General features: G+C 45.4%; 54 protein-coding genes (1 of these 54 running past the window's edge). 28 read left to right on the forward strand and 26 right to left on the reverse strand.

What is annotated here, in order from left to right; genetic code table 11:
* On the reverse strand, nt 1-189 hold a 189-nt coding region (locus L5M38_RS12035; RefSeq protein ID WP_263177467.1), incomplete at its 3' end, for a helix-turn-helix domain-containing protein.
* 182 nt (nt 190-371) lie between these two features.
* On the opposite strand from L5M38_RS12035, the gene L5M38_RS12040 reads away from it, so the two are divergent.
* Nucleotides 372-2,822, forward strand: a complete 2,451-nt coding sequence (locus L5M38_RS12040; RefSeq protein WP_263179235.1) for a GGDEF domain-containing phosphodiesterase — start codon at nt 372-374, stop codon at nt 2,820-2,822.
* On the opposite strand, the gene L5M38_RS12045 is transcribed toward L5M38_RS12040, so the two are convergent.
* The gene (locus L5M38_RS12045) at nt 2,779-3,762 is read right to left on the reverse strand and encodes an alpha/beta fold hydrolase (RefSeq protein WP_263179236.1); all 984 of its coding nucleotides are present in this window, start codon (nt 3,760-3,762) and stop codon (nt 2,779-2,781) included. The genes L5M38_RS12040 and L5M38_RS12045 overlap by 44 nt on opposite strands.
* A 95-nt stretch (nt 3,763-3,857) precedes the next feature.
* Nucleotides 3,858-5,669, reverse strand: a complete 1,812-nt coding sequence (locus L5M38_RS12050; protein ID WP_263179237.1) for a DUF885 domain-containing protein — start codon at nt 5,667-5,669, stop codon at nt 3,858-3,860.
* Nucleotides 5,670-5,879: 210 nt separating this feature from the next.
* Here L5M38_RS12050 and add point away from each other — a divergent pair, with 210 nt between their 5' ends.
* Together add and L5M38_RS12060 are read left to right on the forward strand one after the other, a co-directional pair.
* The gene (gene add, locus L5M38_RS12055) at nt 5,880-6,875 is read left to right on the forward strand and encodes an adenosine deaminase (protein ID WP_212599426.1); all 996 of its coding nucleotides are present in this window, start codon (nt 5,880-5,882) and stop codon (nt 6,873-6,875) included.
* 126 nt (nt 6,876-7,001) lie between these two features.
* Nucleotides 7,002-7,211 carry a hypothetical protein gene (locus L5M38_RS12060; protein ID WP_263179238.1) on the forward strand — a complete coding sequence of 70 codons (210 nt, stop codon included), beginning with the start codon at nt 7,002-7,004 and terminating at the stop codon, nt 7,209-7,211.
* 27 nt (nt 7,212-7,238) lie between these two features.
* Here L5M38_RS12060 and hemN read toward each other — a convergent pair whose 3' ends face one another.
* The 5 genes from hemN to L5M38_RS12085 form a co-directional block, all read right to left on the reverse strand.
* On the reverse strand, nt 7,239-8,615 hold the full coding sequence (gene hemN, locus L5M38_RS12065; protein ID WP_006084752.1) for an oxygen-independent coproporphyrinogen III oxidase: 1,377 nt from the start codon (nt 8,613-8,615) through the stop codon (nt 7,239-7,241).
* 261 nt (nt 8,616-8,876) lie between these two features.
* Nucleotides 8,877-9,344 carry a DUF2489 domain-containing protein gene (locus tag L5M38_RS12070; protein WP_113940148.1) on the reverse strand — a complete coding sequence of 156 codons (468 nt, stop codon included), beginning with the start codon at nt 9,342-9,344 and terminating at the stop codon, nt 8,877-8,879.
* 73 nt (nt 9,345-9,417) lie between these two features.
* A complete protein-coding gene (yihI, locus tag L5M38_RS12075; protein ID WP_263179239.1) occupies nt 9,418-9,978 on the reverse strand; it encodes a Der GTPase-activating protein YihI in 561 nt (186 codons plus the stop codon).
* Nucleotides 9,979-10,068: 90 nt separating this feature from the next.
* Complete coding sequence (locus L5M38_RS12080; RefSeq protein WP_263179240.1) at nt 10,069-10,707, reverse strand: class I SAM-dependent methyltransferase; 639 nt, start codon at nt 10,705-10,707, stop codon at nt 10,069-10,071.
* Nucleotides 10,708-11,523: 816 nt separating this feature from the next.
* On the reverse strand, nt 11,524-12,147 hold the full coding sequence (locus L5M38_RS12085) for a c-type cytochrome (RefSeq protein ID WP_105250761.1): 624 nt from the start codon (nt 12,145-12,147) through the stop codon (nt 11,524-11,526).
* Between the two features lie 167 nt (nt 12,148-12,314).
* Here L5M38_RS12085 and yihA point away from each other — a divergent pair, with 167 nt between their 5' ends.
* Complete coding sequence (yihA, locus tag L5M38_RS12090; protein ID WP_006079362.1) at nt 12,315-12,974, forward strand: ribosome biogenesis GTP-binding protein YihA/YsxC; 660 nt, start codon at nt 12,315-12,317, stop codon at nt 12,972-12,974.
* 1,021 nt (nt 12,975-13,995) lie between these two features.
* On the opposite strand, the gene polA is transcribed toward yihA, so the two are convergent.
* The gene (polA, locus tag L5M38_RS12095) at nt 13,996-16,764 is read right to left on the reverse strand and encodes a DNA polymerase I (protein WP_173497795.1); all 2,769 of its coding nucleotides are present in this window, start codon (nt 16,762-16,764) and stop codon (nt 13,996-13,998) included.
* 387 nt (nt 16,765-17,151) lie between these two features.
* Between polA and elbB the strand changes: the two genes are divergently transcribed.
* A complete protein-coding gene (gene elbB, locus L5M38_RS12100; protein ID WP_263179242.1) occupies nt 17,152-17,814 on the forward strand; it encodes an isoprenoid biosynthesis glyoxalase ElbB in 663 nt (220 codons plus the stop codon).
* An 88-nt stretch (nt 17,815-17,902) separates the two neighbouring features.
* On the opposite strand, the gene glpG is transcribed toward elbB, so the two are convergent.
* From glpG to L5M38_RS12125, 5 genes are all read right to left on the reverse strand, one after another.
* Nucleotides 17,903-18,748 (reverse strand): rhomboid family intramembrane serine protease GlpG, encoded by an 846-nt coding sequence (gene glpG / locus L5M38_RS12105; protein ID WP_263179243.1) that lies wholly within the window; start codon nt 18,746-18,748, stop codon nt 17,903-17,905.
* On the reverse strand, nt 18,745-19,050 hold the full coding sequence (gene glpE, locus L5M38_RS12110) for a thiosulfate sulfurtransferase GlpE (protein ID WP_006084745.1): 306 nt from the start codon (nt 19,048-19,050) through the stop codon (nt 18,745-18,747). The genes glpG and glpE overlap by 4 nt, the downstream gene beginning before the upstream one ends.
* Before the next feature lie 101 nt (nt 19,051-19,151).
* Nucleotides 19,152-20,177, reverse strand: a complete 1,026-nt coding sequence (tdh, locus tag L5M38_RS12115; RefSeq protein WP_012090660.1) for an L-threonine 3-dehydrogenase — start codon at nt 20,175-20,177, stop codon at nt 19,152-19,154.
* Nucleotides 20,178-20,188: 11 nt separating this feature from the next.
* On the reverse strand, nt 20,189-21,382 hold the full coding sequence (locus tag L5M38_RS12120) for a glycine C-acetyltransferase (protein ID WP_263179244.1): 1,194 nt from the start codon (nt 21,380-21,382) through the stop codon (nt 20,189-20,191).
* A 286-nt stretch (nt 21,383-21,668) separates the two neighbouring features.
* Entirely contained in the window at nt 21,669-22,316 is a 648-nt protein-coding gene (locus L5M38_RS12125) for a TetR/AcrR family transcriptional regulator (protein ID WP_113940155.1), read from the reverse strand.
* Nucleotides 22,317-22,458: 142 nt separating this feature from the next.
* On the opposite strand from L5M38_RS12125, the gene waaA reads away from it, so the two are divergent.
* On the forward strand, nt 22,459-23,724 hold the full coding sequence (waaA, locus tag L5M38_RS12130) for a lipid IV(A) 3-deoxy-D-manno-octulosonic acid transferase (protein ID WP_263179245.1): 1,266 nt from the start codon (nt 22,459-22,461) through the stop codon (nt 23,722-23,724).
* A gap of 26 nt (nt 23,725-23,750) precedes the next feature.
* On the opposite strand, the gene L5M38_RS12135 is transcribed toward waaA, so the two are convergent.
* Complete coding sequence (locus L5M38_RS12135) at nt 23,751-24,506, reverse strand: 3-deoxy-D-manno-octulosonic acid kinase (protein ID WP_263179246.1); 756 nt, start codon at nt 24,504-24,506, stop codon at nt 23,751-23,753.
* Between the two features lie 98 nt (nt 24,507-24,604).
* Between L5M38_RS12135 and L5M38_RS12140 the strand changes: the two genes are divergently transcribed.
* From L5M38_RS12140 to L5M38_RS12190, 11 genes are all read left to right on the forward strand, one after another.
* Nucleotides 24,605-25,654: a glycosyltransferase family 9 protein gene (locus L5M38_RS12140; protein ID WP_263179249.1), complete on the forward strand. Its 1,050-nt coding sequence runs from the start codon at nt 24,605-24,607 to the stop codon at nt 25,652-25,654.
* Nucleotides 25,655-25,678: 24 nt separating this feature from the next.
* Entirely contained in the window at nt 25,679-26,746 is a 1,068-nt protein-coding gene (locus tag L5M38_RS12145) for a hypothetical protein (protein WP_263179250.1), read from the forward strand.
* Between the two features lie 58 nt (nt 26,747-26,804).
* Nucleotides 26,805-27,797 (forward strand): hypothetical protein, encoded by a 993-nt coding sequence (locus tag L5M38_RS12150; RefSeq protein ID WP_263167906.1) that lies wholly within the window; start codon nt 26,805-26,807, stop codon nt 27,795-27,797.
* An 18-nt stretch (nt 27,798-27,815) separates the two neighbouring features.
* A complete protein-coding gene (locus L5M38_RS12155) occupies nt 27,816-28,565 on the forward strand; it encodes a glycosyltransferase (protein ID WP_263167907.1) in 750 nt (249 codons plus the stop codon).
* Nucleotides 28,566-28,679: 114 nt separating this feature from the next.
* Nucleotides 28,680-29,738 carry a dTDP-glucose 4,6-dehydratase gene (rfbB, locus tag L5M38_RS12160; protein WP_263179251.1) on the forward strand — a complete coding sequence of 353 codons (1,059 nt, stop codon included), beginning with the start codon at nt 28,680-28,682 and terminating at the stop codon, nt 29,736-29,738.
* Between the two features lie 91 nt (nt 29,739-29,829).
* A complete protein-coding gene (rfbA, locus tag L5M38_RS12165; RefSeq protein WP_263179252.1) occupies nt 29,830-30,699 on the forward strand; it encodes a glucose-1-phosphate thymidylyltransferase RfbA in 870 nt (289 codons plus the stop codon).
* Nucleotides 30,700-30,746: 47 nt separating this feature from the next.
* Nucleotides 30,747-31,628: a dTDP-4-dehydrorhamnose reductase gene (rfbD, locus tag L5M38_RS12170; protein WP_263141296.1), complete on the forward strand. Its 882-nt coding sequence runs from the start codon at nt 30,747-30,749 to the stop codon at nt 31,626-31,628.
* A 10-nt stretch (nt 31,629-31,638) separates the two neighbouring features.
* On the forward strand, nt 31,639-32,178 hold the full coding sequence (rfbC, locus tag L5M38_RS12175) for a dTDP-4-dehydrorhamnose 3,5-epimerase (protein WP_263141299.1): 540 nt from the start codon (nt 31,639-31,641) through the stop codon (nt 32,176-32,178).
* Between the two features lie 20 nt (nt 32,179-32,198).
* Nucleotides 32,199-33,029: a hypothetical protein gene (locus L5M38_RS12180; RefSeq protein WP_263179253.1), complete on the forward strand. Its 831-nt coding sequence runs from the start codon at nt 32,199-32,201 to the stop codon at nt 33,027-33,029.
* Between the two features lie 70 nt (nt 33,030-33,099).
* Nucleotides 33,100-33,591 (forward strand): pantetheine-phosphate adenylyltransferase, encoded by a 492-nt coding sequence (gene coaD, locus L5M38_RS12185; protein ID WP_105250747.1) that lies wholly within the window; start codon nt 33,100-33,102, stop codon nt 33,589-33,591.
* A 90-nt stretch (nt 33,592-33,681) separates the two neighbouring features.
* Nucleotides 33,682-35,157: a capsule assembly Wzi family protein gene (locus tag L5M38_RS12190; protein WP_263179255.1), complete on the forward strand. Its 1,476-nt coding sequence runs from the start codon at nt 33,682-33,684 to the stop codon at nt 35,155-35,157.
* A 72-nt stretch (nt 35,158-35,229) separates the two neighbouring features.
* Here L5M38_RS12190 and mutM read toward each other — a convergent pair whose 3' ends face one another.
* The 8 genes from mutM to L5M38_RS12230 form a co-directional block, all read right to left on the reverse strand.
* On the reverse strand, nt 35,230-36,045 hold the full coding sequence (gene mutM / locus L5M38_RS12195; RefSeq protein WP_263141309.1) for a bifunctional DNA-formamidopyrimidine glycosylase/DNA-(apurinic or apyrimidinic site) lyase: 816 nt from the start codon (nt 36,043-36,045) through the stop codon (nt 35,230-35,232).
* 35 nt (nt 36,046-36,080) lie between these two features.
* A complete protein-coding gene (locus L5M38_RS12200; protein WP_263141311.1) occupies nt 36,081-36,536 on the reverse strand; it encodes a hypothetical protein in 456 nt (151 codons plus the stop codon).
* 90 nt (nt 36,537-36,626) lie between these two features.
* Nucleotides 36,627-37,610, reverse strand: coding sequence for a GTP 3',8-cyclase MoaA (gene moaA / locus L5M38_RS12205; RefSeq protein ID WP_263141314.1), 984 nt, complete (start codon nt 37,608-37,610; stop codon nt 36,627-36,629).
* 16 nt (nt 37,611-37,626) lie between these two features.
* On the reverse strand, nt 37,627-39,438 hold the full coding sequence (locus tag L5M38_RS12210) for a bifunctional molybdopterin-guanine dinucleotide biosynthesis adaptor protein MobB/molybdopterin molybdotransferase MoeA (protein ID WP_263179256.1): 1,812 nt from the start codon (nt 39,436-39,438) through the stop codon (nt 37,627-37,629).
* Nucleotides 39,439-39,474: 36 nt separating this feature from the next.
* Nucleotides 39,475-40,065, reverse strand: coding sequence for a molybdenum cofactor guanylyltransferase MobA (mobA, locus tag L5M38_RS12215; RefSeq protein WP_113940167.1), 591 nt, complete (start codon nt 40,063-40,065; stop codon nt 39,475-39,477).
* Complete coding sequence (locus L5M38_RS12220; protein WP_113940168.1) at nt 40,049-40,759, reverse strand: ATP-binding cassette domain-containing protein; 711 nt, start codon at nt 40,757-40,759, stop codon at nt 40,049-40,051. The genes mobA and L5M38_RS12220 overlap by 17 nt, the downstream gene beginning before the upstream one ends.
* A 3-nt stretch (nt 40,760-40,762) precedes the next feature.
* Nucleotides 40,763-41,470 (reverse strand): ABC transporter permease, encoded by a 708-nt coding sequence (locus tag L5M38_RS12225; RefSeq protein ID WP_168826136.1) that lies wholly within the window; start codon nt 41,468-41,470, stop codon nt 40,763-40,765.
* Nucleotides 41,467-42,291, reverse strand: coding sequence for a substrate-binding domain-containing protein (locus tag L5M38_RS12230; protein ID WP_212599451.1), 825 nt, complete (start codon nt 42,289-42,291; stop codon nt 41,467-41,469). The genes L5M38_RS12225 and L5M38_RS12230 overlap by 4 nt, the downstream gene beginning before the upstream one ends.
* A gap of 284 nt (nt 42,292-42,575) precedes the next feature.
* Here L5M38_RS12230 and L5M38_RS12235 point away from each other — a divergent pair, with 284 nt between their 5' ends.
* Both L5M38_RS12235 and L5M38_RS12240 read left to right on the forward strand, forming a co-directional pair.
* Complete coding sequence (locus L5M38_RS12235) at nt 42,576-43,958, forward strand: sigma-54-dependent transcriptional regulator (RefSeq protein ID WP_105250738.1); 1,383 nt, start codon at nt 42,576-42,578, stop codon at nt 43,956-43,958.
* A 1-nt stretch (nt 43,959) separates the two neighbouring features.
* On the forward strand, nt 43,960-46,113 hold the full coding sequence (locus L5M38_RS12240; RefSeq protein WP_105250737.1) for a cache domain-containing protein: 2,154 nt from the start codon (nt 43,960-43,962) through the stop codon (nt 46,111-46,113).
* 338 nt (nt 46,114-46,451) lie between these two features.
* On the opposite strand, the gene L5M38_RS12245 is transcribed toward L5M38_RS12240, so the two are convergent.
* Complete coding sequence (locus tag L5M38_RS12245) at nt 46,452-46,910, reverse strand: GNAT family N-acetyltransferase (RefSeq protein WP_263179257.1); 459 nt, start codon at nt 46,908-46,910, stop codon at nt 46,452-46,454.
* 100 nt (nt 46,911-47,010) lie between these two features.
* A complete protein-coding gene (locus L5M38_RS12250) occupies nt 47,011-47,670 on the reverse strand; it encodes a 7-cyano-7-deazaguanine/7-aminomethyl-7-deazaguanine transporter (protein ID WP_105250735.1) in 660 nt (219 codons plus the stop codon).
* Between the two features lie 205 nt (nt 47,671-47,875).
* On the opposite strand from L5M38_RS12250, the gene L5M38_RS12255 reads away from it, so the two are divergent.
* A complete protein-coding gene (locus L5M38_RS12255) occupies nt 47,876-48,616 on the forward strand; it encodes a transporter substrate-binding domain-containing protein (RefSeq protein ID WP_263179258.1) in 741 nt (246 codons plus the stop codon).
* A gap of 21 nt (nt 48,617-48,637) precedes the next feature.
* Here the strand turns inward: L5M38_RS12255 and L5M38_RS12260 are convergent, their stop codons facing one another.
* Nucleotides 48,638-49,996, reverse strand: coding sequence for an isochorismate synthase MenF (locus tag L5M38_RS12260; protein WP_131524435.1), 1,359 nt, complete (start codon nt 49,994-49,996; stop codon nt 48,638-48,640).
* 420 nt (nt 49,997-50,416) lie between these two features.
* On the opposite strand from L5M38_RS12260, the gene L5M38_RS12265 reads away from it, so the two are divergent.
* From L5M38_RS12265 to L5M38_RS12300, 8 genes are all read left to right on the forward strand, one after another.
* The gene (locus tag L5M38_RS12265) at nt 50,417-52,504 is read left to right on the forward strand and encodes a TonB-dependent receptor plug domain-containing protein (protein WP_263173919.1); all 2,088 of its coding nucleotides are present in this window, start codon (nt 50,417-50,419) and stop codon (nt 52,502-52,504) included.
* A 1-nt stretch (nt 52,505) separates the two neighbouring features.
* Nucleotides 52,506-53,876, forward strand: a complete 1,371-nt coding sequence (locus L5M38_RS12270) for an ATP-binding cassette domain-containing protein (protein WP_113940175.1) — start codon at nt 52,506-52,508, stop codon at nt 53,874-53,876.
* Nucleotides 53,866-54,546, forward strand: a complete 681-nt coding sequence (locus L5M38_RS12275; protein WP_263179260.1) for an energy-coupling factor transporter transmembrane component T family protein — start codon at nt 53,866-53,868, stop codon at nt 54,544-54,546. The genes L5M38_RS12270 and L5M38_RS12275 overlap by 11 nt, the downstream gene beginning before the upstream one ends.
* A complete protein-coding gene (locus tag L5M38_RS12280; RefSeq protein WP_263179262.1) occupies nt 54,539-55,081 on the forward strand; it encodes a core component of ECF transporter in 543 nt (180 codons plus the stop codon). Before L5M38_RS12275 ends, L5M38_RS12280 begins: the two co-directional genes overlap by 8 nt.
* Nucleotides 55,082-55,109: 28 nt before the next feature.
* Nucleotides 55,110-55,847: a DNA-binding protein gene (locus L5M38_RS12285; protein WP_263179264.1), complete on the forward strand. Its 738-nt coding sequence runs from the start codon at nt 55,110-55,112 to the stop codon at nt 55,845-55,847.
* Between the two features lie 38 nt (nt 55,848-55,885).
* Nucleotides 55,886-56,125: a hypothetical protein gene (locus L5M38_RS12290; protein WP_107402982.1), complete on the forward strand. Its 240-nt coding sequence runs from the start codon at nt 55,886-55,888 to the stop codon at nt 56,123-56,125.
* Nucleotides 56,126-56,360: 235 nt separating this feature from the next.
* Entirely contained in the window at nt 56,361-57,551 is a 1,191-nt protein-coding gene (locus L5M38_RS12295) for an HD-GYP domain-containing protein (protein ID WP_263179268.1), read from the forward strand.
* A gap of 113 nt (nt 57,552-57,664) precedes the next feature.
* Nucleotides 57,665-57,671, forward strand: partial view of a paraquat-inducible protein A gene (locus L5M38_RS12300; RefSeq protein WP_263179269.1) — the beginning only. Its footprint extends 617 nt past the window's final position; only the first 7 of its 624 coding nucleotides appear in the window; its start codon is at nt 57,665-57,667; the stop codon falls past the right edge of the window.

Raw genomic sequence — 57,671 nt, forward strand, 5'->3', positions numbered from 1 at the left:
AAGGCCAGTCAGCCCATGGGTTAAATAGGCGGTGACCCAGCGATTGACACTGGTTCTACTGACCTTAAGCATGCTTGCGATGGCGGTACGAGAATGACCTTCAGTGAAATGGAGTAAGGCAAGATAGCGCATACGTTTGCGTGCACTTTTCTCCGATTTTACTAAGGCTGCGATGTGGGGATGATTCATATTTTGTATGATTAAAAACTGATGACCAATTAGATCACATAATTAATATAATTGGTATTATACTCTAAGTTGATTATTTACATGAAGATCTCGCTTAGTTTGATAAGTCCTTTTGCTTAGTGGTTAGTTTCCCGTTAGCATACAAAAATATTAATTTTTTTGTTAACGGCCATCTGTTGCCTATGCTTCGTAAGCTTTCGCTCGCGGTACTGCTTCCTCTTTGTATGCTGACCCTATATTTAGTGTTGGTCATAGGCGAGTACCTGTTCGAAAGTGACCAAGTTAGGGCTGAACTTGCGCAGCGACAGTCGGCTTTGATAAAGCAACAGTTGTTCCGCATGCAGAATGTGGTTCAATCGGCGCAAGCTTTACAGGATGTGGAGCGGATTGAGCAGGAAGTTTCCTTAGCTGCGCTGGATATGGGCACTATGGTGTATATCTTGGTTGATGCTGAAAGCCGTATTCGTTTTGCTAATCATACTGTGTGGCGTGATAGTAATGCGACTCAAGTCATCGATGGTTATGATGTAGACCTTCACCGATCTGTGGTTCAAGCTTTTCTTCCGCAGATACTCGTTAATCTCGAGCGTTTAACTATTCAAGCATATTATCCCGTTCTTCCCCAGTATGGTGGGGCTGTTGATTTGATTTATCTTGAAGCCGATTTAGCCCCTTTAGTTGCCGAAGCTTCTGCTAAGTTGCAGCAACGTTTTATGCGGGTTTGGGGCCTTGGCGGATTATTGCTGATTGGCTTTACCTTTATTTTATATTTCCTGTTGATCCGCCCATTCCAAATGTTGAGCGAGGCAGCTAAGCAGGTTGGTACTTCTTCCTTTTCGACATCGATACCTTGGAGTTCATCTGAAGTTTTATCTTTGCAAGCTAGTTTGCAGCAGGCACATGAGCGTTTAAGTCGGGCAGTTAAACAGCTGAATGACAGTGAATTGCGTTGGTTATTTGCTGTGGAAGGTTCGCGTAACGGTATTTGGGATTGGGGTATTAGTACTGGGGAGGTTTTTCTTTCTGATCGCTGGAAAGAGATGATTGGTTATGAGCCTGATGAATTGGCTGGAGTATTCCAGACATGGGAGACGCGGCTACATCCCGATGATAAGCAGATTGTGTTAGATGCTTTGCAGGAATACGTTAGCGGAAAGAGTAAAGAATTTGAAAGTGTTCACCGCTTACGGCATAGAGATGGCCATTATGTGTGGGTGTTAGACCGCGGTATGTTAGTTGATTGGGATCCCCAAGGGCGCCCGACTCGCATGATAGGCATTCATATGGATGTGTCAGAAAGCGCGAAGAACCATGCTGCAATTACTGAGCTTGTAGATCAATCGGTTGTCGGTCGCAAGATGTTGCCCGATGTCTTTATGGGGCATTTATCGCAATTTTTAACCCATGGTAATAGTTCGGGGCAATGGGGAGCATTGCTGCTCGTTGAGGTGGATCGCTTAGGATTGGTTGCCACTTTACATTCCCATGAATTAGAGCGCTTGTTAACACAAATCGCGGCCCGTTTATCGAGTTATTTCACTGAAAATATAACGGTCGGTCGATTAGAGTCTGGTAATTTCGTTTTGCTTGCTAAAGATTTAGCGGCAGATGCGTCAGCCGCTGCTCGTCGTGCTTTAGCCCTTGCGAGTGAGTTAAGGCAAGTGATTGCTCGACCATTCCATTACGGTCATCATCACTTTGAGCTGAGCGCGTGTGTGGGGATCTGTTTACTCGATAGTATAGAAACCTTAGATCCTGCTTTAGTGATGCGTCGTGCCGAGTTGGCAACGTTAAGCGCTAAGCAAGCAGGTCAAGCTGGGTGCGCTTTTTACCATGCTGAAATGGACTTTCGCCAGAGCCGTGATGAGCTGTTGCAACAGGAATTACAAACCGCATTACAACAAGATAGCTTAACGTTAATGTTCCAGCCTGTGATCAATGCGACCAGTGAACTTGTCTCGGCTGAAGTGCTCACGCGTTGGTATCGTGCTGATGGAGAGTTTATTCCGCCAGCTGAATTTGTGGCGTTAGCAGAACAAGGGGGAATTATTGCTGAGCTTGATCTTTGGGTGGCTAAGCGGGTGTGTCTGTTTATTCAGAAATCGCGGGCTCAAGGAAGGAGTTTGCCTCCTTTGACTCTCAATATCAGTGCATTCTCATTTGGTCAGGCAGATTTTGTTGATACATTCGTTGGGTTGGTTAAGGAGCATGGTATTGGTGCTAATCAACTGGGTATTGAGCTCAATGAGGCCGCATTTTTAATGCAACCACAGTTTGTGGATGAGCGTGTCTCTAAGTTAGTTGAAGCTGGTGTAGGCATCATCCTCGATCATTTCGGTTCGGGCTTGAGTGCCTTGAGCTGCTTAGCGAATCAGCCATTAGTTGCGGTTAAATTGGATATGAGTTGTATTGATTCATTAACCACAATGCCAACAAAAGTGAATGTACTTATTACCTCTGCGCGGCAATTCAATTTGAGCGTTGTCGCCAAAGGTGTCGAATCATCCCAACAATATCAAGCTTTTGTTGAACTTGGCTGTGATGGCTATCAGGGCTATTTATTCAGCCGAGCCTTAAACCAAGCGGACTTTATCCAGCTTGTTTGTCCTCGTCCTTTGCTGCGTAGCGTTTAAAGAAGTCGAGAGCATAGTTTAAGGCTTGGTTTCGGCAGGCGTCTTTTTCCATAAAAATCTCATGGGCAGCCCCAGCGATTACTTTCAATTGGCAATGGGTACTCACGGCGAGATTCTGGGCCGCATTATCAACAATCTTATCTTCACTCGCTTGCAGTATCAGTATCGGAGTGCGAATTTGTGCCGTTGCCAGTACGCAAGTATCTGCCGCATCTAAAGATTCAGTCAACCAACGGTTAGTGGGTGAACCGAGTTGTAACTTAGGGGCAGCATCATACAATTCTCGGTAGGCTTGGTATCGGGTCTGGCTGTGAGTTAGCTCATTCCCTTTGAATGGAACAGGTTTATAGTTTTGTCCTGCAAGTACATAATTAGGCTCGCCGCCATTGAGTGTGGTATCGAGTTTACTGGCTAACCAGCGTACGAACGCTTTTGGCATAGGTAATTTAATGCCATACATGGGTGCGGAAAATGCCGCGGCGGTAAAAATATCGGGATGCTGTTTGAGATACAAAGTGCCAATCGCGCCCCCCATTGAATGGCCAAGTAGCATGAGTTGTTTGTCGTTTTGTGGTAACACTATCTTCTGCATAAATAGTGCAAAATCATCAATATAATCATTGAATCTTCGCACATGGCCCATGTGTGGATTGATTGTCATACGATCCGACAGCCCTTGGCCACGGTGATCTATGGCATAAACAGAGTAACCTTGTTGGTATAAGTCGAAGACCAATTCTTGATACTTTAAATAGGACTCGACTCGGCCACTGCTGAGAACGATTGCGGTATGCGCTTGGGGATGTTTGACCATCATATAGGCCAGCGTGACGCCGTCGGCAGAGGCTAGCGTGTCTTGAACAACGCTTTGCCAGAAGGCTTGCTGCTCTGAGGTATTTAAATCGTGTTCAGTCGAAAATGTCGCTTTGGCTTGGCTCATACTCAGTCGCAAATCATTTGGCTTGAATGGTTTGTTAGAGTGTAACAGACAACCATGGGAGTCTGAAAATACCGACTCCCATGAATTTCATTAACTTAGCGTGCCACCTTTTTCGCTTCAATAAAATCATTGATTTGCTGTTCGAGGATCGACATAGGTACAGAGCCATTTTCGAGCACAGCATCGTGGAAGGCACGAATATCAAATTTGTCGCCGAGTTCCTGTTCTGCCTTGGTACGTAATCGTTTGATTGTTAACTCACCAATCTTGTAGGACAAGGCTTGTCCTGGCCAGGAAATATAGCGGTCAATTTCGGTAGTGACATTGTGCAGTGATAGTGCGGTATTGCTGGCCATAAAGTCGATGGCTTGTTGACGACTCCATCCTTGGGCGTGCATGCCAGTATCTACGACTAAACGCGCCGCGCGCCACATTTCATAGGTTAAGCGACCAAAGTTACTGTATGGATCTTGGTAGAAACCCGCTTCTAAACCTAAATATTCGCAATATAGCCCCCATCCTTCACCAAAGGCAGAGATATAACCATAACGACGGAAATCTGGGAGTGAGGTTAGCTCAGAGTTGAGTGAAATTTGCAGATGATGACCGGGTACGGCTTCGTGCAAAGTTAAAGCTTCTAGCTCGTAGAGTGGGCGCTTATCCAATGCATAAGTGTTGACCCAGTAGTAACCGGGTTCATCATCGCCGTTCGATCCTGAATATCGTCCTGTGGTGTATTTCGGCGCAATTTCGGCAGGCACTGGCGCTATACCATAGGGTTGGCGTGGGAGTTTGCCGAAGTACTTAGGTAGCATGGCATCGGCTTTTTTGGCAATAAATGCCGCTTCTTTGAGTAACTGATCGGCACTGGTGGTGTAGAACTGAGGATCGGTCCGCAGGAAATGTAAGAAGTCGGCAAAGCTGCCTTTAAAACCTACTGACGCGATGATTTGTTCCATTTCTTGGCGGATACGTTGTACTTCTTTTACGCCCAGTTCATGCACTTGCGTCGACGTCATATTCAAGGTCGTGTAGTAACGTACCCTATTCTCATAAAATTCTGCGCCGTTAGGTAAGCTACTGGCCGCGATATTTTCCCGGGCATTGGGAATGTACTCTTTAGTCATAAAATCATAGAAGTTTTGGTATAACTGCAGGACTTTCTGCTCGACTAAGGCTCGGCCTTCTTGAGTCAGCTGAGTTTTTTGTGCTTCAGTGAAATAGCTGGGGTATTGAGTAAAAGGTTTGAAATAACTGCTCTTTTCAACAGGGACGATATAAGCACTGATACTGTCTTCAAAACCAGTGAGTGTCACTTTAGGTGGCGTTATTCCCTCGGCCAATCCTTGTTTTAGCCAGTGAGTTTGCTGGGCGAAATAGGTCGGGAGTGCATTGAGTTTGGCAATATAGTTGCGGTAATCCTCAAGGGTGTTGAATCTTCCCTGTGCGATTGAGGTGATATAAGCGTGGAAGCCGCTTTCCGCGGTAATGGGCAGGTAATAATCCTTAAAGCGATATAGGTCGACATCGTTTTGGATCTGATCTTCCAGTATTTGAGCGTTAATCTTATCTTCTTTACTCAAGCTGCCGCGGTCGAGTGCTTTGAGCTGCGCTAGTACTGCGATTTGACCTTGATTAAGTTTAGCGAGCGCGACTGGCGAGAGATCCGCTAATTTTCCTGCTGCACTGGCATCGCCCATGCTGTAAGCCATTTCAGGACTCGCACTGAGTTGTAATTGCCAGCTTTGGTCGATAATCGCTTGCAGCGCTGGGGCGATTGGCTCAACTTGTGATTGTGCTGCTGATATTGCCTGTGACGATGGGGTTTGAATATTTTTTGTGGTTTGAGTGGCACTGCAGGCGCCTAATGCGCATATCAATAAACTGGGGGTTAAGAGTTTATGCATGTTAGATCTCTGATATTTTCGTTGTTATTGAAGTCATTATGCCTGATGAATGCGGCCGTTCCTTGTATGGATATTAAGCAGAATTGTGACTGAATGTGAATTTAAATGCGTTTGGCGCATAAATGCCCCCGAAAATGCGTGTTAAACTTAGTATCCGCCCGCGACCAAATAACAAAAGCATTGGCTGGGTAGTTCAAATAGGGGTTAAATATGATTGATACATCCATTCCATTGGTGGATCTGCATCGTCACCTAGACGGTAATGTGCGGGTAAATACCATTTGGGAACTAGGACACCAACACGGCATTGCGCTACCTGCCGATTCTTTAGAGACACTCGCACCTTTTGTGCAAATTCAGGGGAAAGAAACTAGCTTAGTCGCCTTCTTAAAGAAGCTCGATTGGATGGTTGCTGTACTCGCAGATTTGGATGCGGTTAAACGCGTCGCCTATGAAAACGTTGCCGATGCGGCGTTATCTGGCTTAGATTACGCTGAGTTACGTTTTAGTCCTTACTATATGGCGATGAACCATAAGTTACCGATTGAAGGCGTAGTTGAGGCGGTAGTTGACGGCGTTAAAGCGGGCTTAAAAGACTATAACGTGAAGATCAATTTGATTGGCATTATGTCACGTTCATTTGGTCAAGCTGCTTGTACTCAAGAACTTGAAGGCTTACTCGCCCATAAACAACATCTCGTGGCTATGGACTTAGCCGGCGATGAATTAGGCTTCCCTGGCGAGTTATTTAACGATCACTTTAAACGTGTTCGTGATGCTGGCCTTGCGATTACGGCTCACGCCGGTGAAGCTGCGGGTTCACAAAGTATGTGGCAAGCGATTCAAGAACTTGGCGCAACTCGAATTGGTCATGGGGTGAATGCGATTCACGATCCTAAGCTGATGGAATATCTTGCTAAGCACCGTATTGGCATCGAATCTTGCCCAACCAGTAACTTGCATACTTCTACAGTCGCTTCTTACGCTGAGCATCCTTTCAGAACCTTTATGGATGCAGGCGTGTTGATAAGCCTAAATACCGATGATCCCGGTGTGAGCGCTATCGATATTAAGCATGAGTATCGTATCGCCAAATCTGAACTCAAGTTAACCGATGCTGAGTTAGCGCAGGTGCAACGTAACGGCGTTGAAATGGCATTTTTATCGGACAGTGAGCGCAAAGTACTGTATGCCGCTAAGGTATAAGTAATACCAATCACATTTAAATATCTAATCAGTTCAGAGCCTCACAGGCATTTCAATCCGAGGCGCATTGACGCAGAAATGGTTATTCTCTTTTAAGTCAATGCAACACGGGAGTGGGATGCCTGTGTGGCTCCCAAGGGGCGGGTTTCAACGCGCTTTATACTGCGTTTAAGGCTTTCGACAGAGCACCACTATGCCTTCAAGCCTTCGCCTTGTCTAAAGCGCGTTGAACTCCCGCTGAATGAACAGATATTTAATACGATTGGTATAAGCTCTGAGTCGTTACTAAAAATTGCAATCAATAAAAATCCGACTCTAGAGTCGGATTTGTTATGAGCGTTTACGAGTGCTGCGATAGGCGCTTTAGATCACGCGTGAGAACTGTTGCTGACGCGCTTTTTGACGATAGTAAAGATCGAAGCACATACAGATATTGCGGATCAATAAACGGCCAGTAGGGCTGATAGTGATCTGTCTGTCGACGATTTCAACTAACTTATCATCGATAAATGTCTGCATTAACTTAAGATCTTCAGCGAAATAGGTTTCGAAGTTAATCCCCAGTTTCTCATCAATTTTCGCCATATCCAGTTCGAAGTGGCAAATCAGCTGTTTAATCACGACGCGGCGGATTTCATCGTCACGGTTTAGGCTGCAACCTTTCCACAAAGCATGGCCTTCCTTATCTATGGCCTCATAGTAAGGGCGGATATCTTTCTGGTTTTGCGCATAGCAATCGCCAATCTGACTGATGGACGATACGCCAAGACCTAACAAATCGCATTCTTCTTGGGTGGTATAACCTTGGAAGTTGCGGTGCAGTCTGCCTTCGCGCTGCAACTTGGCTAACTCGTCATCGGGTTTAGCAAAGTGGTCCATGCCGATATATTGGTAACCAGCGCCAGTTAAGGTCTCGATAGTTTGGTGCAGCATTTCGAGTTTTTGTTTTGGCGAAGGTAAATGCTCGTCTTTGATCTTACGTTGAGCGGCAAAGCGCGCAGGTAAGTGAGCATAGTTAAATACCGACAGACGGTCAGGCGATAAATCTAAAACGCGCTGCATAGTGACGGCAAAGGTTTCTGGCGTTTGGTGTGGCAAACCATAGATTAAATCTATGTTGGTTGACACAAAACCCATGGCTTTCGCTTTAGCCATTAAGTCGAAGATAAATTGCTCATCTTGTTCGCGATTAACGGCAATTTGCACTTCTTTATTGAAATCTTGTACACCGATGGAGATCCGGTTAAAGCCCGCTTCTTTCAACGTGTCGAGCATTGACAGTTCTATCTCGCGAGGATCGACTTCAATTGAGTACTCGCCTTCTTCCGCAAAGTTAAAGTTAGCTTTAATCAATGACGTAAGTTTAAGAATCTGCTCTGGATTTAAGAACGTGGGTGTACCGCCGCCCCAATGCATTTGGGTCACACTGTAATGTTTGAACAGGGGCGCACGTTTAATAATTTCTTGGCTTAAATATTCAATGTACTGATCGGCTTTGTGTTGGTGGCGGGTGATGACTTTATTACAGCCGCAGTAATAACAAAGCTTGGCGCAGAACGGGATATGAATATACAGCGACAGTTTATCGCTTTTGCTATTTTCAATGGCCGTCAGCAGGTTTTGTTCGGTGAATGTGTCATCGAACTCCAATGCCGTTGGGTAAGAGGTATAACGGGGACCGCTGTAGTTATATTTTTCGATCATCGACTGATCCCAGCTAATCTGAGTGGGCTGCTTCAAGGCGTGTCCTCCGTGGGTAAATTAGCAACAAGCGAAGTATGCAAGGTTCTTAAGTAAATAACCTTGATCTAGGTTGTAAAAATGACGTCTGTCTTTTTAGAAGTTACGCAATATCTATCAAAAAAGTACGCTTGTCTGTCGATATTTGGCGGTTTTGTGCGCAGGCTCACGGGAGTAAGGAGGGTAAAATTGGTGCGGGTTTTATCGAGATAACCTCAAAACCACAATATAAGTGGTCTTGAGGTATAGCAATGGGCTGGTTTAATGCATCGCTTTGGCTTGGTAATCCGACAGTTTTTTCGCATCATCACTGATGCCTTGTTCTAATGCGGCTTCAGACTTCATTCTGATCAAGTCTAACTTCATTCTTTCTTGCTTAGGCAAGGCTTGACGAGCATCCATGATGGGATGATTTTTAATTAACTCAAAGTGTTTGAATAATGAAGGGTAATCGGGAGCCACACGCTCACTTAATGACAGGATTTCAAATAATCGCCCAATCCTGACCACGCCTTCAGAGATCTCACAGCGGTCTTCAATCATGGCAGTGGCGATATAGCGGATATCATCTAAAACTTGGGCACGTTTTGCGTTCGCAGTCACTTCACGCTCGGCTTGTTCAGCCTGCTGACGCTTTTTTTGCTGCTTGAGTTTTAGGATTAAGAAGGTGGCGTAGCTACTTAGCGCTACTATGATGATAAAACCGAGAATAATGATAGTCGTAGACACAAAGACTCCTTATATGAATGGCATAAGGAGCCACAGCTAAAAACTGAGTTCCCTATGCCTTAGCACTGAGAGGTTAGAACTTGTCTTGATAATCTTTTAGTAAGTCAGCGCCTGATTCGAATTTGTCGAACAACTCATCGTCAGACAAAGACTTAGCAGGTGATGAAGGTGTGTCATCATCCATATCGTCGCTAATGCCCAGTTTAATCATCAGAGCTTCAATCTTATTTAGCTGTTGATCTAACCACTTTTGGTCAACCTCGTTGAGGTCGCGGCCTTCTTCAAGCATATCTAACAGCTGATTTAGTCTTGGATCTTCTTCCAATTTCAGCAATTTTTGCTCGTCAGTCAGCTTAGCTTGTTTCACTTTTGGCTGAGCGGCTTTATCTGTTACTACTGCCGCAGGAATTGCTAAAGCCACAGGCTTTTTACTGCCATGACGCGGGTCTTTTTTCTTAGCGGCCAGCTGTTGCGGCGCTTGCGCTAAAATTAAGCTTTCGTTATGACGACTACCTGATTTATTGCCAGAATCTTTACGTTTGCCAGTCGCTACAGCGCGATCTTGCTTCTTCACTCTTGGCTGTAACTTAGGGCTGTTCTCGCCGCCCTTGCGTGTTTTCTTGCTACGAGACATGGTCTTCTCAATTATTTACAACGTATGGCCTTGCAGACTAAGGGTAAGCTTGTCTACAAGGTGCGAAATTAGGCCGAGTGTTATACCAGATTATGATGTTTTTTGCATCAAAACGAGGTCCTTTGCGGCAAATAATAGATCAAAATCGCTATTGTTTGCGAGGTACTCGAAGGTTTGTCGCTGATAAAAGCTCACATGGGTGAGGTTGTTCTTATAATGCCACTTAGCAAAACCATCTAATTCAGTTAGTAATGGTGTGCTTATCGCTAACCAACCACCAGAATGCAGTAGCCGAGAGAGCAAAGTCCACTCTTTTATAGGGTTTTGAAAATGCTCAAACACCCGATAACAGCAGATAAAATCATACTCTAGCTTTAACACGTCATGATTCGGGGCAAAAAAGGGATCATATTGATTTAACTTGTGGCCCGCATTTTCTATGGTCGTCAGACTCTCATCATCGAGTATGCGGCCAAAATTCAATCCTAATAAACTGCCCGCTTGTTGCTGCTCTAATTGCACTAACAGCGGCAAAATAAATTGCGATAACTGTTTTTGCTTCGACACTATGCGTGAACGACCGTATCTTTGCTTCTCTGCCGCGGGGGGTAAATGGCTATTCGCATCCGCAAAGGTTAACTCACATGTCTTACAAACATAAAAACTCCGCTTTTTATCTTGATGAAGGAGTCGTGTCTGACTGTTATGACAAAGAGGGCATCTGGGCATTGAGTCTGCTGAAGTGATTATTAAGGCTTTGATTGTACCAATTATATTGGTTGAGTGCACATTTTAGACACTAATGGGGTGTTACAAAAGAAAAAAGGCGGCAGTTAAACTGCCGCCTTACAAAGGGTGCTTTAGCACCTTATCCTGATTCCAAGTATCCATACTTGCTATGCGACTTTCCCGGTCGGTATCCTTCTTTTTTTTACTGCTTTCCCTGCATTATTTTTGTTAATGGTCTTCCAGACACTTTATTTTTTTCTGTCGCCATCCTGACTACAGTTTCCGTAGATGGTCTCGCGACACATCTTTTAAAGCATCGTCATCATTGACGTCGAGTTAACCATCCATGTTACTTAAGTACCTTCCTGTGATAACAAGCATCCAGCCAGTGCATCCTAAGCTTATCGCTTCCTTTGCTACAGTTAACATCATGTAAACTATGTCCTGATGGGGCAAGTTACCCTGAGTGTAAGGTGTTTTGCTAGAAGCAAATTGGCGTTATCGGCCATCCCTTACAAAATTGTGCTGACCTGGATTTCAAGTGGAAATCACGACTCTTGTTATTATTAGAGAGTGGTCTTAAGTATATTATTGTTATTGAGTATCTTTATTCTTATATCTTGAACGTTAATTATACCGAAACCTGTAAGTTATTATTAATCTTTTTGTACAAACAGATGGGTTTATCTCGGTACGGGGCTTATTAAACCGAAATCTGTGATCTATGTCAAGCACGAATCTTAGCAGTTTACGTCCACGTCAACTTTGTGGTGTAAAAAAAGGGTGACAATACACCCTTCTTTTCACTCGCGAAGATTACTTCAGGCTAGAAAGATACTTTGATAGCGCGTCGATATCGCTATCATTTAGTTTTTTAGCCACATCTTGCATCATGCCATTCAAGTCATTATGGCGGCCAGCTTCACGGAATTTTGTCAGCTGGATCTTGATGTAGTTTGCGTGTTGGCCTGCCAACGTTGGAAAACCTGCAAGCTCAGCGCCTTTACCATCTGGGCCATGACATGCCATACAAGCGGTAATGCCACGAGAAACATCACCACCCTTGTAAAGTTTAGCACCTAACTCAGGAACATCTTTTGCTTCAGCCACTTGGATTGCTTGGCTAGAAAAATATGCGCTAATGTCGAGAATATCCTGATCGCTTAGAGGCATTGCCATGCCACTCATGATAGGATCCATACGCCCATCTTTACCGCCAGTTTGTGCTGCGCTACGGAAATCATGTAGTTGCTTTTGGAGGTAAGTGGCGTGTTGGCCCGCAATTTTGGGGTACATATCGATCATACTGTTACCGTCCATACCGTGACAGGCCGAACAGACAATGATTTTCGTTTTTCCCGCTTCAGCATTACCTTCAGCAATCGCAGGTGAAGATATGGCGGCAATTACAACAGACAGCGCAAGAGCTAGCTTTTTCATGGCGTTCCAACTTCTGGTTAAATTATTATCCTGAGCTTACTAGGGTGACCCGCAAGCGTGGTAAAATATGATTAATGTGATCGGAGTAATATTTTACACGAAAACGTGGGAAAGTAAGTAATTCTTCATAAATTATGGTATTGCGTAGAAAAATTTCGGAGTAAATAGTGACTGAATCTCGTATAGATTTTCGTAGGGCAAAGTTTTTAATCAGTGCACCTGACATTGCACATTTGGATCAATATCTGCCCGGCGATGTTGGAGTTGAGATTGCATTTGCTGGCCGCTCTAATGCTGGAAAGTCTAGTGCACTCAATGCATTAACTGAGCAAAAAAGTTTAGCAAGAACCAGTAAAACACCGGGCCGTACTCAACTAATTAACGTATTTGAGTTAGATGCTCAGCGTCGTTTAGTTGACTTGCCTGGTTATGGCTTTGCGCAAGTCCCACTTGCGTTGAAAAATAAATGGCAGCAAGCATTGGGTGAATATTTGCAAAAACGCGCTTGTTTAAGTGGCGTGGTTGTCTTGATGGATATTCGTCATCCATTAAAAGATCTCGATATGCAGATGATTGAATGGGCAGTTGCTAGTGAAATTCCTGTATTAGCTTTGCTAACGAAATCAGACAAATTAGCCCAAAGTGCTAAGATGAAAACCGTAAATGAAGTGCGTCTCGCACTAAGTGAGTTTGGCGACTGGGTGCAAGTTGAACCCTTCTCATCACTTAAAGGAACCGGTAAGCCTAAAGTGTTGGCAATTCTTAATGAATGGTGTCATCCACAGTGGTTGACTGATGAGTTAGATGCAGCGAATAACGCTGAATAATATCGCCTGTTTTGGTGTACATGGTAGAATTTGACTGTGTATACCTCCTCTTTGTTTTTACTGCAATTTTTCTCTTTTATTCAGTCTCATTCCCATCGGTTCTTCGTTAATTTCAGGCAAAAAAATAGCCGATGATATTATCATCGGCCAAAAATATTAGCTCTTTTGGGGAGAAGCTAAATTCAACAAGACTCAAGCACCATCAAATTAGCTTCAATGGTTCTCAATGAAACTAGCATACAGCCAATCCATCCCTTATTAAAGTAAATACTCTAAAATTTACTTAAAGTCTGAAAAAAGAGCAAAAAAAAGCCTCAGCAAACAAGTTGCTGAGGCGCCAGAATTTGGCTCATCACTATAAGTGAAATAAAGGTCTGAAAGATAGAACATCTTAACCTCTGTACCCTACGCAGAGAATATTACTCTATTTATCTTTAAATGGAAAACAGTTTTTTCAAAAAAGAGGTAATTATGTGCGCTTGATCTCAGGTTGTGAGTGAAAAAGCATCTCAAATTGATCCTAAAATTTCAGTGAAAATGGTTAATTGGCTGATTTAAAGAGAAAACTCGAAATTTATATACAAAAGTGATCAATATTTGAGATTTGATTTTTTACTCTAATCCTGACCTAAGATTTTGGTGTACGCGTGAGAGAACAACCGTTATGGCATTCTTGAGCATATATGGCTGACTTGAATGCAGTTTCAATTCGAGTAAATCACACCTTTTAATATCCATCTGCTGTGGCAGTGTATCGATGAACTCTACTGCCAAATGTATCAGGTAAAGATTGTTTGGCTGTGAGTGAATCATTTTCTGCCGATGAAGTTTGTCTAACTTAACGAGCTAATTTGTATTGTGAAAGGGTTATTTATGCTGAGTGATGAAAAGGACTCTGTATTGATGTTCTTAGAGGCGATTAAGACGGGAGAGAGCTAATCTGAGCTCAAAATATTGAAGTCAGATTAGCTTTATTTTCAGTTAAATCATATTGATAGTGTTCTTCTGGATATTACTGAGATTAGTGGGCTTCATCCCAGTTATCACCAATGCCTGCTTCGGCAAGCAGTTCAACATCGAGATTAGCTGCTTGCGCCATCAAGGTGCAGATTGTCTTTTTAAGTGCCTCTGCTTTATCCGCATCGACTTCAAACACTAATTCATCGTGAACCTGCATGATCATAGTGATTTCGCCTTGGGTTTCTGTTTTGATCCACTGGGCAATATTGATCATGGCCTTTTTGATGATGTCAGCAGCCGTACCTTGCATTGGCGCGTTAATCGCAGCACGTTCAGCACCTTGGCGGCGCATCGCATTACGATCACGGATTTCGGGCAAGTAGAGGCGACGACCAAACAGAGTCGACACATAACCTAAGTCAGCAGCACCCGCGCGCGTTTCTTCCATATAACGTAATACGCCAGGATAACGGGCAAAGTAGGTATCGATATAGGTTTGTGCTTCATGGCGTGGGATATCAAGCTGACGCGCCAAACCAAAGGCTGACATGCCATAAATTAAGCCGAAGTTAACCGCTTTGGCACGGCGGCGTTGTTCTGTGGTGACTTCATCAAAGTCGGTACCAAATACTTCTGCAGCAGTGGCTCTATGAATGTCTTTGCCCTCGGCGAAGGCTTTGAGTAAGCCAGCATCTTGGGATAAATGGGCCATGATCCGTAGTTCGATTTGCGAGTAGTCGGCGGCCAAAATTTTACGGCCTGCTGGGGCGATAAAGGCTTGGCGAATACGGCGACCTTCTTCGGTGCGAATCGGAATATTTTGCAGGTTAGGTTCGCTTGACGATAAGCGACCTGTTGCCGCATTAGCTTGATGATAGCTAGTGTGTACGCGACCCGTTTTGGCGTTGACCATCAGTGGCAGCTTATCGGTGTAAGTGCTCTTTAACTTAGATAGACTTCGATGTTCGAGGATCACCTTTGGCAGTGGGAAATCTAAGGCTAATTCGACTAATACTTCTTCCGCGGTCGATGGCGCACCCTTTGGGGTCTTTTTGGTGATCGGATAACCTAGCTTTTCATAAAACAATACTTGCAGCTGCTTAGGTGAACCAAGATTGAATTTTTCACCGGCAATGTCGTAGGCTTTTTCTTCTAAGGTATCGATTTTACGCGCCAGTTCATCGCTCTGTTGGCCGAGTAACATGCTGTCGATTAAGACCCCTTGACGTTCAATGTCCGACAACACTTGGATTAGCGGTAATTCGACTTCGGTAAACATGGCGGCAAGTTCGGCTTCTTTCTCGAGTCTTGGCCATAAATGTTGGTGTAAACGCAGTGTGATGTCAGCATCTTCTGCTGCATAAGGTGCAGCCGTCTCTAGCGGGATTTGGTTGAAGGTCAGTTGTTTTGCACCTTTGCCAGCAATTTCTTCAAAACTGATATTTTTATGGCCTAAATACTTGAGTGCTAAACCATCCATATCATGGCGCGAAGCCACTGAGTTGAAAACATAGGATTCGAGCATAGTGTCGAAAGCGACGCCCTGTAGTTTGATCCCTGCATTGGCTAAGATACTGATGTCGTACTTAAGATTTTGACCGACTTTCTTAAGTTTTGGATCCTCAAGCAGCGGACGCAGTTTTTCTAACGCGACCGTTTTATCGATTTGAGTCGGTGCACCAACGTAATCGTGGGTCAAAGGAAGATAAGCGGCTTTTCCTGTCTCAACGGCGAAGGAAATCCCGACTAATTCGGCCACCATGTAATCTAAGCTGGTGGTCTCAGTATCGACTGCCATTAAGTCGGCTTGTTTAAGCTTAGCAATCCAAGTGTCTAATTCGGCTTCGGTGAGAATGCAGTCGTACTGTGTTTCAATCGCTTCGACTGGAGATGAGTATTCTTGTGTTTCTGTGGATGCCGCATCAATTGAGGTATTTGCCGTCATTTTATTATCTAAGACTTCGGCTAACCAACGTTTAAACTCCATCTCGCCGTAGCATTTGATCAGTTCATCTTTGTCTGCTGGCATGAGAGTGAGTTCGTGCCAATCTTGCTCAAGTTCGACATCGGTTTTGATGGTGGCGAGTTCGTAAGAAAGCTTGAGCATGTCGGCATTTTCAATGATTTTTGCCGCCATGGTTTTAGAACCTCTAAAGCCGAGCTCGGCGACTTTTTCGGGTTCCGCTAATAAGTTACTCACACTGCCGGCTCCCGTGAGCATAGCGAGCGCCGTTTTCTCTCCCACGCCGGGTAAGCCTGGAATATTGTCAGCCTTGTCGCCCATCAGTGCGAGTAAATCTATGATACGGTCTGGACCGACACCAAATTTGGTGACGACTTCTTCTGGGCCCATTATGGTGTCTGTCATGGTGTTGATGAGCGTAACGTTCTCATCCACTAACTGGGCCATGTCTTTATCGCCTGTGCTGATAAGCACGGCACGGTTTTCTAAGCTGGCTTGGCGGGCAATAGTTCCAATCACGTCATCGGCTTCGACGCCGGAAATTGAAATCAGTGGTAAACCCAGTGCGCGAATAATGCGATGCAAGGGTTCGATTTGCGAACGTAGATCATCAGGCATAGGTGGGCGCTGTGCTTTGTATTCGCTGTACATGTCATTGCGGAAGGTTTTTCCCTTGGCATCGAACACGACTGCTATATGGCTTGGCTGATAACGGGTCAACAAGCTGCGTAACATATTCACTACGCCATAAACGGCACCCGTTGCTTCGCCCTTTGAGTTTGTTAGGTGAGGAGGCGCATAATAAGCGCGATACAAATAAGAAGATCCATCCACAAGCACAAGTGGGTTTTTAGCGACGGTTGGCATAGGTATTTTTCGTTTATCGATGACTTAGATGGCGCTAAGCATGCCACAGAAGCACTATTTCAGCCATGGCAAAATGACTCTCAGCCTGTGGATAAGTCTGTGAGTGAAAAAGTCAACTGAGAATAATGGCGATGATTACGGCTTAGTGCGATTTTTTTAAGTTGTTGTTTTTTATGTTTATAAAAGATTTGTGTGAGTTCAATACTGTTTCTTAAAAAATCTTCCCAATTTGTGGATTTTTTATTGACTCCGTAAAATACATCTAAGGATTGGCTTAATTTTCGGCACCCGTCAGATTCGACGAATTAAGTTAGCACGATTTTTAATCAGATCAACTAGTTTGTTTGTAGTTTGTTAAAACTTAATGACATAAGAAGGATATTTTTAATGAAAAAAGTCGCAGTGTTACTGAGTGGATGCGGTGTTTTCGATGGAACAGAGATCCATGAATCGGTTTTAACGCTTTTATGCTTATCCAAAGGGGGGGCTCACTACCAATGTTTTGCACCTGATATCAAACAGATGCATGTGGTAGATCATTTCACTGGCGAGGTAGATGCTGCTGCAAGTCGTAACGTGCTGGTGGAGTCGGCACGTATCGCCCGTGGCGAAGTCAAAGCGACCACAGAATTAGATATCGCCGAATTTGATGCCTTGATCATTCCCGGTGGCTTTGGTGCGGCGAAAAATCTGTGTAACTTTGCGACGAATGGCAGTGAGTGTGAAGTGGAACCGCTGGTGACTGATTTTATCAATGAGTTCATTCTGGCGAAAAAGCCCGTTGGTTTTATCTGTATTGCTCCTATGATGATCCCGCGTTTATATCCCCACGGTGTAAAAGGCACTATCGGTAATGATAGCGATACTGTTGCAGCGTTTAATTTGATGGGCGGTGAGCATCAAGTTGCGACAGTACATGAGATAGTCGTGGATGAAGCGAATCGCATTGTCAGCACACCCGCTTATATGTTGGCTGGTAATATTGCTGAAGCGCATTCAGGCATCGAGAAGCTAGTCGTTAAGCTACTAGAAATGACTGATCAGAGTTAGTTTGAGCGGTTTGTAGAGGAGTGAAGCGAGTCATTGAACCAAGATAAATTTCAGGATTTATCTTGGTTCACAATATTAGATTGAGTTATTAGATTGAGCTCGAGGATTTGCGACTATCAAATAAACCTTGGGCTAAACCTATGAGTAAGCCGCCAATGTGGGCACCATTAGCAACCGAAACCCCTAGAATATCTGTGAATCCCAATGCCAACCATATCATCATAAAGCCCATATATGATGGTGGGAAATCTATTCCAGCTGCGGGTTTACGTATACCCATGATCCAAGTGTAACCCACCACTGCATACACAACGCCGGACAGCCCGCCAAAGTTAGGTCCACCGACATAATATTGGATAACGTTTGGCAGAGTTCCTGCGACAAACAGCAAAATGAGCAATGGTGCAGTACCTATACGGGTTTCGATTTTACCGCCTAAATACCACCACCAGAGCAAATTAAAGATGACGTGCATGGCTGAAAAATGCAGCAGGCTCGGTGTAAAAACACGCCAGAACTGGCTGAACTCTGAATGAGGTACTGCCCCAAAATAGGACAGTGCTTCGTAGGTTTGGTTGGCGAATCCTAAGTTCATCGCCGCAAAAATGAGTACGCAAACCGCAAATACGATCAGCGTGACTGGGCCTGCGCCGGTAATAAATTGGGTGAACAACTGCAGCGAAGGGGCACCATAATCGAGTTTGGTTTGGGTATCGCCGTGTTCCCATGAGGCTTGCAGATATTTATTGTCGTAAGGGTGAGCAATAAAGTGGGCAAACTCTTTGCGTGCTTGCTCCACATTTTTGTCATGGATAACCAGAATGGCAACACCCTGAACCAGCGGCTCAATTTGGCAGTCAATGTCTTCCCCTTTGAGGTAATCGACAAATGCCTGCGCGGCTCTGCTGTTGGGGAGTCTGCCAATTTCTATCATGCATTCGCCTCATGCCAGGCGCTATAGCCGCCGTCTAGGCTGTAAACGTCATCAAAACCTTGTTCGCATAAATATTGCGCCGCATTTTGGCTGCTCATGCCGTGGTAACAAACCACCACGAGTGGGCTATCCATATCGGCTTGGCTAATAAATTGCGCTAGGTTTTCGTTATTCAGGTTAGTTGCACCTGCAATATGGCCGTTGGTGAAGCTATTGCCATCGCGGATATCGACGATTTGCACTGGCTGTGCTTCGGTCATTTGCAGCAATTGATTAACGCTTAAGTGTTTAAAGGAAGACATAATAAAACCTGACAAAGCTAAGAGATGGAAATCAAGATGGGATAAGTGTGCAACAAGGGGCTGCGAGTGTACAGCCCCTATCTAGGTAATGCTCTGCAGGATTAATCCCAGCTGAGGATCACTTTACCCGATTGGCCCGAGCCCATAGCGTCGAAACCTTGTTGGAAATCATCAATCTTGAAGTGGTGAGTGATGATAGGTGAAATATCTAAGCCTGATTGGATAAGACTGGCCATCTTGTACCAAGTTTCGAACATTTCACGGCCGTAGATGCCTTTAATGACCAAACCTTTGAAGATCACTTTGCTCCAGTCGATGGCCATTTCACCACTTGGAATACCGAGCATAGCGACTTTGCCGCCGTGGTTCATGGTATCTAACATGGCGTGGAAGGCTGAGGGTACGCCAGACATTTCTAATCCAACGTCGAAACCTTCGGTCATGCCCAGTTCTTTCATCACGTCTTTTAGGTTTTCTTTTGACACGTTCACAGCGCGCGTGGCGCCCATTTTACGGGCCAGCTCTAAGCGGTATTCGTTGACGTCGGTGATCACCACATGGCGAGCACCTACGTGACGACATACTGCAGCCGCCATGATGCCGATGGGACCTGCGCCGGTGATCAACACGTCTTCACCGACTAAATCGAAGGATAATGCTGTGTGCACAGCGTTACCAAACGGGTCAAAGATTGAGGCTAAATCATCGCTGATATCATCAGGGATTTTAAAGGCGTTAAAGGCGGGGATAACTAAGTATTCCGCAAATGAACCTTCACGATTGACACCCACGCCAGAGGTGTTACGGCATAAATGGGTACGGCCTGCGCGGCAGTTACGGCAGTGGCCACAGGTAATATGACCTTCGCCAGACACTCGGTCTCCAATCTTAAAACCACGAACTTCTTGGCCTATATCAACCACTTCGCCGACATATTCATGACCAACAACCATAGGGACTGGAATGGTTTTTTGTGACCATTCGTCCCAGTTGTAGATGTGCATGTCGGTGCCACAAATCGCCGTTTTTTTAATTTTGATCAGCAGATCGTTGTGGCCCATCACTGGCTTAGGCGCATCGACTAACCAAATACCTTTTTCGGCTTTTAACTTGCTTAGTGCTTTCATTGTCTTAAGTCCTAAATAATGCCCATTTCTTTGGCAATACGAGTAAAGGCGGTGATCGCTTTGTCGAGTTGCTCACGGGTATGTGCCGCTGACATTTGCGTACGGATACGGGCTTGTCCCTTAGGAACTACTGGGAACGAGAAGCCAATAACATAAATATGTTCTGCTAATAAGCGGTTAGCAAAGTCGCCCGCCAGTTTCGCATCACCAATCATCACAGGGATAATCGCGTGGTCGGCGCCGCCCAAAGTAAAGCCTGCTGCTGACATTTGCTCACGGAAATAACGGCTGTTTTCCCATACGGCTTCGCGCAGGGCTTGGCCTGATTTGAGCATTTCTAACACATGGATAGACGCAGTCACGATTGACGGCGCTAATGAGTTAGAGAACAGGTAAGGACGTGAACGCTGGCGTAACCAGTCGATGACTTCTTTTTTACCCGAAGTGAAACCACCCGATGCGCCGCCTAGCGCTTTGCCTAAGGTGCCTGTGATGATGTCGACTCTGTCCATCACATTGCAATATTCGTGGGTGCCACGGCCGTTTGCGCCAATAAAGCCTACCGCGTGAGAGTCATCGACCATCACCAGTGCGCCGTATTTATCGGCTAAATCACATACGCCTTGCAGGTTAGCAATCACGCCGTCCATCGAGAATACGCCGTCGGTGGCGATCAAGATGTTACGTGCGCCAGCTTCTTTCGCGGCGATCAGCTGAGTTTCTAAATCGGCCATGTCGTTGTTGGCATAACGGAAACGCTTCGCTTTACATAAACGTACACCGTCGATGATAGAAGCATGGTTGAGCGCATCGGAGATGATGGCGTCTTCTGCATCTAACAAGGTTTCAAACAGACCAGCGTTTGCATCGAAACAAGAAGAGTACAGAATCGTATCTTCCATGCCGAGGAATTCGCTCAGGCTAGCTTCTAGCTTTTTATGTATGTCTTGGGTACCGCAAATAAAACGTACTGATGCCATACCAAAGCCGTGGCTGTCTAAACCCTGTTGGGCGGCTTTGATTAGCTCGGGGTGATTCGCTAGGCCTAGGTAATTATTCGCGCAAAAGTTAACAACTTCTTGGTGATTAACTTGAATGGCAGTCTGTTGTGGTGAGGCAATAACACGCTCGCTTTTATATAAGCCTTCGGCTTTGATGTCTGCAAGCTGTTGATTAATCTGTGCGTAGAATGAGGTAGAGGCCACCTGATATCTCCTTAGTTAACTTTATTCTGATTTTGGGAGTGGCGGCATTCTAACTCTAAACCTAATCGGCCTACAGCCTTTTTTTCATGCAGGTTCGCAAGATAAACTAGTTTAGGGCTAAAGTGGTTTTTACATTATAAAAACTAATGTGCAACATAAGTTTGCCACTGTTTGACTGAGTATTCTTTTAAGCGTTGTAGAGCGAAAACGGGTTCGCACTCAGTACTATAATTGCTTTGAGTTTAGTTCCGAATGCGAGTTCCCAACATAGGTGTTTGGGATGACGTTATAGAGATTCTTGACTCGCTAGCGCGTGGTAATGTTGCTCTAGGCGAGTAAAAGTCGCAACGGAAGTCGGGGTTGCATAGGCTTTGAAAATCATCAGCACCCTTAAAACGCCTTCATAAAGTGTCGCTTTAGTAATGGTGGACGTGCTGGATTGCGTGAGTTGATAACCAATCCAAAAGCTGACGATCATCTTAATGGTATCCGCCAGTGGCGTGATTTTGTCAGCATCGACACACAGAAATCCATCTTGTGTGAGTTTATGCAGCACATGGCTTGAACGCGTTAAGACTTGCTGCTGTGCGTGCAAATAGCGTTTTTTTAGTTCTTCATCGCGGGCGAGAATATCCGCAAGATTGGCGTACATAAAACGGAATTGCCACAAGGTATAGAACATAGCATCGAAGTAGCCGATTAACAGTTCTACATCCACTTGCTTATCTTCATAGGGTTGGAAACCCGATTCGAGATGATTCTCATATAGACTGAAAATACAGCGGATAATGTCTTCTTTATTGCGAAAATGGTAATAAAGATTCCCGGGACTCATATTTAAGTGAGCGGCAATGTGATTGGTGGTGATGTTTCTTTCGCCATGCTCGTTGAACAGTTCAAGACTGGCATAGATTATTTTGTCGCGGGTTTTCATAAGTTATCCAAATTGCTAGTGAACGCCACATCATAGATAGAGTTAACCAACGACCGCCATACTGCTGGTAAATTATCCCTAATTTGGTGCATATGCTAACATTGCCGCTATTCATCAGGCAAAACTCATAAGCACGTTTTTAATGAATCGTTTTCTCTATTCCACGATCTTATATTTATTATCCCCTTTGCTAATCGTCTATTTAGCATTTCGTGCTATTAAAAGCCCTGATTACCGCGGTCGTTGGGGGGAACGTTTTGGATTAACCCGACTTAAATCGACGGATGTACTGGTCCATTCTGTGTCTATGGGCGAAACGCTCGCGGCAATCCCATTGATCCGTTTGATTATGCAATCACACCCTGAGTTAAGCATTACGGTTACCACAACCAGCCCAACAGGGTCTGCAGAAGTGCGTAAAGCCTTTGGTGACTCAGTGCAGCATTGTTATTTGCCCTTTGACTTACCTTGGTGTGTGAGGCGTTTCTTGCGCCAAGTCTCGCCTAAGTGGTGTGTGATTATGGAAACTGAGCTGTGGCCTAACTTAGTTGCTGTTGCTGCCAAACGCGGTGTGCGCTTGATGTTAGCGAATGCCCGCCTGTCGGCCAAGTCGGCGGCGCAATATGCTAAGCGCCCTAAACTCAGTCGACCTATGTTGCAACGACTCGATGTTATTGCGGTGCAGACTCAAGTAGAAGCGCAGCGTTTTATCGAGTTAGGTGTATCGCCGGACAGAGTGACAGTATGCGGTAGCTTGAAGTTTGATCTCAGTATTACGCCTGAGCGTTTAGCCAATGCCAAGCTGTTGCGTCAGACTTGGGGGCGTAAAACCTCGCCGATTTGGGTCGCAGGCAGTGTGCATCCTGGAGAATTTGACGCCATGCTTACAGCCCATAGGCAATTATTGGCTCAGTGGCCCGATGCCTTGTTGATTATTGCACCGCGTCATCCTGAGCAATTTTCTGCTGTTGCTGAGTTTGTTGCCAGCCAAGGTTTTGAATCTGTTCGCCGCAGCGGTAATTTTCCCGTGACGGCTACGACACAAGTGCTGGTAGGCGATACCATGGGTGAACTTCTGACCTTTTATGGCGCCGCGGATCAAGCTTTTGTCGGTGGCACGCTGATCAATAATGGTGGCCATAATCCCTTGGAGCCTGTTGCTATGGGCGTGCCTGTTATGGTGGGGCCGAACCATTGGGACTTTGCCCAGATTACGCAGATGTTGGCGGATGCTGGTGGGTTAAGGGTTGTCGCTTCGGCGGATGAACTTGCCGCTAACTTGATTGAGTATTTTGCTAAACCTGAGTTACGCCTGCAGGCGGTGAACGCGGGATTGGCTGTGGTTGAGGCTAATCGTGGTGCCTTACAACGGCAATTTCTTCTCGCGAAATCTTTAATAACCTATTAATTCAAAAAGATAGTTTTTTTAGTGGTTCAGGCGCTTTGCATCGCCGCTTGATAGCCCTGCATCAGTGATGACCAGTTATCAGCGGTGAAGGCAAGGTTTGGTAGCTTGCCTTGTTCTTTATTGAAGGAACGTAACAGTCTGTCTAGATTCGATTGCTGCCATTGCGGGCTAGGTGTTTTTAACTCGCCGCGGTCGAAATCGATAAGATAAAACCGCTCTGGCGTTAAGGGTTCTGTTTGCGCGGGCTGGAACAGAATATTCTTGGCATTGAGATCGGCGTGGTACACACCACGCTGGTGGAAATGGGCGATGCAAGCCCCTAATGCTTGCCATTGCTCAGTGCTCATGACCCCTTTGCCGAGTTTAGCGACTAAATCTTCGGCGCCTTCGACCCGTTCGATAATAATATCGGCGCGGTAAAATAATCCATCGCGCACTATGTTGGCGGCAATCGGTTTAGGTACAGCAAAATCTTCGCGATACAAAACGTCTAATAAGCGTAACTCACCCATGGCGCGGGTATTTTCGAGGCCAGTATAAACGTAAGCATCTTTGCTGAATTTTTCCATTAAGCCGCCACGCCAATAATGACGCAATACCCAATGACTATGCTCAAATGCCACAAACCAAGTGGTGTAGCGGCCTTTGGATGAACCGACGACAGCATTTTTAGCCCGCCAAAAATCCACCGAGAACCACGCGGGATCGATATCTGTTGGCGTATCTTGGCAAACTGCCATGTGACCTTGGGCGGTTTTTATGAGCTGTATCTGAGCATTCATCGGAGATTTGTTGACTTAAGCGTGGCACCTAGGGCCATTCTACATTAAGATCCTTAGCTTGCGCCAAATAACCTTAAGAGCTTTTAGCTTCAATCCCAATGAGTTTAAATCCCAATACCATGAATTCTCTTTGTTTGCTTCGCTTATCCGCTATCGGTGACGTCTGTCATGCCGTGGCAATGGTGCAGGCGATTCAGCGGCAATACTCCGAACTCAAAATCACATGGGTGATCGGTAAACTCGAATATCAATTGTTGAAACATTTACCCGGCATTGAGTTTGTTATTTTCGATAAATCTCAAGGATGGCGCAGCTATTTTAATTTGCGTAAGGCCTTAAAAGGCCGACGTTTTGACGTGCTGCTGCATATGCAGGTTGCGCTACGTGCTACCTTGGCTTCATTAGCTATTTCGGCAAAGGTGCGCATAGGTTTTGATCGTGCCCGCGCTAAAGAAGGTCAGTGGCTAGTGACAAATCACAGGGTGGAGCCCTTGGCCAAGCCCCATGTGCTCGAAGGATTTATGGGATTCGCTAAGGCGATTGGCGTTAACGATCTCACTCCTCAATGGCATATTCCTGTGCCAATTGCGGATACTGAATTTGCCCAGACGCAGATTAAAGACAATGAAAAAGTCTTTATCATTTGCGCTGCAGCCAGTAAGGCAGAACGTAACTGGTTACCAGAGCGTTATGCCGCCGTTGCGAGCCATGCGATTGCGAAAGGATTTAGAGTCATGCTTTGCGGTGGCCCAACTCAACTTGAGAAGGATTTAGCAGAGCAAATTTTGCAGGCATGTCCCTCTAAAATCGATAATTTAGTGGGCAAAACCAGTCTGACTCAATTATTGGCCCTGCTAAAACGCGCAAGCTTAGTGTTAGCACCAGATACTGGCCCTGCGCATATGGCGGTTACCCAAGATACCCCAGTCATTGGTTTATATGCCCATTCCAATCCTGGGCGCACAGGTCCTTACCTATCGCAACAATATGTGGTGAGTGCCTATGATGAGGCCATGAGATCGCAACATAGTGGACAAATTAAGTGGGGAACTCGCGCTAAAGGCGAGCATCTAATGTCATTGATCAGTGTTGAAGCTGTGATTGAGAAGTTTGAGCTGGTGGCGCATGACACTAAAGCTTCAGAATAAATTTATTTGGATTAAAGGTTAATTATGGCTCCTCAAAAAGCCCCTAAGTTCTTGTTTATCCCTGTCTCATCGGCTGAGGGCATAGGTGAGTATATGCGCTCAATGATCATTGCCGATGAGGTGAAGAGAACTTGGCCGAATGCCGAGATTAAGTTTATTTTGAGTCAACAAGCTCCCTATGCGACTCAGTGCCCTTATCCTGCTGAGCTACTCGAAGATACGCCGACTAAACAAGTCAAGGCGGTTAACCAAATCATGTCTGATTTCCTGCCTGATATAGTATTGTTTGACGCATCAGGTCGTAAATCGCAGTTAGTCCATGCCCATAAACTCGGTGCAAAGGTAATCTTTCTCAGTCAGCATAAGCGTAAGCGTAGTCGTGGAATGAAAATTGGCCGCGCTTTAGTGACGGATTGTCATTGGGTCGTGCAACCAGAATTTGTGATTGGCCCTATTAGTTGGTTAGATCGCCTTAAGCTGAAGCTAATTAATAGACCTGAGCCTTTGAATATTGGTCCTGTCTTTACCCAGCCAGATACAATTACCCAATCGGCATTATTAGCGCAATATCAGCTAACGCAAAATGAGTTTGTATTATTCAATGCGGGTTCTGGTGGTCACAGGGTGAATGGTGAACTAGCCGCTGATATTTTTGCTAAGGCTGCCAGTGAAAGTTATAAAGCATCTGGTATTTTAAGTGTCATGGTTTTCGGCCCGAATTTTCCAAATCTTCTGCCTGAGCTTGAGGGGGTAGTTGTTATTCCCCAATTGAATAATCAGCAATTTATTAATATGTTGGCTGCGGCTAAGGTTGCCGTATTGAGCGGTGGAGATACTTTATTACAAGCGATAGCGCTGCACAAACCGACATTAGCGGTTCCTGTATCGAAGGATCAGCCGCCAAGGATTACAGCTTGTGTGGCTCAAGAGTTGGTTTTGAGTTGCGATACAGCATTGGAGCCAATGAAAAATAACCTTGCAAAACTGTTATCTCAAGAACAAATGATGCATCTTTGTACTAAATTGGCACGAAGCAAACATTTGAATGGATTGGATATTGCGATAAAACAACTAAGGCTATGGGTAAAATAGCTGTTAGAAGAGTCACGTTTTAGCTTTTTGCATTTATAGAATTAGGGACGCTCATATTATGGGGTTTGATGGAAAAGTATTGAATTATGATGAGTTTAAAGTAGATCTCGCTAAACTTGATGAGCCGAGAAAACCTGGAATAAGTGCTATTCTGCGAATAAAGAATGGTGCCGAATTTCTGAGATCTAGTATTGAGACCCATATTCCTTACTATGATGAAATTATTGCCTGTTATAATGATTGCACTGATAATACTGCTGAAATATTAAATGATTTGAAAGAAAAATATCCTGAAAAAATAAAAGTTTTTGAATATTTACCTAAAGTTCATCCTATATTCTCAGATGCACATAATAGCTGTACAACCTATGATATTCATAGTTTGGCAAATTTTTACAATTACACCCTTTCAAAAACCAGCTATAATATAGCAACAAAGTTAGATGATGATCATATTGCAATTGACCGAAACTTGGCTTCAGTAATCACAGAAATTAGATATGATATGTTTTTAGGGGTTAAGAAGCTATATACATTCTCAGGTGTTAATTTAGCATTTGATGTGAATAACAAGTTAGGAGTTTATAAAAGAGAACCTCTCGTTGGTACAGGGGATCATATGTACTTCCCTGTTTCTTCTAAAATTTATTTTTCTCAAGAAAAAAATGTTGAAGCATTTAAGTTTTTGGACAGTAAATATGAAAAGAAATATATGGGAGTTATGTATTTTCATCTTAAACATTTAAAAAGTGGTTATGGTTTTTTAAATTTGGAACCCCAGAAGCGTAATGAGATTGTAAAGCAATATGTTTCAAATTCTGATGTTGTTGGCTTCGAAGATTTTATTAGTGAAGATTCTATAAATAATCTATGTAAGTATCATAACTCTATTGAGTATTGGTTGCGAACACAGAAAATTTTCAATGTTATCATTTACGCTTTATTTAAAAGAAATCCACCATTAAGAATTGCGCGCTTAAATCAGCTTTTTCAGGATTTAAATGGTATTGATTTAGATGAATGTGTTACTAAGCGTTTAAATAAATTTTAATTTATGATAGGTCTTGTTATGAGTAATAACACAGTTTCACTGGTTGTAACGAGTTGTAATCGTTTTGACTTACTCGAAAAAACAATTGAAAGCTTTTTAAAATATAATACCTATCCTATATCACAATATATTGTGATAGAAGATAGCCATAATCGCGAAAAACTTGAGAATACTCTGGCAAAGTTCAAGGGAATTGAATTTGTTATGGTTCACAATGAACCGCAGTTAGGGCAAATGAAAAGTATCGATAGAGCCTATTCTTTGGTAACTTCTGACTATATATTTCATTGTGAGGATGATTGGGAGTTCTATCGCGAAGGCTTTATCGAAAAATCGTTCGAGGTTTTACTTTCAGATGACAAAATAGTAACAGTCTGGTTGCGTGAAACTAATGATACTAATGGCCATGCAGTGCTTCCTGAGTTGTACTTTTGTAAAAACGATCCTTCATTGACGTATCGGGTTATGCATCAAAATGATTTGCTTCACGGCGTCTATTGGCATGGCTTTACGTTAAATCCAGGCTTAAGGCGTTTAGCTGATTATCAGTTGATTGCGCCAATTGCACAATATACAAGTGAAGGGGGAGCTGGTAATAAGTATTATGAACTAGGCTTTAAAGCTGCAATTTTTCCCGAGGGATGTGTGAGGCACATAGGTTATCATCGGGGAATTCGTTATAAAGCTGATATAGCTAAATGGCGAAAAGATTTCAATGTTACGTTTAGACGTTTTAAGTCAAAAATATACAAGATATTTAAGAGATAAGATTGTTGATGTAAATTAAATAATGGCATATGTGGAATGGCGTTAGATGTACCTTTACTGAGTGGTTTGATATCATAAACCTCATAATTTTTGTGATAATTTTTTGAGGTTGGAATGAAGATCTTAGTAACGGGTGGTGCAGGGTTTATTGGTTCAGCATTGATCCGGTATATCTTAAGTAACACCGAAGACTCGATCGTGAATCTCGATAAATTGACCTATGCGGGTAACTTAGAATCTCTGGCTGGCGTTGAATCGAATCCAAGCTATCAATTTGAAAAAGTTGATATTTGTGACAGAGCCGAGTTAGACCGTGTATTTTCTGCTCATCAACCTGATGTTGTTATGCATCTTGCTGCTGAAAGTCATGTTGATCGTTCGATCGATGGTCCAGCCGCTTTTATTGAAACCAATATTATAGGCACGTATCAGTTGCTGGAAGCGGCTCGTCATTATTGGCGTGGACTCGATGCTGAGCGACAGTCACAGTTTAGATTTCACCATATTTCAACCGATGAAGTGTACGGTGATCTCCCCAATATGACGGATCTTTTCACTGAAAAAACTTCCTATGCCCCTAGTAGTCCGTATTCTGCCTCTAAGGCCTCCAGTGATCATTTAGTACGTGCTTGGCAACGCACCTATGGCTTGCCTGCTATCGTCACGAATTGCTCGAATAATTATGGACCCTTCCATTTCCCCGAGAAGCTTATTCCCTTGATGATCTTGAATGCTTTGGAAGGTAAGGCTTTACCCGTTTATGGTAATGGCCAACAGATCCGTGACTGGTTATATGTGGAAGATCACGCCCGCGCACTTTATCGAGTTGTGACTCAGGGCGTTATTGGTGAGACTTATAATATCGGTGGGCATAACGAACAGAAAAATATCGATGTTGTAATGACTATTTGTGAGTTATTGGAAGAGTTGGCGCCGACAAAACCTAACGGTGTAAATCGTTATAGTGATCTCATTACCTATGTTGATGATAGGCCTGGGCATGATCTGCGTTATGCTATTGACGCATCTAAGATTGCGGCTGAATTAGGCTGGCATCCTGAAGAGACCTTCCATTCAGGTATTCGTAAAACTGTTGAATGGTATCTCACCAATCAATCTTGGTGCCAACATGTGCTTGATGGCTCATATCAGCGTGAACGTTTAGGCATTTAATCATTTCACTCAATAACTTCAATAAGATCTTAGGTTTTCGGTCATTTTTGTTTTGACTGGGAAACTAGGATCTAAAATCTTAGGATAATCAATGAAAGGTATTATTCTCGCGGGTGGTTCTGGTAGCCGTTTATATCCTATCACTCGAGGTGTCTCCAAACAGCTGTTGCCTGTTTATGATAAGCCAATGATTTATTATCCATTATCGACACTTATGCTGGCAGGAATCCGTGATGTGTTAGTGATCACTACACCGGAAGATAATGCGAGTTTCCAGCGATTATTGGGTGATGGCCGCGACTTTGGCATTCACATTTCCTACGCGATTCAAGCGAGTCCCGATGGATTAGCGCAAGCATTTATTATTGCTGAAGATTTTATTGGTAATGACAGTGTTTGTTTGGTACTCGGCGACAATATCTTTTATGGCCAATCTTTTAGTAAAACCCTCAGACTGGTAGCGAGTCGACCTACTGGAGCGACAGTATTCGGCTATTACGTAAGAGATCCCGAGCGTTTCGGCGTTGTGGAGTTTGACCAAGATTATCGAGCCATCAGTATTGAAGAAAAACCAACTACACCTAAATCAAATTGGGCTGTGACGGGCCTATATTTTTATGATAATTCGGTCATCGATATCGCTAAAAGTATCAAGCCATCAGCCCGTGGTGAGCTTGAAATTACTGAGGTGAATCAAACGTATCTTAATGCTGGCAGTTTAAACGTTGAAATTCTTGGGCGTGGTTTTGCTTGGCTCGATACTGGTACGCATGAAAGTCTACATCAGGCTTCTTCTTTTGTGCAGACAATTGAAAATGTTCAAGGCTTAAAAGTGGCATGCTTAGAAGAAATAGCATGGCGAAATGGCTGGTTAAGCGATGCACAATTGATTGCGCTTGCTCAACCGATGTTAAAGAATGACTATGGCCGCTATTTAGTCTCACTTATTGATAAGCGATAGTCCGATGCTTTTTTATGTAGTTCAATTCATTGTGGGTAAATAAGCTGATGAAGATACTCGTCACCGGTGCAAAGGGACAAGTCGGTAGTCAATTGGTTGAGAAACTGAGCAGCGGCATTAATACCCACGTAGAATTATTAGCAGTGGATCGACACTTGTTGGATATTACCGATGAGTTGGCCGTAAATGCTTGCATTGAACGTTTTCGCCCTGATGTTGTAATCAATGCCGCCGCTTATACTGCGGTGGATAGGGCGGAACAAGATGAACTTAATGCAAAGCGTGTAAATCACTTGGGGCCCCTTTATTTAGCCGTTGCGACCAATAAGATTAAAGCCACTATGATCCACGTTTCTACCGATTATGTGTTTTCTGGTGATGCAAAAATTCCTTATATTGAGTCAGATACAGTCAATCCTCAAAGTGTTTACGGTGAAACCAAGCTGGCGGGTGAACAAGCTGTTATTAATGCAAATCCTCAGCATTTTGTTTTGAGAACCTCATGGGTATTTGGCGAGACTGGGGCTAATTTTGTCAAAACGATGTTGCGGATTGGTCGTGAACGTTCGGATATTCGTGTTGTCTGTGATCAGTTGGGGAGTCCCACTTATGCGGGTGATATTGCCGACACGCTGATCGCTATGGCAAATCGCTCAATGGAGCCTGAATGTCCTTGGGGTATCTATCATTTTAGTGGCTCACCCTATGTTTCTTGGCATGAATTTGCACAGTATATTTTTGACGAGGCCTATGCCCAACGGTGCCTAAATACGCACATTAAGGTTAAGCCTATTACTACATCTGAGTACCCCACTGCCGCTAAAAGACCCTTAAATTCACGGTTGAATTGTACAAAAATTGCTACAAACCTAGGTGTTTATGCGAGTGATTGGCGATTGGCGTTTAAAGACATTAAGGCCTATTTATAGTAGTAAGACCATGAATATTATAGAAACTAACATTGTAGATGTGAAAATTATTGAGCCTCAAGTTTTCGGTGATGAACGAGGCTTTTTTATGGAGACCTGGAACCAGAGAGGTTTCCAACAAAAGGTCGCCGACTGCCTATTTGTGCAGGATAATCATTCGAAGTCTTGTAAAGGGATACTGCGCGGTTTGCACTATCAGACTGAGCAAAACCAAGGCAAACTTGTACGAGTGACCTCGGGTGAAGTCTTCGATGTGGCAGTTGATTTACGTAAAAATTCCCCGACTTTTGGCCACTGGGTTGGCATTTACTTATCAGCAGAGAATAAAAGACAGTTGTGGATTCCTGCAGGCTTTGCCCATGGTTTTTATGTCACGAGTGATGAAGCTGAATTTGTGTATAAATGTACCGATTACTACCATCCAGCCTCTGAACAGAGTATTGCCTGGGATGATCCTGAGTTAGCGATAGCTTGGCCGATAACTGTCCCTCCCATATTGTCTGCTAAAGATAAAATGGGTACGGCATTTGCCGATGCTTTTACATTTTAGTTCGTTGAGGTTTACTGTAAATGTATGATCGTAAACGCCAAGCGATAGTAATTCTTGTTAGTTATTATCCGCATTACAAGGAAAGCGCACTTAAGTACAGTGCCGATATCCTGTCAAAAATTTCCGACGAAGTTAAAATCTGCGTCGTATACAATACGGCTGAGGCGCGTTCGCAACCTACTCAATACGATCACTTGATTGATTTTGAGCTTGAAGGCAGTAATAAAGGTTGGGAATTTTCTGCTTGGGACGAAGGGCTTGCCCATGTTCGACAGCAGATTAATATAGCAGATGATGATGTACTGATTTTTGCTAATGATACTTTTTGCCACCATTGGCCGTTTTCATCACTTAATGTGAATTTTATTAGTCAGGCTATTAATCGCGCGAGTTTTGGCGAGGTAGTGGGCGATATTAAGCATTTTAAACAGACCATTCAGTTAAACCAAGTGACGGGTGATGCGTGGATGGCATCTTATTTGTTGGCAATACATATGAAGGATATCGGGCTATTACTGCCATTCGACAAGATTGGTTGCGATGATGATTTTAAAGCGTCAATTCTAGTTAATCATGGCAAAGTTGAATTTGCCCGTAGCTGTACTGAAATACAAAACCATTTGTCGACATACATGTTTCCGACCAAACAAGGTAAAGGCTGGTATAACGCGAGTTGTCAAAATCCCGAGCTGATAAAGCTTAAGGTGATCGCCATTCTCAATGAGATACTATTGTCTATAACTTGTGTTCAGCGTGGCGGTAAGTTAGTTTCATTTCATCCGCAGAAGTGGATGCGATCCTTAAATCGTTTTCGGCGGAAGAGGATGGCATTTAAGCGTAAATTGAGTTAGCAGCGTGTTTTTGGGTATCTTCTTGGGTGCCTTTAATGAATATATGATAGCGGTGGGATGTACTTTTACTATGCATACAAGAGCAATTTACCCAGGGACATTTGATCCTATCACCAATGGTCATGCCGACTTGATTGAGCGTGCGGCTAAACTGTTTAAACATGTGGTGATTGGCATTGCGGCTAATCCTTCCAAGCAGCCTAGATTCACCCTTGAAGAGCGAGTTGAATTGGTCAATCGGGTGACTGCTCATTTGGATAATGTCGAGGTGGTGGGGTTTTCGGGGTTGCTAGTGGATTTTGCCAAGGAGCAAAAGGCCAGTGTACTTGTGCGTGGGTTACGCGCGGTATCCGACTTTGAATATGAATTCCAATTAGCAAATATGAATCGCAGATTGAGCCCTGATCTGGAAAGCGTGTTTTTAACGCCTGCCGAGGAAAACTCATTTATCTCTTCAACCTTAGTAAAGGAAGTCGCTTTGCATGGTGGCGATGTGAGCCAGTTTGTTCACCCTGAAGTAACGGCTGCATTGGCGGCAAAGCTTAAGTTGGTTAAACCTTAGATTTTACCTGCGAACTAGATAGTTTTTACGTAGGAGTTTTGTGTTAACTTTGAGGCATTGTTGCCTTGTGATGATACTTAAAAGGATGTTATGAAGGCTTTTTTTTCCCCCACGATCCTTGCTACTAGCATTGCCTCTGGCCTGTTTTTTTCTTCAATGCTTGCTGCTGCACCTTGGGTCGATGCCTCTGATATTTATCTTAGAGCTGACATTCAAGCACTTGCTGATGCGGGTGTGATCACTGTGCCAGTGAATACTTATCCATTGATGTGGTCAGGCATTGGTGGTGATTTAGCGAAAATTGAGCCTGAGCTGCTTTCTCCTTCTTTAGTACAAGCCTTTGCACGGGTTAATTTTTATTATCAAAATGCTGTCGATAATCGTGGTAATGCACGGATAAAAGTATCGGCAGCATCTGATCCTGCTCGCTTTCAACATTATGGTTCTGACTATCGCGAGAAAGGTGAAGTGCTGGGCTCCTACGAGTATTTAGGATCGCGTGTTGCTTATAAGGCGACTGTGGCAGAAACCTATGATCCGCAAGATAATAAAAACTTCCGCCTTGATGAGTCTTATTTTGCCATCATTTTTGGCAATTGGATCGCAACCTTAGGCGCGGTTGAGCAGTGGTGGGGACCGGGGTTTGACTCGGCTCTACATCGTTCTAATAACGCCCGCCCTATGTCATCGTTAACCTTGAGCCGTAACAATGCCGCAGCTTTTGAAACACCTTGGTTATCTTGGATTGGCCCTTGGACCTTTAAAACCGGATTTAGCTTAACTGAAGTGGATCGTGCTGTGCCTAAGACGGCTGAGTGGGATATGCGCTTAAGTGCAAGACCGATTAAACAGTTAGAAGTGGGATTGTCTTGGTCGACCTTATTTTGTGGTGAGGGCCAAGATTGTAACTTTGACTCTTGGTGGGATTCGGTTGCGAGTAATGCTGTTTGTATCGATGGTACAAATGATTGTGCGCCAAATGAGCGCCGCGATGCAGGCCATAGAACTCAAAGTATTGATATGCGTTATGCCGATACTTTGCAGGATATCCCCGTTGGATTATATCTCGAACATAGTTGTGAAAATGGTAGTGACTGCGGCTCACTTTGGGGTATTGATACCCATTTTGGCACATCGGGTAAGCAGTTTAAGTTGTTCATGGAATATTCGGACACCTATGTAAAATGCGATGGTGATAGTGCCAATTGTTTCTATGAGGATCCTGTCTATCTGAGTGGTGCTCGCTACTATGGTCGTGCTTTGGGTTCTACCTATGATAGCGATGCACAAGTGTTCGTGGTTGGATTAGTTGGCCAGTTTAATAACAGCCGTGGTTTTACCTCGTTGCTGCGTTATGCAAAGCTGAATAAAGATGGCTCCAATGTAGTTAACACTTGGGCACCACAACCGCCAAAAGAAGATTTATTAATGCTGGAGCTTTCTTACCGTATGCCAGTGTGGAAAGGCATGTGGAGCTTAGGTGGAACTGTATCGAGATCGGAGTTTGAAGTTCAAGAAAATGATACCAATGCCACGCTATTTAGCAGTTTTGAGTATCGTTTTTGACAGCTGTAATTGATTAAATAACGAAAAATGCCAAGCACTTGCTTGGCATTTTGGCTTATAAATAACGCAATATTAGCGTGTTTGGCAAATGCCACAAAATACTGTGGTGCGCTGGCCTAAACGGATTTCACTCAGCAAGTTACCGCAGCTTGTGCAGGTTTCACCGCCGCGACCATAGACATGCAGTTTTTGGGCGAAGTAGCCCGGCTTGCCATCGGCATTGGTGAAGTCTTTCAGCGTGGTGCCACCCTGTTTAATGGCGTGGGCTAAGATTTGCTTCACTTCTGCAACTAAAACGGTCAAACGCTCGATATCGATTTTACCTGCTTCGGCCTCTGGGTGAATGCCCGCCGCAAACAGGGCTTCATTGGCGTAAATGTTGCCCACTCCCACTACGATATGATTATCCATCAGGCAGAGTTTGATCGCTTTTTTCTTGCCCGCTAAAGCTGCCGCTAATTGTGCGACATTAAAGGCATGGGTCAGTGGCTCAGGCCCTAATTTGGCGAGTAATGGATGGGCTTCTTCTGGGAGTTCACACCACAGCCAAGCGCCGAAACGTCTCGGATCGTTAAAGCGTAAAATACGGCCGTTGGCGAGCACTAAGTCGATATGGTCATGCTTTTCCACTGGGGTATCGTGGGGCAAAATCCGTAAACTTCCCGACATGCCTAAATGCACTATGCTAGTACCCGCGTCAGTGTCGATTAATAGATACTTAGCACGGCGTCGCACTTGGCGTATAACTTGGCCGATAATCTGTTTGGCTAAGTCAGGCACTGGCCAGCGCAGCGAACCATTGCGGATCACAAGATCAACCACGGTTTGCTCGACAAGGAAGGGTGCAATACCCTGACGGGTGACTTCAACTTCTGGTAATTCCGGCATGGATTCTTTCTTATCTTAAGTAAAATGGGGCGGTATTAAGCTGCGGGTTTCGCATCGAGGATCGGTTGCAGTTTAGCTCGTAAACTCGGTGGTACTAAATACCAATTACCTGCGGGAGACTTTAAGGCGCCTTCATTGGGAAAATAGATCCACAGCTGAGCATCGCGGATATCTGCAATCTGTATAACTAATTCTTGCGGATTATCTGTGGTTTCTGGCGCGGCGGTTAAGGGGGATACCCGTATGGTTTGCCACGCCTTTGCCCATTCATCACAGTTGAGGATTTTAGTGTCGCACTCCCATTGTGATGCTTGCTTGTGCAGCCATAACCCGTCGAGTTGCAGCTGTGAAAGCGGTGCATTATCGTCAAACAGTCGCTGAGCATCACTCGGAACATTATTGGTTTTGTTATCCATAAAAGTCAGCACGGCGACCATAAAGGCGCAGGCGACTATGATGACGTTATTCCATTGCTTACGAGTTAATGCCATAGAAATGTGTGACGCTAAGTATGGGGTGATGCTTCGAGTTTATCACGGCCAAATTGAGATGCTAGCCCTTAAGCGATGGAGTGGTGATGCTTAACCGCCTGTGGCGTTCATAAAGCGTAGGATTTGTACCTGATTATTGCCAAAGTCGTGCTGCTTAGGCTTGAGATTAATTCCCGCGAGAATAGCGACTTTTAATCTTTCAATATCAGCCGGAAATTCCCGGACTATGCTTTTGAGATCAACGGCATGTTCATTGCCTAAACACAGCAATAATTGGCCTTCGACTGTGACGCGCACGCGATTACATTCGTGGCAGAAGTTGTGGCTGTGGGGCGAGATAAAGCCGATATGGATTGGGCTGTCAGCCATAGTGTAATAACGTGCTGGGCCGCCAGTACGTTTGTTGGAAAGCTGTAGCGGATAGTGACTATTGATGATGGCTTTTACTTCATCGCTGCTGCAATGACGGGCGCGTTTCCGCTCATCCATTTCGCCAAGTGGCATTTCTTCGATAAAGGCGATGTCTAAGTTACGGCCACGGCAGAAATCAACTAAATCAATAACTTCATTATCGTTCTGCTGTTTTAAAATCACCGCATTAATCTTGATACGTTCAAATCCCGCCGCAATAGCCGCATCAATACCATCGATGACTCTGTCTAATTTGCCGTTACGCGTTAGCTGAGTAAACAGTGTGGGGTTTAAGGTATCTAGGCTGATATTGAGGCGCTTTAATCCTGCATCAAACATGGGTTTAGCGAATTTTGTCAGCCTTGAACCATTAGTGGTCATGGATAAATCCGTCAGCCCAGGCAGCTTACCAAGCAGACCCACTAGCTGGTCGCAATCGTTGCGAACTAAGGGCTCACCGCCGGTCAGGCGAATTTTAGTCACACCAAGCTCGGTAAAGGCTTGGGCAATCCAAGCTAATTCTTCGAGGTGGAGTACGTGGTCCTTTGGCAGAAAACAGGGATCTTCCGTCATGCAATAAACACAGCGAAAGTCGCAGCGGTCGGTGACCGAGAGCCGTAAATATTCGACCTTACGGCCAAAGGAATCCACAATTAGACTCATAAAAACTCACTGGATCCTAAAGCAGATCCGCAAAGGGTTGAATAAATACTGTTTCACCTGCATTCACGGCTTCTGCATCATCCCCTATGATGATGAGGCAATTCCCTTTAACCATTGAACTTAACATTCCGGAACCTTGGTTGCCCGTACTACTCACGTGTAGGCGTCCATCTTTACCAAGCTGATAAATCCCGCGAATAAATTCGGTGCGGCCTTGACGGCTTCGTAGAGTTTCATCACTTATTGCAGGGAATAGCTGCGCTTGCCAGTTCACTTCACCTGCTAATTTTCGTAAAGCGGGCTGCACAAATTGCAGGAAAGACACCATGACTGCCACAGGGTTGCCAGGTAGTCCGAAGAATAAGCTATCACCGATTTTACCAAAGGCGAGTGGCCGACCCGGACGCATGTTAATGCGCCAGAAATCAATTTTGCCGAGGCGTGCAAGCACGGTTTTAATGTAGTCCGCATCGCCGACAGACACGCCACCCGAGCTAATGACGACATCGGCAAGGTTGGCGGCTTTAGCGAGAGTTGCTTCAAGGGCGGCTTCAGAATCTTCGATAATGCCTAAATCGATAACGTCACAACCGAGACGTTTTGCCATCGCTTTGATGGTAAAGCGGTTTGAGTCATAAATGCAGTTAGCTTTGAGCACTTCGTCGGGCTGGCTCACTTCATCGCCGGTAGAGAATACTGCAACAGTTGGGCGGCGATATACACTCACGTGATTGAGCCCGAGTGAGGCCAGTAAACCTTGTTCGGCGGCGCTTAGGCGAGTGGCTTTTGCAAGTGCGACTTGGCCTTGAGCAATATCTTCTCCAGCGAGGCGAACGTGTTGGCCAGAAAGAATACGGCCTTCAAAGCTGACAATGCCATCGACTTCCTTGGCAAGCTCTCGGGGCTGCACTGTATCGGCACCCGCGGGCACTGTTGCGCCCGTCATGATACGCACGGTTTCGCCGACCATAAGCGTGCCCGAATATTGATGACCGGCAAGAACCTCTCCCACCAATTTTAAGGTGGCAGGCATTGGGTCTTGATAGACAAAGGCGTAGCCATCCATTGCCGAATTGGTTTGTTGTGGCACGTCGACGGGAGAAATGCTGTCGCTGGCCAGTACGCGGTTATCTAAAGCGTCTAAGTCAATCTCTTCGACTTCAGCCACGGGTGATACATGGGATAAAATCTGCGCTAAACCTTGGCTGACGCTGAGGTTTTTATTGTCGCCTATGGTGCAGGCATCCACTGCCGAAATGGGGTATTGGAGTGGCGCTTCCCAGTTTTGGGTGTACTCCATCACAAAATCGGCAATCTGGCTGACATTGTTGAGATCGAGTCGGCGCAGCTCATTTGGAATTGCGTCGTTTGGCAACTGAGTGTCGTCGCAACAGGCGATGGCGAGGATATTCTCATCTTGGGTGTAGATAAAAGGTTTGCCGTGGGCGGCGCGGTGCAATTCAATTTTAGGTAATGCGAGCTTTTTAAAGCCCTCGACTAGGACGATATCGACTTTGTCGGCTTCGATTTGCTTGAGTAAATGGACTAACTCAGGATCGCCATCGCGCGCGTCTTCTGTCATCAGCGCCCAGCGTACATGGGAAGCGACCAGCATTTGTCGTGCGCCCGCTTTACGCATTTCGTAACTGTCTTTGCCGGGAATATCTACGTCGAAATTATGGTGGGCATGTTTGATTACGGCTAAGCGCAGGCCACGTTGATTTAATTCGGGGATCAATTGCTTGAGTAAGGTGGTTTTCCCCGTGCCACTGTAGGCACAAAATCCGAGAACGGGAATAGCGAGCGGATTGACGAAGGGGTTACTCATTTGCACCTCTAATTTGGGTTATTGGAGCCTTTTTAGCTATTGGGTGATTTCTATCGCTAGTCGTTGTTTTTGTTCTGGCGTATTTACATTCACAAAAGCATTGGGCTGGTCGGCGAATGACGCTACGACGAAGTGATGTTTGATATACCAAAAGTCCACTTTACGCTCACCCGCCTCAAGAAACGCTTTCATCGAGTCACGTAAGCTAGGTTTTAAGAGTAAAACAACGGGTTGTTCATACTCACCGTCACTGGCGACAGCAATCTCGGCTTTTTCTGCCTCAATTGCTGCCAACATACGCGGAACAAGGTCGAGTGGCAGGAGTGGGCAGTCGCAGGGCACTACTAATAAGTAGTCTGCATCTGTTTGGCCCATAGCGGTGATCATACCCGCTAAAGGTCCGAGGAAACCACTATGCTCGTCACTTATTACCTTAAAACCGAACTCAGCATAACGTGTTTGGTTACGATTTGCGTTGATCAGGATCTCCTTAACCTGAGGTTTTATTCTATCTATTGTGTGCTTAATCATGGCTTCACCGTTTAATTCGACGAGACCTTTGTCGTCGCCACCCATGCGACGGGCCATACCACCGGCGAGAATAACGGCATCAATTTGCGATGACATACAAAGGCTCCTGTGCTGGCAAAGATTCAGGCTGTTGATAAGAGGTCATCACGCGCTCACCTTCTATGTGCCACTGTTGTTCGCAGATGGCGGTTAACGCGCAATTCTGATGGCTACTCAGTAACATTCCTGTGCCTTCGTGTTTGAGTTGTTGGATCATTTTTAATACTAGCTCTTGGGAATCCTTGTCCATATTGGAGGTGGGTTCATCGAGCATTAATAGTTTAGGTTGTAGGATCCAAGCGCGCGCAATCGCGAGGCGCTGTCTTTCGCCGCCAGAGAGATTACTGGCCCTTGCCTGCAGCAGCGACCCTAGCTGCGCCATCTCAATTGCTTGAGTAATCCGCTGTTTAGCCTTGGCTTTTGTTTCTGAGCTGAAATTCAGCCCATAGGTGAGATTATATTCTACTGTGCCGTCGAACAAATAAGGATGTTGGTGCAGATAAACGGCCTTACCTAACAATGGATTGCGTCGCCACCAAGCATTTTTGGCAAAACCGACAGCCTCAATATGGCCTTTGGTTGGTGGCATTAAGCCCGCCAGAATTTTCATCAAGGTTGATTTGCCTGTGCCATTGTCGCCTTGCAGATAAATCACATCTCCTTGGCAGAGCGATAATACGTCGGCTTTGAATAACAGGCGCGCGCCAAAGGACATTTCTACGTCACGGGCGATCAGTTTGACCTTAGTCATTGCTTAATGGCTCCTTGGCATGGCTTTGCCGCGTAAACTACCTAAGGCAAAGTTGAGGATCAAGGCCAAGATTAGCAGCACTAGCCCGAGGGCGATAGCTTGGGCGAAGTCACCTTTGCTGGTTTCAAGTGCGATTGCGGTAGGAATATTACGGGTCACGTTTAAAATATTACCGCCGACCATCATAGAGCAGCCGACTTCGGTCAGAATGCGACTAAACGCCGCGACAATCGCCAGCAGTAAGGGCATGCGCAGTTCTCGGCATACTGTCCACACTGCGCTGCACCAAGAGGCACCTAAGGTGCGTGAGGTTTCCCAAGCTCTGCGATCAACGCTAGTGAATGCGGCTTGGCTCATTGCAATTAGCACGGGGGCACAGATGAACATTTGCCCGAGAATCATGCCTTCTTGGGTAAATAACCATTTTAGATCGCCCATAGGACCGTTGCGTGTTAGCAGTAAATACACGAGTAGACCGATAACCACTGTAGGGATTGATTGCAGAGTTTGAACTAAGTTAGTGACTATCCATTTGCCGCGAAATGGCGCAAACGCCAACACAAAGCCGAGCACCATGGAAGGAACCAGCGTGATCAGCAGTGCCGCGAAAGAAACCGAAAACGAGATCGAAATGATGGACCAAACGTCAGGGTCTAAAGAAAACAGCAGGCTTAACGCCTGCTGTAATAGTGCTAGCCAGCCGTCGTTCATTCGCTATAAGTTGCCTTGAACAATTGCTCGCCTTCAACTTTGAAGCTGTTGATCATGCTTTGACCTTCTTTGCTGATCAACCAGTCGCTGAATGCTTTAGCGCCTTTGTGGTTCAGATCTGGGTATTTAGTAGGGTTGATGAGAATGACTTGGTATGGGTTGGCTAAGGTTTTACCACCATCGAAATCAACGGCAAGATCGAGCTTAGTTTTATAAGCCACGAAAGTACCACGGTCAGACAGAGTGTAACCTTGCATTTCGTTTGCCATCAGCAGGGTTTTACCCATGCCTTGACCGACTGAAGTATAACCTTTGAAGTTAGGAGTAACATTTGCCGCTTTCCATACTTCTAACTCTTTGATGTGAGTGCCTGAATTGTCACCACGAGAGATAAAAGGTACGCCTGATTTTGCCATTTTAACGAAGGCTTCTTCGGCCGTTTTGCTGTCACGGATTTTTGCTGGGTCGTTTTTAGGGCCAAGTACTACGAAATCATTTTCCATAATGCCACGGGGCTCAACACCAAAACCATCGGCTACGAATTTAGCTTCGGCGCTAGGCGCGTGAGTCATGACTAAATCCACGTCACCTTGCTCACCTAGTTTCAGGGCTTTACCTGTACCAGTGGCGATGACTTGAACCTTGTAGCCTGATTCACTTTCGAACTTAGGTAACAGTTCTTTCAATAGGCCTGAGTTTTCTGTGCTGGTGGTGGTGGCTAACTTGATAATTTCAGTCGAGTGAGCGGGTAAAACAGTGAACATACTGGCTGCAACAACCAGTCCCAGTAATGACTTCATATGAGATTTCATGTTTAGCATGGGTACTCCTTGGCGGAAAATAGGATTCCTACTCAAATGCCTACTGAGTGGAAGGTCTCGTAAATTGTAATACGTTCGGTTGAAAGCAAGTTAGATGCCAAGCTGAGAATGCGGTCATTTTCTTCACAGCTTAACCTAATTTGTGAGCTTGATCCCAAGCTTAACAAATACTCTACAGACAAATTGTCTCAGGACAAACTTCTGATGGTTCATAGTGACCTATTCATCTATTTTCAGTGCTAGAATTGGTCGCAAATGAGTCAAAATGTCCAGAAGCAGACAATATGAGCCAGATAGATAATAACCTCAAGCCTCTTCCATCGGCAGTATCGGTACTGATTGTTGATGATGAACCCGGAATGCGGAGTTTTTTAAATAAGGCACTCTCGAAGAAATTTGCCTTAGTCGAAACGGCGGGCAGTATCGAAGATGCGGAGCAGCTGCGTAGCCGTTGCCATTTCGATTTGCTTATCGTCGACATTCGTCTGCCTGGTCGTTCGGGTATCGAATGGCATGAAGCGTTGGATGAGCAGGGGCGTCGTTCGGACATCATATTTATGACTGGCTATGCTGACATGGAAGTCGCGATTACTGCGCTGCGCGCGGGTGCGTCTGACTTCATCATGAAACCTTTCCATCTCGAACAGATGATGACTGCGGTCGATCGCTGTATCGAACGTCGCTTGCTTAAACGTGAAAACTTGATGCTGCGTCGTGAGGTTTCCATCGGTTATTCATCGACCATTATTGGCAGCAGTGAAGCCATGAAGTCGGTGAAACATATCATCGAACGTGTGGCGCCGACCAATGCCGTCGTCTTAATCCAAGGTGAGTCGGGCACGGGTAAGGAATTAGTCGCACGGCAATTGCATTTGCTTAGTGGACGTCAGGGACCTTTTGTCCCAGTTAACTGTGGCTCTATCGCCCCTGAACTGCTCGAAAGTGAATTGTTTGGCCATACCGCCGGTGCCTTTACGGGTGCGAAAGGCAATCGTGAAGGTTTATTCAGTTTTGCCTCGGGCGGGACGATTTTTCTCGATGAAATTGGCGAAATGCCACTGAAAATGCAAACGGCTTTACTCCGAGTATTAGAGCAAAAAGCGATTCGTCCTGTGGGCAGCGAGAAAGAAGTTAACATTGATGTGCGAGTGATCGCGGCCACTAACCGTACTCTGATTGATGAAGTGGATGCAGGGAATTTCCGTCGAGATTTATATTATCGGCTGAATGTGCTCGATATTTTAATCCCGCCATTACGTGATAGACCCGAAGATGTAGTGGAGTTAACCCATCATTTCACTCGCCAACTTGCCGCTGAATTAGGGGTAAGAGAAGTCGTATGGAGCCATGAAGATATGGTGAAACTACAGCAACATGAGTGGCCTGGTAACATTCGTGAACTGCGCAACATGATTGAGCGTTGTATTTTGCTGGGCAAACCGCCAGCGGAATATTGGAAGCAACAGCTGAAGAGTGAGTCTTTATCCACATCGGGTTATCCATTGGATTGGCCATTGAAAGACGTGGAAAAACACCATGTGACCAGTGTTGTGGACTTACATTCTGGCAATAAGTCTGCCGCGGCGAGGGATTTAGGCGTTTCGCGTAAGACCTTAGATCGCAAGTATAAAGAGTGGTTTGATTTTAGTGGCGAACAGGAGTCATAGGGTGTCATTCTTCACTCACTTTTTTGGTGTCAGTTGGCAGCAAATGCAGGCCAAGGTGCGCTATCGCATATTAATCCTGACGTTACTGCCCATTCTACTGACACTGGTGAGTTTAGTGTTTATCACTATTTACTGGAACATCAGTTACACAGGTAAGCAGCTGTTTATGAAGGTTAAAGCTGACTTATCTGTTGCCGAAAACACCTTACAGCAAGTGCAAGTACGCCAAGAGAAACAACTTGAACGTGTGGTGACGTCTTGGACTTTTCAAAATGACTTTAGGCCACTTTTCAGTGGTAAAGAATTAAGTGGCGAAGTCAGCTACCGAGCCAGTATTGATGCTTTTCTCCTTGAACAGAAAAAACAGCTAAATCTCGATTATCTGCGTTTAGTCAGTGTTGCCGAAGCGGCCGCAGACCCCGATTTACGTCAAATCCTCCCTAAGTTAGACGGTTTATTACCTTACTCCGGCTTGATGGTGCTGCCGCCCGAGCGTTTAGCACGTATCGACCCCGAATTGGCTATCACTGCGAGCATTCCGATAGTTGCAACCTTGCGGGCGCAGAGCCCCGTTAAAACCGTTGAAGAACGTGGTTTATTGAGCCGTAGCCTATTGCCCGTCCCTGATATGGAAGGCAAAGTGGCTTGGTATCTCGATGGTGGGATCTTGTTTAATCGCGATACTCGAATTGTCGACCACATTCGTGATCTGGTATACGACAAAGGCACCTTGCCCGAGCGTTCCATCGGTACTGTGACCATCTTCCTAGATAACATCCGTATTTCCACCAACGTGCCGCTGCATTTTTATCCCACAGGCAATGAGACGCTGGGCCGCGCGCTTGGCAGTTTAGTGTCGGAGGAAGTGAAAGACAAAGTGTTAACTCAAGGCGAGCAGTGGGTCGATCGCGCTTTCGTATTTAACGATTGGTTTATTTCCGCTTATGCCCCCTTGGAAGATGTTCGCGGCCAACGTGTCGGTATGATCTATACCGGCTTTTCTGAATCGCCATTTATCCATAATTATTTACTCAATATCATAGAGCTAGGCACGATTCTAATGTTAGTGCTGTTGGTCTCTGGCCTGCTGGTTTATCGCGGTGCTTATAGTTTATTGCAGCCCATTGAACGTATTCACCATGTTGTACAAGCTGTGCAGTCGGGGCGCAATATTCGTATCGGCGCCTTAGGATTAGATCGGGATAATGAGTTATCGAACCTAGCCGAGCAATTTGACAGTATGCTTGACTTGCTACAGCGTCGAAATGCCCAAATTCAAGCGGCGGCAGAACAGCTTGAAATGAAGGTTGAAGAGCGTACTCGTAGCCTGCAGGATAAAACCTTAGAGCTGCAACGTAACGTGGCATTACTAAACGAAACGCGTCAACAGCTCGTCACTAACGAGAAGCTCACTGCTCTTGGCGAATTGACCGCAGGTATCGCCCATGAAATCAATAATCCGACTGCCGTAATTCTTGGCAATATGGAATTACTGCGCTACGAGCTTGGCGACAATGCAGAAGTGGTAAAAGAAGAAATTGATCTAGTCATTCAACAGGTTGGGCGGATCAGCACTATCATCCGCAGCCTGTTGCAATACAGCCGACCAGGCGAATTCAACGCACCACTAGAAATGCATCCGATGACTCCTATTATCGAAGAAATGTTGGTGTTGGTGCGACATTCGATTCAAAAACAAGAAGTGGTTTTGATCACTGAGTTAAACGCCAGTTGTCCAGTACAAGTCAATCGACCTCAACTGCTGCAAGTCTTGATCAATCTTGTCGTGAATGCGGCGCATGCGATGGACGGTAAAGGACGTATTTGGGTGCGAACCTATGACTGGGTGCAGCAAGATATGCCGATTGGCGTCAAAATCGAAGTGGAAGATGAAGGCTCAGGGATAGCGCCAGAGCAGCTGGGACGGATTTTCGACCCTTTTTATACCACACGTAAGGATGGCACTGGTTTAGGTCTTTCGCTCAGTTACGGCATTATCAAGCGGATTGGCGGTACGATAGAAGTGAGTTCAACTTTGGGTAAAGGGTCTTTATTTACCATAGGTTTGTATCATGAAGCGAAGGAAGATCAGCAAAATAATCCCTACGATGGCTTACACTTTGCGGGCAACTACAGCGATATGTCTGCAGATTAGTCTTATCCCGTTAGATAGGCAGTGTGTTGTATTTGGCTGATTAAGTTTGAATTAAAATATGTCGAGCGATTGCTGGCTTTGTATTATGTGGCTTTGCATTACTGATTTTTAGGCAAAAAAAAGCCGGATGATGAGTCCGGCCACAAAGAGTGTGTGTGAGCAATGTCGTGCTTGCAAACTCAGGAGCTCCATAACAACGTCGATTACCAGTCATCGTTGTTAAAGATGAGTTTTGGAACGCACGTTAACGATAATCATTCTCAATTGTGTTTGCAAGCTATTTATTGCAAAAAGTGCACATCTTTACAAATATCGTTTTGCTCTCATCCATTAACGGTTTAGATCGACTTGCACAGATACAGTTTATGATCGACTAAGCTTTTAGGATCGGCTGTCAGTTCAGTAATTAAATATTGATTACTGATCAACAAATTAAGCATCGCAGGAAAACGATTCATCGTTTTCACTTGAATATGATTATACCCTTGGCGGCGTGCCCAAGTTTCTTGATATTCGAGTAGACTCTGCGCTAAGCCTAAACGTCTAAAGTCGGATGCTACTCCACCCAACCAGCTGTAAAATATGGTTTCTTCTTGCTCATAACCCAGTTTAAACCCTGCCAATTCACCTTCTACATATGCGACTAAGATCAAATATGTCTTGCCCTGTAAGCGCTGGTCCAACACTTCGTTTGTGAGTGGGTGATCGAGCTCAGGGATTTGTTGGCTAAGTTGGATAAGCTGAGCGGCTAACTCGGGAGTCAAACTTGACTCTGCTTTAATTTCAATAGAATACATAGTTTACTCTCATAAAAAATCAGCCCCACTCGCGCGTTAACAGGAGCAGGGCTGAGCTATTAACTGGTTAAATTATAACAGGTCTGGCCAGTTGGGTTAATTAGGAAATTGATTCTTGCGGATTGGCTCGCAAAATCTTGTCCTGTAAGACTTTTAGCAAAACACCGTATGCCGGTAGGAAAAGGCCTAAGCTCACGATTAGCTTAAAGCCGTAATCGACTGTAGCGATTTCGGGCCAATTGGCAGCCATAAAGCTATCGGAAGAGGCGTAAAAGGCGATACTGAAAAAGACTAAAGTATCGACCAGATTTCCAACTAAGGTGGAGGCTGCAGGGGCGACCCACCAAGAGCGACTGGCTCGAATACGGGCAAAAACCTTAATATCCATCAACTGACCAATCAAATAAGCCGCGAAGCTGGCAAAGGCAATTCGGAACACAAAGGTATTCCACTGTGCAAGTGAATCAGCACCTTGAAAGCTGCCTTGATGGAACATCACTCCCATCACGTAGGAAATCATCAAAGCGGGAATCATAGCTTTGAGTATGATGCTGCGTGCGGCTTGTTGGCCAAAAATACGGACAGTGAGATCTGTGGCTAAGTACACGAACGGAAAGCTGAATGCCCCCCACGTTGTGTGGTAGCCAAACAGTTGAAATGGCAATTGTACTAAGTAGTTGCTGACGCAAATAATCAGTATGTGAAATCCTACTAATAGGAATAAAGCGCGGCGAAGCTGCGCTGTGGTTAACATTAACATATGTGGCCTTTTTAGTTGTGTAGGGCGGGGTGAGGGAACCCGCTAATATTCAATTTATTATGTTTACGACTTTATTGCCGGTGACAGCGTGCTGAAATCGGGTCGCCATTATAGTGGTCGAGTTTTAAGATGCAAGTCTGCTGTTTAAATGTGCACATAGAATGAAAACTCTTCTACACTTTGAATACGTCGAAGGAGGATAGCCATGAGACGATTTTTTGCTACTTTTTGCTTATTTTTAGCTGTGTTACCTGTGTCAGTTTCCGCCGCTCAGCCGATAGTGGTCAATGTCGCAACGTCAACTTGGGAGGGATTTGCCAATCGTGATAAAACGGGTTACTACTTCGAGTTACTTCACCGGATTTTCCCTGAGCCAGAATGGCAGCTCAATGTACAGTTTATGCCTTTTGCCCGCAGTTTATATCTTGTTGAGCACAATCGTACCGATATCACGCTCAGCGTTTACAAGGGGGATATTAAAAAGGGGCTATTAACAGAGAATATGGTTGAAGTGGACTCTATTGATGTGGCTGTTACTGCTGAGGTGGCGGCAGGCTGGACCGGTATTGAAAGCCTATCCCATAAGAGGGTTCAGGCTATGCTGGCCTACAGATACAATATGCTGACACCTGTGCCTATGTATTACGAAGAAAGTAGCGATATGTTGATTATGCTCAATAGCTTAAATGCTGGACGTATAGATGCCGTGCTAGATTACAAACCTAATTTGCTTACGTTTGTTCCTAAATTAAAGGCGCCACAAAATTTTGTGATTATTCAAGGTGTACTCAAGGCCGAAACCTATTTTGTTTTCGCTAACACCGAGAAAGGCCAGATGTTGAAACAGCATTTTGACCTTGCACATAAGCGCTTAATCGATTCGGGTGAACAGGACAGGCTTTACCTTGAAACGATTGAAAAACGAAGGGCTGATGGCGCTGAATAGTCTTAATGTTTACTAGGCTTATTACATTTCGAATAAAATCGACATTATGGTTGCGAGTTTATTTTCAAGCTCTTGCCACTCAGCTTCGGGCTCAGAACCTGCAATAATTCCGGCCCCCGCAAATAGGTTAATCCGACCGGGTTCGATCAGCGCACTGCGGATCGCTACCGAAAACTCACTCTCATATTTATTGAAATAGCCGCAGGCACCGGCGTACCAACCGCGAATATAACCTTCACGTTGACGAATAAAGTTTAGCGCTGAATACCGCGGCAAGCCGCCAACTGCAGGAGTAGGATGCAGGGCTTGTAACAGTTGGAAATCATTCACGCCCGGCTTCAATTCGGCTCGAATTGCACGGTGTAAATGTTGAATATGGTTCAATTTAAAAATAGTCGCTAATTCATCGGCGCCAACATAATTGCTCAGCGGCGTGAGCATATTCACTATGTGACTGCGAACAAGTTGGTTTTCAACGCTATTTTTGTTGTCTTCTAATAAAGCGTTCGCCAGCGCAACATCTTCTTCTTGATTGAGACCGCGTACCGTTGTACCAGCAAGTGCCTCGGTAAATAGCTCCTGCTGACGGCGGCGGAATAAACGCTCTGGTGAGCAAGAGATAAAAGTGCGATCTGGGCTAAATTGAAAGCCAAACTGGAAACTATTAGGATTACGGCCCTGCCAGCAAGCCAGCACCATCCAAGGATCGATAGGTTCGTTGACTTCAAGTTGCGTTAAGCGGGATAACACGACTTTTGGGGTATCTTGATTGAACTTAGGATCCACCACTTGCTCGACTAATGTCTTCCAACGTTCAAAATCAGGTTTGTCACTGCGCCCAAGTGGAACGATCTTTTTAGGTGGCGAGAGTGGCTTAGCAGGCATGACGGCTTCGATAGCGCCGATGGCCTTATCTATCTCACTATGGTGATCATTATCAGCAAAATTAAGATTCACTAATAGGCTAAATTTGTTACCACTGCGTCTAAATTCAATGCGCGGCAGGATAAAGCGGCTATTACCGAACTCAGGCCAAGACTCTATAGTGCGATCGAAGGCAACACCGCCATAGTAGCGAATATTCTGATTCGTCGATAAGGCTCGCTGCTCTTGGTAGGCCATGGCCAGTTGCTGATCATTGATTCCGGTTTCAAATCTAAAGTCTTTGCACGCCCCTATCGCCGCGACTTCTTCGATTCTGTCGCGCCCATGCCAGTAGATCCTTGGGTATTGAGTCTGGGATGCCAGCCATGAAATTAAAGGCATAGCGACAGTGTTTAGTGACAACTGCACTATCGGTTCCGTCGGTGGAACTTGCTTTAATTGAATGAGTTTGTCGATGAGAGACTTAAGGTCTTCAGACAGGGCATGAACGGGCAAATAGAACTCCAAAGATAACGGATGAAGGCGAAAGCTGAAGGTCACTCTGTCAGCGTCAGTAAATTCGACTCAGGTTAATGTCCTCTTTTACAAGCCATTTACCTGTAGTGATTTTAGTCTGTAAATAAGAATCTTTCGCTCAAATTAAAGGCCACGGTCGAGTGTGTCAAGATGTAAGGCCCTATCGTGTGACTTTCGCCATAGTCTCATTTTACGCTGATAAAAAATGTGACTTGAGTGGGTCTTTTTGTCGGGCAAGTCACCCTCGGTGGACATTTTGTCTCTTAGTCGCTAAATGTACTTTCCCTTTGTCGTAATTAGTCGATCTAGGTTGGTTTTTAAACGTTTTTCGGTTGAGACAGAATAATCGCGGTCCACAATAGCTGGCACATCTTAAATTTTCTACGTGACAACAATAATATGATTACCACGAATACCCTCTTTAGAGTGTCATCTTTAGCCTTAGCTATTGGTCTTAGTTTTACTGTTCAAGCCGATGAAATCGCCCGTGATCCGCGACTCAATATCAATGAAGTGATCGTCGTGCATGGTGACGGCGGAGAAGCCAGTGAAATGGCGACGACCCATTGGAGCATTAGTGAAGAAGAGATCCGTGCAACCGGAGCGCAAAGTCTAGATCAAGTCTTAAAGAATGTGCCGGGTGTGTACATTCGTGTTGGTGGTGACGGAACACCAAGGGTTGATATTCGTGGTTTTAAAACTCGCCATGTGACTTTGTTGGTCAATGGTGTGCCTATGAGCAGCGCCGACGATGGTCAGTTCGACCCGAGTATCATTCCCACAAGCCAAATCGCCTCGGTAGAAGTGTCTGTCGGCCCGACATCTGTGCTTTACGGTCCAAGTGGTGCGGGCGGCGTGATCAACATTATTACTAAACAGGGCAGTACGGCGCCAGCACTGGCGGGGCGCCTCGAAGCCGGCAAAGACAATACATTTAATGGCGATATCAGCGCCGCAGGTTCGGGTGACGATTGGCAAGGTTTGGTCAGTGTCAGTCGGCAGCAAACCGATGGTTTCCCTATGTCCAATGACTTTGAGCCGACACAATACCAAGATGGTGAGCTGCGCGTTAACTCGGATAAAGAAGTCACTAACGTTTATGCCCAAGGCAGTTACTGGTTATCCGACAAGACCCAATTGATTGCCAATATGGCGCTGCGCAGTGGCGAATGGGGAAAACCTGCCCGTGACGGTACTGGGAGCGGCAAGTTGAAATTCGAACGTACCGATGACTATGACGCGCATACTTTCCAACTGGGGTTAGCGCATCAATTTGATGACACTTTCACCCTACGTGGCTTTGGCTATCACAATCAAAGCGATACCTTAGAAGCCTCCTATGCCGATGAAACCTATCAGGCTGTTACGCTGTCGCAAGATGGGCGCTCGGTTGTGCAAGGCGTCAATCTGCAGTTAATCACAGACTTGCATACCGCGGGTTTATTCACGACCTCAGTCATTGCCGAGAAACAAAGCTGGAAGTCAGTCGTCGATACTTATACGGCTAATACAGGCAGCAATAATGGTGGCACTACCGGTTCTGGCGGCGGAACAGGYACAGGTGGTGGAACAGGTACAGGTGGTGGAACAGGTACAGGTGGTGGAACAGGTACAGGTGGTGGAACAGGTACAGGTGGCGCCGAGAACTTAAATGATTCTGCCTGGCTATATACGGCCGCGGCTGAGTATCAGTATCAATCTGAGCTGCAGTACGGCTTTACCTTAGGTGGCGCTTATCATTCACTCGACACTGCAGATAGTACCGATGGCAACTATTCGGCCATGGCCTCCAGTTATTGGCAGGCGGCGCAGGATTCTCGTTTAAGTTTAAGTGTGGCACGTAAAGTGCGCTTCCCCTCTATGGTGAACTTGTATTCACAGCTATCTGGTAATCGTGATTTAGAAGCCGAAGAGTCTAAGCATGTGGAGCTGGGTTTAGAGCAGAATCTGCCGGCGAGTACCGATTTCTCCCTTTATGGTTATTACACGGATGCGAAAAATTACATCGCCAAAGATGTCGATGGTTTCTACCAAAATATGGGGCGTTATAAGTTCAAAGGGGTCGATTTCCAAATCAATAACCATGCGATCGAGCACTTAGATCTGAGCTTCTCCTATAGTTTTCTCGATTCAGAAGAGATAGACGGCGACGATACCTTAGATGCCTTGCAATATCGTCCACGTCACCAGTTACGTTGGCAGATGAGTTACGAGTTTCCCTTCGAGACTCAAGTTCACCTCAACGTGGAGCGTATTTTAGACCAAGTCTATGCGACGCAGGTGAAGGTTGGCGGTCAGACCCAATATCAACAGCAGTCGTTAGACAACTACACCTTAGTGGACGTAAATCTGGTACAGCCATTAATTCGTGACAAGTTAGATGTTTACCTACGTGCGACTAACTTGCTGGATGAAAACTACTACCAGAGTGAAGCTCTGCCACAGGCGGGACGACAGATCTTCATCGGTGTGAACTGGCAGATCTAAGATGAAACTCCTAGCGCTCGAAGGCGTTAGCTTCAACTATGGTAGCCAGTTACCGACTGTATTGCAGGAGGTAAACTTGGCCATTGGCACTGGCCAATGCCATTGCGTGAGCGGTCCTACGGGCTCTGGGAAATCGAGTCTGCTAAACCTACTGGCGGGCGTGTTAAATCGCCCGCATGAAGGCGACATCTGGCGTTACCCACAACTGGTTACGGGTCTGGTGATGCAGGACCCGCAAACTCAGCTACTTCGGCAAACCGTTGGCGCCGAAGTGGCTTTCGCGCTAGAAAACCTCGGCATTCCCGCTGAGCAAATGCTGCCTAAAGTGCAATTGGCTCTGCGACGCGTGGGCTTGTATCTGCGTCTCGATACCCAAGTCAGCACGCTTTCCCTTGGTCAAAAATATCGTTTAATGATAGCCGCTCAACTGGTGTGCGAGCCGCATTTACTGCTGCTCGATGAGCCTTGGGCACAACTCGATGATCACGGTGTGAGTGAGCTGCTGGTCGTGCTCCGCAATCTTATCCAAGATGGCATGGCGCTAGTGTTGGTTGAACATAACGCCTCGGCCTTCGCTGAGATTATTCAGCATTACTGGCAGTTAGAGGCCGGCAAGCTATCCGAAGGCGTCTATACCGTGACCGATGCGCCGCAAACTGAGGCGCCTGCGTGGCGTAATCAGCCTAAGTTTGAGCACTTAGGTAAAGTCTTGGTCAGCGCCGAAGCCTTTGATTTTGGGTTCGATGCTTGTCCCACATTATTTGCGTGTCCGCAGGGATTTCAACTGCAGGCGGGTGAGATAGTGACCTTAGTGGGAGATAACGGCTCTGGTAAAACGAGTCTATTGAAAACTATAGCGGGCGTGCACAGTTTAAGGCAGCGTCTTCCCCTTAAAGTGCTAGGGCGAAGGCCTAAATTGGGGATTTATGGCGCTGAGCTGGGTCTGCTGATGCAAAGGCCGAGTCGACAATTATTCGAGACCAGCGTGCTGGCCGAAATGCAGTTTAGCCTTAGGCGTTTTGAACTCCCCAAAGAACGCGCGGCGCAGATGTTGGATGAATTGGATTTATTTAGCTTAGCTCAGCTGTCGCCCCACAAATTATCCTACGGTCAACAGCACTTGATTGCCTTAGCGTCACTTGCCTGTTTACGCCCTAAGGTGCTGCTTTTGGACGATCCATTGGCGGGGATGGATAAGCATTACTACGGCAAAGTGTGGTACTTGCTGAAGCGGTTAAGCTCGCAAGGTTGCGCTATTTTGCTTAGCAGTCACAGAAGCATTGAACACAGCGCTGTATCACGGCAATTGAGTTTGCGTAATGGTCTATTGGTGGAGGAATTGATTGAAACAGGAGAGCGTTATGTGGGCTAGTTGTCGGCGCCTACGCGCGCTGCGGCATTGGAGTTATGAGCGGCGGGAAACGGCACTCTGTGCGTTGTCGCTGCTATTGGTGTGCGTGCTCTCAGCCTGTGCTTTTGTATTGCCCGCTGCTTTACTCTTGCCATTAGCAGGGCTTAATGGACTGCTTGTTATCCACGGTTTGCTGCGGCGCGGCAGTATTTGGGGCGTGCTAAAGCTAGGTTTAGTGCAATTGAGCATCACTTTGAGTCTGTATTTAATCCTCTATGGCGTTGAACATTTAGCCCAAGGCGCCGTGGTGGTTGCGCGTATTATTTTGGCGACCATTCCCGGTTGGTGGTTGTGTATTACGACAGCTCCCGAGCGAATTGGTGAAGTGTTAAGTGTGTTTTTACCGACCAAGTGGGCCTTTGTGGTCGCGGCATCCTTAAGTTTATTGCCCTATTTGGCAGATGAGATCCGCGAGATATATCAGATCCAGTGTCTGCGCGGGGCACGCATTACACCTAAGGCGCTGCGTAACCCTAAAAATTGGTCCGAGTTGGTGTATTGCGTGTTGTTTCCCGTCTTAATCCAATTACTTAAATTATCTCGCCAGATGGCCGTTGCAGCGCAGTGTCGTCACTTTGGTTTAGCGCAACGGCCAACACATTGGCATTCACCGAGAGACAAAAATGACTAAAAAAATCCCGCTGAGTCTACAAGACTCCTTATTTGTCGGCTTTTGCGCCACCTTGCTGGTGGCATTAACGGGCATGTTAAGGCTTAAGTTGGGCTTGTCTGGACACAGCATGTTCCTGATGAGTTTCTTTTATCTGATCTGTTACGGCGTGTTAGGTCGTTTCGGCAGTATGACGGCATGCGGTGCTATCGCGGGCATAGTGGCCATGGCTTTAGGCGTAGGTAAAGGCGGGCCTATGATTTTACTGAAGTTTGCCTTGCCTGCCATAGCAATGGATCTCGTCGCCTTACTCTTGCCGCTCAGTATGAACTTGCATTGGCGCTGCGTGATCTTAGGCATTGCAGGCTGTATCGCTTGGGCGGGTAAAGTGGCACTCACCAATGTGCTCGCGGGCATGGCGCTGGATGTCGTGATGATTCAATGGGGCTTGAGTGTATTAAAAGGCGGCTTCTTTGCCACTCTGGGCGCCTTGCTTGTACCGCCTGTGCTGACGCGATTAAAAGCCCATGACCTGTTACACCGTGACAAATTTTAAAACCTTTTTAAAGCTTTAGGAAATGCAGATGAAAAATTGGCTGATTTGTATCGACGATACCGATGATATAGGCACTAAGGGCACGGGCGAAATTGCCGAGGAAATCGCCCATCTGCTCGCGAATATGTCGGGCGGCCATGCTTCCTTTGTGACGCGGCATCAATTGTTTGTGCACCCCGATATTCCTTATACCTCACATAATAGTGCCATGTGTTTTGCGCTGCGCTCGCCACTGACGCAGGCTGAGATCCACCAACATGCCGTTGCGCACTTGGTTGCGGAATCGGCTCCCGCTGCCGATCCTGGCATCGCCATACTCGATGTTGACTCTCGCTATGATGCCGTGGCTTTAATGGATTTTGGCCGCAGAGCCAAGGTTGAAGTGATTACGAAAGCGGCGGCCTATGATTTGGCTGAACAACTTAATATTCAGCTGACCGAACATGGCGGTACAGGCCAAGGTGTGATTGGTGCGTTAGCGGGATTAGGGCTACGTTTGATGGGCAGCGACGGCCGGGTAAAAGGCCAGATTAAACTTGGCCAATTTGAGGATGTTTCACTCGAACTCAGCGTTGCCGATATCCTCGAACAAACCGGACTTGATGCTGTGATGAGCATGGACAAGTATCGACTTGCGCTTGATGAGCGAGTGCAGCTGAAGGGCAAAGTGAAAGCCGTATACCTTGATCACCAGTTTGTATTGCTCGTTCATCAAGAGGCAGAGCAATGGCGCAATGCGGGCAAGCAAGCCCTGCAAGCCTACTAGAGCAAGTTTAGTGAAAGAGTTTAAAAAGAGAGTGCTAAATGAATCTCAACTTGGTCGAACATGCATTTGAATTAAAGGATGACCGCTGGATTTTTAAGGCGGGATTAGCTCAATATCCACAGGCGAGGCAAGTGGCTAAGCTGTGCACGCGTTTTATCCCAGATGATGAAGATGAGCAGATCGACGACGAGCCCCGCTCCTGTTACAACTGCCAATATCGCCGCTGGATGGTCGCCGGTTTTGAATGCTTAGCCCTTAGGCATTTATTGAAAAAGTGAGAGTGTGAAACGGGTCTTGCCTAAGCCTTGAGCCCTTATTCCATCGCATTCTGTTTAGAGCATTTTGTTTACCAAGAAAGTCTATGGTGATTTTCTAATGCGCGGCTTATAATGCCCCTCACGTCTGTTCTATAATAATCAAGAATAACAACAGAACATTTGAGCGTAGGTCGCTTTTATGTCGTATGGTTAAGTTGATATTTTATTCGGGCACATCATCCTTGGGGTTGTAGATATGAGTGAGTCGGCAGAATCAGTTGAGCTTATCAAATTACCTGTGTCGCAATTGACATTAGGTATGTTTGTCAGTGCTATAGACAAAAATGATCAAAGCCAGCTTGCAATTGCAAATGCAGGACAAATTAAGCACAAGGATGCGATTTTAAAACTGGCCCAAAGTGGCATCAAATTCGTTTGGGTGGACACTGAGCGTTCGGCAGAACATTGTGGTTTAAAGAAAAAAGCCACTAACGATAGTCAAACCGACAATCGAAAAGCGCTAGTGAGTCGCGATAAGCAACAAGCTCAAGCTAAGGTCATGCTGACTGAAGCGAAAGATCTTATTCGTAAAGTGTTATCCGAAACCTTCGAAGGCAAAGCCATCGAAGTTGCGCCCTTCGAAGCGTTAGCCGATACCATGATTGAGTCTGTCATGTTAGATGCTGATGCGCTTAAATGTATGTCTGCGCTCCGTTCAAAAGATGCCTATCTACTCGAACATTCAGTCAATGTCGCCTTTCTGCTGGTAACATTTGGTAAATACCTAAATCTTGATCGCGATATGCTACGGCAAATGGCGGTCGGTGGTATTTTGCACGATATTGGCAAGATTAAAGTCGACAATAAAGTGTTGCACAAGCCGGGTAAATTGACACCAGAAGAGTTTGAACATATGAAGCTGCATCAAGTGTATGCGCTTGAAATTATGAACGAAACTAATGGATTGTCACAGATCAGTAAAGATATCTGCTTAATGCACCACGAAAAGTTAGATGGCAGAGGTTATCCAAGGGGTTTGAAGGGTGATGAAATCCCCCGCCATGGCCGTATGAGTTGTATCGTTGATATCTTCGATGCTTTGACAGCGACGCGATGTTATAAAGAGGCTATGAGCCCTGCCGCGGCCTTTAAAATTTTACTCAGTCTGACGCCATTTCACTTAGATCAAGAATTGGTCTATGAGTTTATTCGTTGTATTGGTGTTTACCCTGTGGGTTCCTTAGTTGAATTGTCGGATGGTCGTGTTGGTATTGTTTGGGCCTCGAAAGATAGGGATGCGCTACATCCGATCGTAAAGTGTTTTTATTCTTTAAAAGTAAAACGTTACACTGATGTCGCTATGGTGGATTTATTAAAATCTGAACTTTATATTGAACGCGGTGTGTCACCGAGTACATTAGATATCGATCCGACTCCTTTCTATTAATCTTCAAATCCTACCTTAAATACCGGTCATCTGAGTCGATGGCTGGTGTGAATGATTGCAGAGCCTGCGCTAAAAACCGTAAACTGAAAGTATTTCTCTGGTCGAGCAATGCTATGAAAT

Source organism: Shewanella sp. SM101 (assembly GCF_025654465.1).
Lineage (GTDB): Bacteria > Pseudomonadota > Gammaproteobacteria > Enterobacterales > Shewanellaceae > Shewanella > Shewanella oncorhynchi.

Excerpts from the sequence above, each read along its gene's own strand:
- L5M38_RS12290 (WP_107402982.1), top strand. The coding sequence starts at position 55,886 with ATGAATCTCAACTTGGTCGAACATGCATTTGAATTAAAGGATGACCGC.
- L5M38_RS12135 (WP_263179246.1), bottom strand. The coding sequence starts at position 24,506 with ATGAATGCTCAGATACAGCTCATAAAAACCGCCCAAGGTCACATGGCA.
- rfbD (WP_263141296.1), top strand. The coding sequence starts at position 30,747 with ATGAAGATACTCGTCACCGGTGCAAAGGGACAAGTCGGTAGTCAATTG.
- rfbB (WP_263179251.1), top strand. The coding sequence starts at position 28,680 with ATGAAGATCTTAGTAACGGGTGGTGCAGGGTTTATTGGTTCAGCATTG.
- L5M38_RS12280 (WP_263179262.1), top strand. The coding sequence starts at position 54,539 with ATGACTAAAAAAATCCCGCTGAGTCTACAAGACTCCTTATTTGTCGGC.
- add (WP_212599426.1), top strand. The coding sequence starts at position 5,880 with ATGATTGATACATCCATTCCATTGGTGGATCTGCATCGTCACCTAGAC.
- L5M38_RS12040 (WP_263179235.1), top strand. The coding sequence starts at position 372 with ATGCTTCGTAAGCTTTCGCTCGCGGTACTGCTTCCTCTTTGTATGCTG.
- L5M38_RS12190 (WP_263179255.1), top strand. The coding sequence starts at position 33,682 with ATGAAGGCTTTTTTTTCCCCCACGATCCTTGCTACTAGCATTGCCTCT.
- L5M38_RS12045 (WP_263179236.1), bottom strand. The coding sequence starts at position 3,762 with ATGAGCCAAGCCAAAGCGACATTTTCGACTGAACACGATTTAAATACC.
- L5M38_RS12270 (WP_113940175.1), top strand. The coding sequence starts at position 52,506 with ATGAAACTCCTAGCGCTCGAAGGCGTTAGCTTCAACTATGGTAGCCAG.
- moaA (WP_263141314.1), bottom strand. The coding sequence starts at position 37,610 with ATGAGTCTAATTGTGGATTCCTTTGGCCGTAAGGTCGAATATTTACGG.
- L5M38_RS12180 (WP_263179253.1), top strand. The coding sequence starts at position 32,199 with ATGTATGATCGTAAACGCCAAGCGATAGTAATTCTTGTTAGTTATTAT.
- L5M38_RS12125 (WP_113940155.1), bottom strand. The coding sequence starts at position 22,316 with ATGAAAACCCGCGACAAAATAATCTATGCCAGTCTTGAACTGTTCAAC.
- L5M38_RS12150 (WP_263167906.1), top strand. The coding sequence starts at position 26,805 with ATGGGGTTTGATGGAAAAGTATTGAATTATGATGAGTTTAAAGTAGAT.
- L5M38_RS12220 (WP_113940168.1), bottom strand. The coding sequence starts at position 40,759 with ATGACTAAGGTCAAACTGATCGCCCGTGACGTAGAAATGTCCTTTGGC.
- coaD (WP_105250747.1), top strand. The coding sequence starts at position 33,100 with ATGCATACAAGAGCAATTTACCCAGGGACATTTGATCCTATCACCAAT.
- yihI (WP_263179239.1), bottom strand. The coding sequence starts at position 9,978 with ATGTCTCGTAGCAAGAAAACACGCAAGGGCGGCGAGAACAGCCCTAAG.
- L5M38_RS12230 (WP_212599451.1), bottom strand. The coding sequence starts at position 42,291 with ATGCTAAACATGAAATCTCATATGAAGTCATTACTGGGACTGGTTGTT.
- L5M38_RS12250 (WP_105250735.1), bottom strand. The coding sequence starts at position 47,670 with ATGTTAATGTTAACCACAGCGCAGCTTCGCCGCGCTTTATTCCTATTA.
- polA (WP_173497795.1), bottom strand. The coding sequence starts at position 16,764 with ATGCCAACCGTCGCTAAAAACCCACTTGTGCTTGTGGATGGATCTTCT.
- glpG (WP_263179243.1), bottom strand. The coding sequence starts at position 18,748 with ATGATAGAAATTGGCAGACTCCCCAACAGCAGAGCCGCGCAGGCATTT.
- L5M38_RS12200 (WP_263141311.1), bottom strand. The coding sequence starts at position 36,536 with ATGGCATTAACTCGTAAGCAATGGAATAACGTCATCATAGTCGCCTGC.
- L5M38_RS12210 (WP_263179256.1), bottom strand. The coding sequence starts at position 39,438 with ATGAGTAACCCCTTCGTCAATCCGCTCGCTATTCCCGTTCTCGGATTT.
- tdh (WP_012090660.1), bottom strand. The coding sequence starts at position 20,177 with ATGAAAGCACTAAGCAAGTTAAAAGCCGAAAAAGGTATTTGGTTAGTC.
- glpE (WP_006084745.1), bottom strand. The coding sequence starts at position 19,050 with ATGTCTTCCTTTAAACACTTAAGCGTTAATCAATTGCTGCAAATGACC.
- L5M38_RS12080 (WP_263179240.1), bottom strand. The coding sequence starts at position 10,707 with ATGCCCAGATGCCCTCTTTGTCATAACAGTCAGACACGACTCCTTCAT.
- L5M38_RS12085 (WP_105250761.1), bottom strand. The coding sequence starts at position 12,147 with ATGAAAAAGCTAGCTCTTGCGCTGTCTGTTGTAATTGCCGCCATATCT.
- L5M38_RS12235 (WP_105250738.1), top strand. The coding sequence starts at position 42,576 with ATGAGCCAGATAGATAATAACCTCAAGCCTCTTCCATCGGCAGTATCG.
- L5M38_RS12285 (WP_263179264.1), top strand. The coding sequence starts at position 55,110 with ATGAAAAATTGGCTGATTTGTATCGACGATACCGATGATATAGGCACT.
- L5M38_RS12275 (WP_263179260.1), top strand. The coding sequence starts at position 53,866 with ATGTGGGCTAGTTGTCGGCGCCTACGCGCGCTGCGGCATTGGAGTTAT.
- L5M38_RS12050 (WP_263179237.1), bottom strand. The coding sequence starts at position 5,669 with ATGCATAAACTCTTAACCCCCAGTTTATTGATATGCGCATTAGGCGCC.
- rfbA (WP_263179252.1), top strand. The coding sequence starts at position 29,830 with ATGAAAGGTATTATTCTCGCGGGTGGTTCTGGTAGCCGTTTATATCCT.
- mutM (WP_263141309.1), bottom strand. The coding sequence starts at position 36,045 with ATGCCGGAATTACCAGAAGTTGAAGTCACCCGTCAGGGTATTGCACCC.
- L5M38_RS12295 (WP_263179268.1), top strand. The coding sequence starts at position 56,361 with ATGAGTGAGTCGGCAGAATCAGTTGAGCTTATCAAATTACCTGTGTCG.
- L5M38_RS12145 (WP_263179250.1), top strand. The coding sequence starts at position 25,679 with ATGGCTCCTCAAAAAGCCCCTAAGTTCTTGTTTATCCCTGTCTCATCG.
- L5M38_RS12155 (WP_263167907.1), top strand. The coding sequence starts at position 27,816 with ATGAGTAATAACACAGTTTCACTGGTTGTAACGAGTTGTAATCGTTTT.
- waaA (WP_263179245.1), top strand. The coding sequence starts at position 22,459 with ATGAATCGTTTTCTCTATTCCACGATCTTATATTTATTATCCCCTTTG.
- rfbC (WP_263141299.1), top strand. The coding sequence starts at position 31,639 with ATGAATATTATAGAAACTAACATTGTAGATGTGAAAATTATTGAGCCT.
- L5M38_RS12225 (WP_168826136.1), bottom strand. The coding sequence starts at position 41,470 with ATGAACGACGGCTGGCTAGCACTATTACAGCAGGCGTTAAGCCTGCTG.
- L5M38_RS12255 (WP_263179258.1), top strand. The coding sequence starts at position 47,876 with ATGAGACGATTTTTTGCTACTTTTTGCTTATTTTTAGCTGTGTTACCT.
- L5M38_RS12245 (WP_263179257.1), bottom strand. The coding sequence starts at position 46,910 with ATGTATTCTATTGAAATTAAAGCAGAGTCAAGTTTGACTCCCGAGTTA.
- L5M38_RS12140 (WP_263179249.1), top strand. The coding sequence starts at position 24,605 with ATGAGTTTAAATCCCAATACCATGAATTCTCTTTGTTTGCTTCGCTTA.
- mobA (WP_113940167.1), bottom strand. The coding sequence starts at position 40,065 with ATGTCATCGCAAATTGATGCCGTTATTCTCGCCGGTGGTATGGCCCGT.
- elbB (WP_263179242.1), top strand. The coding sequence starts at position 17,152 with ATGAAAAAAGTCGCAGTGTTACTGAGTGGATGCGGTGTTTTCGATGGA.